The sequence below is a fragment of the uncultured Nonlabens sp. genome (assembly GCF_947495285.1).
Lineage (GTDB): Bacteria > Bacteroidota > Bacteroidia > Flavobacteriales > Flavobacteriaceae > Nonlabens.
Window position 1 is genome coordinate 1 of record NZ_CANLXZ010000016.1, and the last position, 57,671, is coordinate 57,671.

Annotated in this window: 52 protein-coding genes and 1 tRNA gene (1 of these 53 running past the window's edge); 30 read left to right on the forward strand and 23 right to left on the reverse strand. The window is 33.6% G+C overall.

The annotated features are described in order from the left end of the window. Positions 1-343 precede the first annotated feature (343 nt). Genes Q0838_RS08220 through Q0838_RS08230 form a run of 3 tightly spaced genes read right to left on the reverse strand, consistent with a single transcriptional unit; the run spans position 344 to position 2,926 of the window. Positions 344-1,375, reverse strand: coding sequence for a glycosyltransferase family 9 protein (locus tag Q0838_RS08220; RefSeq protein WP_298953369.1), 1,032 nt, complete (start codon positions 1,373-1,375; stop codon positions 344-346). 3 nt (positions 1,376-1,378) lie between these two features. Beyond that, entirely contained in the window at positions 1,379-1,987 is a 609-nt protein-coding gene (locus Q0838_RS08225) for a DUF4254 domain-containing protein (RefSeq protein ID WP_298953372.1), read from the reverse strand. 42 nt (positions 1,988-2,029) lie between these two features. After that, positions 2,030-2,926 carry a hypothetical protein gene (locus tag Q0838_RS08230; protein WP_298953375.1) on the reverse strand — a complete coding sequence of 299 codons (897 nt, stop codon included), beginning with the start codon at positions 2,924-2,926 and terminating at the stop codon, positions 2,030-2,032. 46 nt (positions 2,927-2,972) lie between these two features. Between Q0838_RS08230 and Q0838_RS08235 the strand changes: the two genes are divergently transcribed. Continuing rightward, positions 2,973-3,194: a uracil phosphoribosyltransferase gene (locus tag Q0838_RS08235; protein ID WP_298953377.1), complete on the forward strand. Its 222-nt coding sequence runs from the start codon at positions 2,973-2,975 to the stop codon at positions 3,192-3,194. Positions 3,195-3,205: 11 nt separating this feature from the next. Here Q0838_RS08235 and purD read toward each other — a convergent pair whose 3' ends face one another. Next, a complete protein-coding gene (gene purD, locus Q0838_RS08240) occupies positions 3,206-4,474 on the reverse strand; it encodes a phosphoribosylamine--glycine ligase (protein WP_298953380.1) in 1,269 nt (422 codons plus the stop codon). A gap of 64 nt (positions 4,475-4,538) precedes the next feature. Between purD and Q0838_RS08245 the strand changes: the two genes are divergently transcribed. After that, positions 4,539-5,837 (forward strand): phenylacetate--CoA ligase family protein, encoded by a 1,299-nt coding sequence (locus Q0838_RS08245; RefSeq protein ID WP_298953382.1) that lies wholly within the window; start codon positions 4,539-4,541, stop codon positions 5,835-5,837. Between the two features lie 9 nt (positions 5,838-5,846). Here Q0838_RS08245 and Q0838_RS08250 read toward each other — a convergent pair whose 3' ends face one another. From Q0838_RS08250 to Q0838_RS08270, 5 genes are all read right to left on the reverse strand, one after another. Next, entirely contained in the window at positions 5,847-6,620 is a 774-nt protein-coding gene (locus Q0838_RS08250; protein WP_298953384.1) for a glycosyltransferase family 2 protein, read from the reverse strand. Next, positions 6,621-8,012: an exopolysaccharide biosynthesis polyprenyl glycosylphosphotransferase gene (locus Q0838_RS08255; RefSeq protein WP_298953387.1), complete on the reverse strand. Its 1,392-nt coding sequence runs from the start codon at positions 8,010-8,012 to the stop codon at positions 6,621-6,623. Beyond that, complete coding sequence (locus Q0838_RS08260) at positions 7,975-8,964, reverse strand: UDP-glucuronic acid decarboxylase family protein (RefSeq protein WP_298953389.1); 990 nt, start codon at positions 8,962-8,964, stop codon at positions 7,975-7,977. Before Q0838_RS08260 ends, Q0838_RS08255 begins: the two co-directional genes overlap by 38 nt. Before the next feature lie 86 nt (positions 8,965-9,050). Further along, positions 9,051-9,452 (reverse strand): hypothetical protein, encoded by a 402-nt coding sequence (locus Q0838_RS08265; protein ID WP_298953391.1) that lies wholly within the window; start codon positions 9,450-9,452, stop codon positions 9,051-9,053. A 9-nt stretch (positions 9,453-9,461) separates the two neighbouring features. Further along, on the reverse strand, positions 9,462-10,097 hold the full coding sequence (locus Q0838_RS08270) for a peptidoglycan DD-metalloendopeptidase family protein (RefSeq protein ID WP_298953392.1): 636 nt from the start codon (positions 10,095-10,097) through the stop codon (positions 9,462-9,464). Positions 10,098-10,211: 114 nt separating this feature from the next. Between Q0838_RS08270 and Q0838_RS08275 the strand changes: the two genes are divergently transcribed. Both Q0838_RS08275 and Q0838_RS08280 read left to right on the forward strand, forming a co-directional pair. After that, positions 10,212-10,913 (forward strand): CoA transferase subunit A, encoded by a 702-nt coding sequence (locus Q0838_RS08275; protein WP_298953394.1) that lies wholly within the window; start codon positions 10,212-10,214, stop codon positions 10,911-10,913. A gap of 176 nt (positions 10,914-11,089) precedes the next feature. Continuing rightward, on the forward strand, positions 11,090-11,743 hold the full coding sequence (locus Q0838_RS08280; RefSeq protein WP_298953396.1) for a 3-oxoacid CoA-transferase subunit B: 654 nt from the start codon (positions 11,090-11,092) through the stop codon (positions 11,741-11,743). Between the two features lie 532 nt (positions 11,744-12,275). On the opposite strand, the gene Q0838_RS08285 is transcribed toward Q0838_RS08280, so the two are convergent. From Q0838_RS08285 to Q0838_RS08300, 4 genes are all read right to left on the reverse strand, one after another. Further along, a complete protein-coding gene (locus Q0838_RS08285; protein ID WP_298953398.1) occupies positions 12,276-12,716 on the reverse strand; it encodes a GNAT family N-acetyltransferase in 441 nt (146 codons plus the stop codon). Between the two features lie 2 nt (positions 12,717-12,718). Beyond that, the gene (locus Q0838_RS08290; protein ID WP_298953400.1) at positions 12,719-12,979 is read right to left on the reverse strand and encodes a hypothetical protein; all 261 of its coding nucleotides are present in this window, start codon (positions 12,977-12,979) and stop codon (positions 12,719-12,721) included. Positions 12,980-13,037: 58 nt separating this feature from the next. Next, positions 13,038-13,319 carry an acetyltransferase gene (locus tag Q0838_RS08295; protein ID WP_104514215.1) on the reverse strand — a complete coding sequence of 94 codons (282 nt, stop codon included), beginning with the start codon at positions 13,317-13,319 and terminating at the stop codon, positions 13,038-13,040. 260 nt (positions 13,320-13,579) lie between these two features. Further along, positions 13,580-14,011: an RpiB/LacA/LacB family sugar-phosphate isomerase gene (locus tag Q0838_RS08300; RefSeq protein WP_298953403.1), complete on the reverse strand. Its 432-nt coding sequence runs from the start codon at positions 14,009-14,011 to the stop codon at positions 13,580-13,582. Positions 14,012-15,001: 990 nt separating this feature from the next. Here Q0838_RS08300 and rnr point away from each other — a divergent pair. From rnr to Q0838_RS08315, 3 genes are all read left to right on the forward strand, one after another. Beyond that, positions 15,002-17,200 carry a ribonuclease R gene (rnr, locus tag Q0838_RS08305; RefSeq protein ID WP_298953407.1) on the forward strand — a complete coding sequence of 733 codons (2,199 nt, stop codon included), beginning with the start codon at positions 15,002-15,004 and terminating at the stop codon, positions 17,198-17,200. 1,017 nt (positions 17,201-18,217) lie between these two features. Beyond that, a complete protein-coding gene (locus Q0838_RS08310; RefSeq protein WP_298953409.1) occupies positions 18,218-18,898 on the forward strand; it encodes a head GIN domain-containing protein in 681 nt (226 codons plus the stop codon). 124 nt (positions 18,899-19,022) lie between these two features. After that, a complete protein-coding gene (locus tag Q0838_RS08315; RefSeq protein ID WP_298953411.1) occupies positions 19,023-19,778 on the forward strand; it encodes a LysE family transporter in 756 nt (251 codons plus the stop codon). A 59-nt stretch (positions 19,779-19,837) separates the two neighbouring features. Here Q0838_RS08315 and Q0838_RS08320 read toward each other — a convergent pair. Then, a tRNA-Cys gene (locus Q0838_RS08320) sits at positions 19,838-19,908 on the reverse strand. Positions 19,909-19,982: 74 nt separating this feature from the next. Beyond that, entirely contained in the window at positions 19,983-20,342 is a 360-nt protein-coding gene (folB, locus tag Q0838_RS08325) for a dihydroneopterin aldolase (RefSeq protein ID WP_298953413.1), read from the reverse strand. 71 nt (positions 20,343-20,413) lie between these two features. Between folB and Q0838_RS08330 the strand changes: the two genes are divergently transcribed. The 4 genes from Q0838_RS08330 (at position 20,414) to Q0838_RS08345 (ending at position 23,369) form a co-directional block, all read left to right on the forward strand. Beyond that, positions 20,414-22,093 (forward strand): glutamine--tRNA ligase/YqeY domain fusion protein, encoded by a 1,680-nt coding sequence (locus Q0838_RS08330; protein ID WP_298953415.1) that lies wholly within the window; start codon positions 20,414-20,416, stop codon positions 22,091-22,093. A gap of 267 nt (positions 22,094-22,360) precedes the next feature. Further along, positions 22,361-22,771: a YtxH domain-containing protein gene (locus Q0838_RS08335; protein ID WP_298953417.1), complete on the forward strand. Its 411-nt coding sequence runs from the start codon at positions 22,361-22,363 to the stop codon at positions 22,769-22,771. A gap of 9 nt (positions 22,772-22,780) precedes the next feature. Beyond that, on the forward strand, positions 22,781-23,167 hold the full coding sequence (locus Q0838_RS08340; RefSeq protein WP_298953419.1) for a phage holin family protein: 387 nt from the start codon (positions 22,781-22,783) through the stop codon (positions 23,165-23,167). Continuing rightward, entirely contained in the window at positions 23,151-23,369 is a 219-nt protein-coding gene (locus Q0838_RS08345; protein ID WP_298953421.1) for a DUF6327 family protein, read from the forward strand. The genes Q0838_RS08340 and Q0838_RS08345 overlap by 17 nt, the downstream gene beginning before the upstream one ends. Before the next feature lie 95 nt (positions 23,370-23,464). On the opposite strand, the gene Q0838_RS08350 is transcribed toward Q0838_RS08345, so the two are convergent. Further along, positions 23,465-24,472, reverse strand: coding sequence for an SPFH domain-containing protein (locus Q0838_RS08350; protein ID WP_298953423.1), 1,008 nt, complete (start codon positions 24,470-24,472; stop codon positions 23,465-23,467). A gap of 146 nt (positions 24,473-24,618) precedes the next feature. Here Q0838_RS08350 and Q0838_RS08355 point away from each other — a divergent pair, with 146 nt between their 5' ends. Continuing rightward, on the forward strand, positions 24,619-25,368 hold the full coding sequence (locus Q0838_RS08355) for a hypothetical protein (RefSeq protein ID WP_298953426.1): 750 nt from the start codon (positions 24,619-24,621) through the stop codon (positions 25,366-25,368). A 74-nt stretch (positions 25,369-25,442) separates the two neighbouring features. Here the strand turns inward: Q0838_RS08355 and gltX are convergent, their stop codons facing one another. Together gltX and Q0838_RS08365 are read right to left on the reverse strand one after the other, a co-directional pair. Next, a complete protein-coding gene (gene gltX / locus Q0838_RS08360; protein WP_298953429.1) occupies positions 25,443-26,960 on the reverse strand; it encodes a glutamate--tRNA ligase in 1,518 nt (505 codons plus the stop codon). 609 nt (positions 26,961-27,569) lie between these two features. After that, positions 27,570-28,622, reverse strand: coding sequence for an alkane 1-monooxygenase (locus tag Q0838_RS08365; protein ID WP_298953431.1), 1,053 nt, complete (start codon positions 28,620-28,622; stop codon positions 27,570-27,572). A 195-nt stretch (positions 28,623-28,817) separates the two neighbouring features. Here Q0838_RS08365 and Q0838_RS08370 point away from each other — a divergent pair, with 195 nt between their 5' ends. The 4 genes from Q0838_RS08370 to Q0838_RS08385 are packed head-to-tail and all read left to right on the forward strand — an operon-like array spanning position 28,818 to position 35,491. Then, positions 28,818-32,345 carry a DUF4175 family protein gene (locus Q0838_RS08370; protein ID WP_298953433.1) on the forward strand — a complete coding sequence of 1,176 codons (3,528 nt, stop codon included), beginning with the start codon at positions 28,818-28,820 and terminating at the stop codon, positions 32,343-32,345. After that, positions 32,338-32,757, forward strand: coding sequence for an rRNA maturation RNase YbeY (gene ybeY, locus Q0838_RS08375; RefSeq protein ID WP_298953436.1), 420 nt, complete (start codon positions 32,338-32,340; stop codon positions 32,755-32,757). Before Q0838_RS08370 ends, ybeY begins: the two co-directional genes overlap by 8 nt. Positions 32,758-32,760: 3 nt before the next feature. Further along, positions 32,761-34,632 carry a tRNA uridine-5-carboxymethylaminomethyl(34) synthesis enzyme MnmG gene (mnmG, locus tag Q0838_RS08380; protein ID WP_298953439.1) on the forward strand — a complete coding sequence of 624 codons (1,872 nt, stop codon included), beginning with the start codon at positions 32,761-32,763 and terminating at the stop codon, positions 34,630-34,632. A 19-nt stretch (positions 34,633-34,651) separates the two neighbouring features. Next, complete coding sequence (locus Q0838_RS08385; RefSeq protein WP_298953442.1) at positions 34,652-35,491, forward strand: class I SAM-dependent methyltransferase; 840 nt, start codon at positions 34,652-34,654, stop codon at positions 35,489-35,491. A gap of 1,069 nt (positions 35,492-36,560) precedes the next feature. On the opposite strand, the gene Q0838_RS08390 is transcribed toward Q0838_RS08385, so the two are convergent. Then, positions 36,561-36,956 carry a hypothetical protein gene (locus Q0838_RS08390; RefSeq protein WP_298953445.1) on the reverse strand — a complete coding sequence of 132 codons (396 nt, stop codon included), beginning with the start codon at positions 36,954-36,956 and terminating at the stop codon, positions 36,561-36,563. A gap of 93 nt (positions 36,957-37,049) precedes the next feature. Then, positions 37,050-38,180 carry a DNA polymerase III subunit delta' gene (locus Q0838_RS08395; RefSeq protein ID WP_298953448.1) on the reverse strand — a complete coding sequence of 377 codons (1,131 nt, stop codon included), beginning with the start codon at positions 38,178-38,180 and terminating at the stop codon, positions 37,050-37,052. 231 nt (positions 38,181-38,411) lie between these two features. Between Q0838_RS08395 and Q0838_RS08400 the strand changes: the two genes are divergently transcribed. The 3 genes from Q0838_RS08400 (at position 38,412) to Q0838_RS08410 (ending at position 42,326) form a co-directional block, all read left to right on the forward strand. After that, positions 38,412-39,593 (forward strand): phosphoglycerate kinase, encoded by a 1,182-nt coding sequence (locus Q0838_RS08400; protein ID WP_298953509.1) that lies wholly within the window; start codon positions 38,412-38,414, stop codon positions 39,591-39,593. Positions 39,594-39,774: 181 nt separating this feature from the next. Then, entirely contained in the window at positions 39,775-41,337 is a 1,563-nt protein-coding gene (locus Q0838_RS08405) for a LysM peptidoglycan-binding domain-containing protein (RefSeq protein ID WP_298953451.1), read from the forward strand. 2 nt (positions 41,338-41,339) lie between these two features. Further along, entirely contained in the window at positions 41,340-42,326 is a 987-nt protein-coding gene (locus tag Q0838_RS08410) for a DUF4837 family protein (protein ID WP_298953454.1), read from the forward strand. A gap of 73 nt (positions 42,327-42,399) precedes the next feature. On the opposite strand, the gene Q0838_RS08415 is transcribed toward Q0838_RS08410, so the two are convergent. Beyond that, positions 42,400-42,597 (reverse strand): twin-arginine translocase TatA/TatE family subunit, encoded by a 198-nt coding sequence (locus Q0838_RS08415; protein ID WP_298953512.1) that lies wholly within the window; start codon positions 42,595-42,597, stop codon positions 42,400-42,402. 164 nt (positions 42,598-42,761) lie between these two features. Between Q0838_RS08415 and Q0838_RS08420 the strand changes: the two genes are divergently transcribed. From Q0838_RS08420 to Q0838_RS08455, 8 genes are all read left to right on the forward strand, one after another. After that, positions 42,762-43,628: a M23 family metallopeptidase gene (locus Q0838_RS08420; protein ID WP_298953456.1), complete on the forward strand. Its 867-nt coding sequence runs from the start codon at positions 42,762-42,764 to the stop codon at positions 43,626-43,628. After that, positions 43,629-45,128 (forward strand): GH3 auxin-responsive promoter family protein, encoded by a 1,500-nt coding sequence (locus Q0838_RS08425; protein ID WP_298953459.1) that lies wholly within the window; start codon positions 43,629-43,631, stop codon positions 45,126-45,128. A 160-nt stretch (positions 45,129-45,288) separates the two neighbouring features. Beyond that, positions 45,289-47,040, forward strand: coding sequence for a hypothetical protein (locus tag Q0838_RS08430; protein WP_298953461.1), 1,752 nt, complete (start codon positions 45,289-45,291; stop codon positions 47,038-47,040). Positions 47,041-47,113: 73 nt separating this feature from the next. Beyond that, positions 47,114-48,154, forward strand: coding sequence for a hypothetical protein (locus tag Q0838_RS08435; RefSeq protein ID WP_298953463.1), 1,041 nt, complete (start codon positions 47,114-47,116; stop codon positions 48,152-48,154). Further along, complete coding sequence (gene rfbC, locus Q0838_RS08440; RefSeq protein WP_298953465.1) at positions 48,151-48,687, forward strand: dTDP-4-dehydrorhamnose 3,5-epimerase; 537 nt, start codon at positions 48,151-48,153, stop codon at positions 48,685-48,687. The genes Q0838_RS08435 and rfbC overlap by 4 nt, the downstream gene beginning before the upstream one ends. Positions 48,688-48,753: 66 nt before the next feature. Continuing rightward, entirely contained in the window at positions 48,754-49,590 is an 837-nt protein-coding gene (gene rfbD / locus Q0838_RS08445) for a dTDP-4-dehydrorhamnose reductase (protein WP_298953467.1), read from the forward strand. 34 nt (positions 49,591-49,624) lie between these two features. After that, positions 49,625-50,752, forward strand: coding sequence for a GDP-mannose 4,6-dehydratase (gene gmd / locus Q0838_RS08450; RefSeq protein WP_298953469.1), 1,128 nt, complete (start codon positions 49,625-49,627; stop codon positions 50,750-50,752). Between the two features lie 310 nt (positions 50,753-51,062). Next, positions 51,063-52,106: a GDP-L-fucose synthase gene (locus tag Q0838_RS08455; protein WP_298953472.1), complete on the forward strand. Its 1,044-nt coding sequence runs from the start codon at positions 51,063-51,065 to the stop codon at positions 52,104-52,106. Here the strand turns inward: Q0838_RS08455 and Q0838_RS08460 are convergent. Then, positions 52,103-53,185, reverse strand: coding sequence for a glycosyltransferase (locus Q0838_RS08460; protein ID WP_298953473.1), 1,083 nt, complete (start codon positions 53,183-53,185; stop codon positions 52,103-52,105). The two genes, Q0838_RS08455 and Q0838_RS08460, sit on opposite strands and share 4 nt — an antisense overlap. Before the next feature lie 100 nt (positions 53,186-53,285). Between Q0838_RS08460 and Q0838_RS08465 the strand changes: the two genes are divergently transcribed. The 3 genes from Q0838_RS08465 (at position 53,286) to Q0838_RS08475 (ending at position 56,955) form a co-directional block, all read left to right on the forward strand. Continuing rightward, positions 53,286-54,569: a polysaccharide biosynthesis C-terminal domain-containing protein gene (locus Q0838_RS08465; protein WP_298953474.1), complete on the forward strand. Its 1,284-nt coding sequence runs from the start codon at positions 53,286-53,288 to the stop codon at positions 54,567-54,569. 9 nt (positions 54,570-54,578) lie between these two features. Beyond that, positions 54,579-55,676 (forward strand): hypothetical protein, encoded by a 1,098-nt coding sequence (locus Q0838_RS08470; RefSeq protein ID WP_298953476.1) that lies wholly within the window; start codon positions 54,579-54,581, stop codon positions 55,674-55,676. Positions 55,677-55,917: 241 nt separating this feature from the next. Further along, positions 55,918-56,955 carry an O-antigen ligase gene (locus tag Q0838_RS08475; protein WP_298953479.1) on the forward strand — a complete coding sequence of 346 codons (1,038 nt, stop codon included), beginning with the start codon at positions 55,918-55,920 and terminating at the stop codon, positions 56,953-56,955. Here the strand turns inward: Q0838_RS08475 and Q0838_RS08480 are convergent. Next, on the reverse strand, positions 56,915-57,671 hold the 3' portion of the coding sequence (locus Q0838_RS08480) for a glycosyltransferase (protein ID WP_298953483.1). The gene runs 338 nt beyond the window's last position; the window shows 757 of its 1,095 coding nt (coding positions 339-1,095); its start codon lies beyond the right edge, outside the window; it ends in the stop codon at positions 56,915-56,917. The two genes, Q0838_RS08475 and Q0838_RS08480, sit on opposite strands and share 41 nt — an antisense overlap.

Consider the following 57,671-nt stretch of genomic DNA (forward strand, 5'->3'; position numbering starts at 1 on the left):
ACACAACAGTAGTTAGTATGAGTAGCCAGACCATAAAATCAATAACTAGTAATCATCATTATAAAAATGCTTTCATAGAGACTTTTCAAAAGTAAATTGGTATAAATATGCTGTTCTTCCCATAAATAAATATACAAAAAATATATGACATTATATAACTATATTGGTATTAGATAATGCGTTATGCTATTGTTTAAACTCCATTTTATCACTTTCAGTTCTAAAACTTTTCATTTCCTATTACGGTAAAGAATAAATGTAAGATAAATTGTAAAATTAAGATGGTTAAGTACTTAAACTATAAAAAGGAATCACTCTAAAAAATCCAGGCGACCTTTAATTATTAAGACTCTAATACCGTCTTTAAACGTTCCACGACAGTTTTAACTTTTATAGAGCTCGTGGCTTTCTTGTAACCTTTCACCACTATATTACCGAAAATAGAAGTAGGAACGAGTGGAAATTGCTCTCTATTTACGGTGAGCTGATTTTCTTCTGCTTGTGCATATGGTACAAAACCTGCATAGGGATGTGTGTTACCCCATAATGTAATTACAGGAACACCATATAAAGCCGCTAGATGTCCGTTACCACTATCCATTGCGATCATAGCATCTAGTTGGGATATAACGCTTAATTCGTTCTCAAACGATGTAATGCCTGCCATATTAATGACATTTGAGGTAGTTCCTGCTATAATTTGTAGTTGCTCTTGTTCTTTCTTTCCACCACCGAATAGCAGTATCGTTATCTGATCATCTTGAGAGATGGCCTTTACAAGTTTCTTTGCTTTCTTTATAGTTATCGCTTTGGTTTTATGTGCAGCAAATGGTGCAAATCCTACCCATTTTGATGTTTTTCTACCTATTTGATCATGAATTTGAGGTAAAACGGCTTCTTTAGATAAAAACTCGTTACCATGCAATCTGATCTTAAAACCTAACTCACGCAGTACATTTGCATAACGCTCTGTACTGTGTGTTAAGGGTTTAAAAAAGCTAGGATCGTTGATCAATTTCTTTTTTTCAGCGCGTCCTTTATCAATTTTAAATTTAGGGATTCCTCTTAAAAAAGTACGTAATATTTTACTGCGCAACACATTGTGAAAATCTGCTACGGCATCTATTTTGAGAGCCTTAATTTCTTTAGAAAGTCGGTAGAGTCCAGATACACCTTTGTGTCTATTACTCACATCTGCTTCTATAAACGTGATGTCTGGAATATGCTCAAGGATGGAACGGAATCGCTTTCGCGAAAGCGCAACTACCTCAACACTAGGGTAATCTCTTTTTAAGGCCAATAAAACAGGCACGCACATAGCGATATCGCCCATAGCGCTTAGTCTAATGACGAGTATGCGTTGAGGTAGCGGCATGGTTTACTTTAGAGCTCTAAGGACTGGATTAAGTTCGTCATCATTATACATTTTCATCTGTTTGTAGACTTTCATATACTTGTTACCGTTAGAAATATCTTCTAAGAGTTGGTCTAGTGCGGTAGATAAATCCACACGTTGCTCTAGAAGAATGTCTAGCTTTTTACGGCAGGCGTCTAGGTGATCTTGAGAAGCATCTGTACGAGTTGCTTCTTCATTCATGTGGTATATTTTTAATGCAAGAATAGACATACGGTCTACAGCCCATGCAGGACTCTCTGTATTAATAGTTGCATTATCCTTAACCATCGCATCGCTATAAAGATCTAAAAAATAGCTATCTACATACTCTACCATGTCGGTACGATCTTGATTACTAGCATCTATCTTACGTTTAAGTGTAAGTGCGGCAACTGGATCTATTTGTGGATCTCTGATTATATCTTCATAATGCCATTGTACAGTATCTATCCAGCACTTGCGATATAATAAATGCTCTATAAGGTTAGAATTACGGTCGTATGGGTTTTCAAAATCTTGATCTACAGTATTCACTACGTGATAGGTATCGATAACAGTTTGAAAAATTTTATTGGCTTTATCTGAAAACATAAACATTATTTAGAAGTGCAAATATAAAGATTTAAGAACGCTCTAGAATCTAAGAATAAATAGAACTATCATAGTTATAAATGGAATCCATAGTAAGAATTCTTTAACGATCTTATTTTGTGATTCTTGTACTATTCTAGCGGTAAAGATAGATAGTAGCGGTACTAATAGTAGAGCACTTCCATTCATTATAAAAAATAAAAATCCACAAATACCAGAAAAACCAAGTACCGAAAATCTAGACCTAGCACTTATTGGTATTTTAGGAAATCCGAATAAAAATGCTAGCGAGATGACTAGACCTACACAACTAACTATAGAAGAAACAGCAAATAATACATCCATCTCAAAATTTACATAGTAAAAACTTAAATCAAATTTTTTAAATATCCTAAGAAAAATGTTTGTGCCTATATATTGATCTACTGTAAATGCAAGAATAGAGACACAATTAATGGCGATAAAAGGGACAGCCCAATAATTAAAATTTTTAAATGAATAGATGACAATGCTTAAGAATATAATAATAAAGAATAATGCGCTCCAGGAATGAAATAAGGTGGCTATAGAAACCCATAATGAAGCATCAAATATTTTTCTAACAAGTCCGATCGTAGTGCGCATACTAAGCAATCTTCTTAAGGCGAGTAACAGACAATTATATGCTATAAATATTTGCATGTCAGAGAAGTATACTAATCCTATGACGAGTAAACAACTGTAAATCCATAAGGAGAAAGAGTTGTTATGAGTAAGTTCATTTTTAAGTGTTATAAATTGAAAAATAGCTATAGACACAATGGCTAGAAAAGAAATCCAAATAAATTTCCAACCTAAAAAAGGGTGGTCTATTACAAAATAGCCCACCATAATTCCCACCATCAAAAATGTGATAATGTAATGAATAGGTTTACTAGTTTTAAAAAAACTGGAAAGCATAGAGATTTTTAACTATTTTTGCAATCGTAACAAGCAATTTACAGTAATGGAAACTTTATTAGACGCAATAGTAAGCTTATTTGAACTTATTTTAATTCCTTTTGATGCTTTGAGAGAGCTAGAAAACTCTAGTTGGTTTCTTGCAAACTCTGTATCATGGATCGCAATAGCTGTCCTAGTGGTTGCTTTTGTGTACTGGATGAAGCAACTTAAAGAGTACGATAAGGATGAGGATAAAACTCAAACTGGTCACTCTTTTTTAGGATAAGAAATCACTTTTTATAGGTCAAAACCTATATCCGTTCTATAATACATCTTATCAAAACTTAGTTTATCTAGGTTTTGATAAGATTTTTTTAGTGCCTGTTTAAAATCAGGTCCGAAACTAGTTACCGCCATAACGCGTCCACCGTTAGTTACTAATTTACCTTCTTTGAGGGCAGTACCAGCATGAAATACTATACTGTCGTCTATATTTTCTATTCCAGATATTTCCATTCCTTTTTCATAGGTTTCTGGATATCCACCTGCCACACACATGACTGTTGTCGCACTTCTAGAATCTAGGATGAGGTTTTCTTTGTGTAGTTCCGCTTTTGCGAAAGCGTCTAAATGAGCCAATAAATCGCTAGAAATACGTGGTAAGACTACTTCTGTCTCTGGATCACCCATTCTCACGTTGTACTCAATTACTTCTGGTTCTCCATCTACGATCATTAAACCTATAAATACAAATCCTTTATAAACGATGTTCTCTTTTACAAAACCGTTAATAGTAGGTTTTATAACGCGTTCTTCTATTTTTTGCATCAATGCATCGTCTGCAAATGGAACTGGAGATACAGCGCCCATTCCACCAGTATTAAGACCAGTGTCGCCTTCTCCTATACGTTTATAATCCTTTGCAGTAGGCATTACTTTATAAGAAGCACCGTCTGTCATTACAAAGACACTCATCTCGATACCGTCTAGAAATTCTTCTATCACGACTTTATTTGATGCCGCACCAAATTTGCCACCTACGAGCATTTCTTCAAGAGATTCTTTTGCCTCGTCTGCATGCTCGATAATAAGAACACCTTTACCGCCAGCAAGACCATCTGCTTTAAGAACATATGGAGGTTTAAGACTGTCTATAAAAGACATACCTTCTTTAAGGTTATCCTTAGTAAAACTCTTATAAGCTGCGGTAGGCACGTTATTACGCTCCATGAATTCTTTGGCAAATTCTTTAGAACCTTCTAGAACGGCACCTTGTTTAGATGGTCCTATAACGTTTACATGTTTTAACTCTTCTGTCTGGAAATAGTCATAAACACCTTCTACTAGTGGTGCTTCTGGACCTACTATTACCATAGTAACATCGTTATCAATAACAAATTTCTTTATCGCAGGAAAATCTGTGATTCCCAGATCTACGTTAGTTGCTATTTCATGAGTACCTGCATTTCCTGGAGCTACATATAGCTTGTTAAGAAGTGAACTTTTAATAATTGAGTGTGCAAAAGCGTGCTCACGGCCACCGCTTCCTAAAATGAGAACATTCATGTGTTGTGTTTATGGAATGCAAAAATAAGTTTTACCTTGCTCAAAGATCACTAGAATTATCAAAATGCCATTAAAACTTTTTGACAACATATTAAAAATACAAGGTTTTGAGATCAATAAGGCTCGTAGAGAGTTGGATAATTTGATTTCTAACGGTACAGTGGGTTTGCTACATCGCAAGGAATCTATAGTACTACACCATCTTACTAACAATCGTTTTTATAATAACCTCGTGGTAGATAAGAATGTGAAATGGCATGACCTACCTGTTTTAAGTAAACGTAATTTACAACAGCCGCTGCACGAGCGATTAAGTAAAAATTATACCGTAAAGAATATTTTTAAAGGTAAAACGAGTGGTTCTAGTGGACATCCATTTACATATGGTAAAAATAAATATGCTCATGCCATGACTTGGGCAGCATTTCATTATGCTTATGAGCAGCATGGAATCGATTTAAACACCTCATTACAGGCTCGTTTTTACGGTATTCCTTTGAGTGGTAAAGGTAAGTATATAGAGCTTATTAAAGATTTTGTGAGTTATCGCAAGCGTTTTCCTATTTTTAATATGAATGATGAGGTTATAGAAAGCTTTATCAACAAGTTTGATAAAAATACTTTTGAATACCTAAACGGTTATACAAGTAGTATAGTCTTACTGGCTAAGTATTGCAAGCAAAAAAATTTAGTTCTAAAATCTATCTGTCCGACTCTTAAAATTTGTATTGTAACAAGCGAAATGCTTTTTCCAGATGACAGATTACTGTTAGAAAAATGGCTAGGAATTCCTGTTATAAATGAATATGGCGCAAGTGAAGTAGGATTAATAGCTATGCAAAACGCTCAAGGAGACTTTGAGATCAATCAGCAAAATCTGTATATAGAAGTAGTTGATAATGATAACCAGCCCGTGCCTGATGGAACAGTAGGGAGGATTCTAGTAACAGATCTCTATAATCTAGCACATCCTATGATACGTTATGAAATAGGAGATTTGGGTAGTTTGCAAACCTTAGATAACGGCACAAGAGTTTTAGAAAATCTACAAGGTCGTACTAGTGATATTGCACGATTACCTAGCGGTAAAGTTGTGCCAGGACTGACTTTTTATTACGTTACTAAAACTGTAATAAAAGAAGATGTAGATATTCTCGAGTTTGTGGTCATTCAGAAATTACCAAATGCTTTTGAAATCCAGTACGTGAGTAAAAGTGAGATGGATACATCTATAAAAGAGAATATTCAAAATGCCATGGACGAATATCTAGAACCAGGATTATCTTTAAAATTTACAAGACTTGAGGTTCTTGATAGAAGCAAACGAGGTAAGTTGAAACAGTTTATGAGTGAGGTAGAATAAGGTGTGGTTTTATAAGTTTACTTTCATTCTATTCTTTACAAAAAACTGCTCATAAAAAAACCGTAACATAAACCAGGTGCTTTTAAAAATAGAATACCCTAAATGTGACCTATAAATAGCATAATTATATTTGATAAGATCTATTTTATTAGAAGATAATCCTTCACCCAGACGGTAACTCGCTATGGGTTCTTGAATTCCTATGGCAAAGTCTGCTTTTTTCATCACGTCTAGCCACATCGCCCAGTCCTGTCTTTTACGCAATGCAGGCATGTAGAACTTACCTAGTTCTTGAGCATTATAAATACCAGTAAGGTTTCCTAAGTAATTAGCTTTTAATAATTTTTTAAAAGTCAGTTTTTCAAATACCTTATGAATAAATTTTGGCTGATGTGCATAAGAGGTAAAAATTTCATAAGCTCCATAACAGAAAGTAGCATTCTCTTCTATCATTGTTCTAATTTGACATTCTAGTTTGTGTGGTTTCCACAAGTCGTCTGCATCTAAGAATGCTATATAGGTGCCCGTTGCTGCCTCGATACCTTTATTACGTGTTATTCCTGCTCCAGAATTAATGGTATTTTTTAAGGAAATAAAAGTAACTTGTTGTGAAGTGCTTTTTGATGCATACGCTTTCGCGAAAGCGTAACTACCATCAACACTACAGTCATCTATAGTAATAATTTCTAAAGGTCTATAGGATTGTGAAAGAACACTATCTAATGATTCTTTTATAGTTTCTAGACTGTTATAGGTAGGTATGATTATAGAAACGAGGCTCATCTAGTAGGCTTTTTCTTCACCTTGAAAAACGTTTACGATAGTTTTAAAGATAATTTTTATGTCTATGGCTATATTCCAGTTTTCTATATAATAGATATCGTTGCGCACACGACCTTTTATATCTTCTTCTGTCTCTACTTCACCACGATAGCCGCTTACTTGTGCTAGACCTGTAATACCAGGTTTTACAAAATGGCGCACCATAAATTTATCAATACGCTCTGCATACATGTGTGTGTGACTTACCATATGCGGTCGCGGTCCTACGACACTCATATCTCCTAGAAGTACGTTAAAGAACTGTGGCAACTCGTCTATACTGGTTTTACGTAAAAACTTACCGATTTTAGTAATCCTTAAATCACCACGTGTTACCTGATGTAAATGTGCAGTTTTGTTAGGTACCATGGATCTGAATTTATAGCAAATAAACTCTTTGTAATCTAGTCCATTACGTGCTTGTTTAAAAAAGACAGATCCTTTAGACTCTAACTTTATAATCACTGCTACTACAGGTGTTAACCACGACATAACAAATAGAATGATCAATAATGAAAATATAATGTCAAAGGCTCTTTTACCAAATTTATTTGCGACGTCGTCCAGTGGTATTTCTCTAAGAGAAAGGACAGGTGTGAGGCCATAATAATCATAATGCAATTGCTTAGATAGCGCAGCCTCCCTATCTGGTATAAATTTAAGAGTTCTCAAATTATTATCTGCAAAATCTGTTAGTTCTAATAGTTGCTCATTACTTAGCTCTTTAATAGAGCAAAATATCTCGTCTATTTGATATTCTACTACCCATTCTAAAAAACTGTCTATGGAGAACGTGGGAGAATGTACGTCGACTACTTTTTTAGCACGATAACCATAATCCGTATGGATTTTAAAGAACTCATTTAAACGTTCTGTTTCTTCATTTACACCTAAGATGGCAACGTTTCTATAATTACCGCCTAAAACGCTTCTATAGTTCTTAAGAATAAAGAATAGACTTATCTTAATTATAGAGATGCTACCTACTGTGGCAGCTATATAATTAAAGATAAAAGTAGACTCTCTATTTAAATCATAGTAATATCCAAAAAAGGCAAATACCACAAAACCAAAAAAGACAGATTGCTTTGCAAGGCGCATGAGTAAGGTGGTCAACTTTGTATTGCGGCGTATCTTGTAAAAGTCCAGTTGCATAGATACGATAATCCAGCAAATACCTATAAATATGCTATAAGTGAGTAGATCAAAATTTTCTACAAAAAAATAAGACGCAGAAAAAATAATCAATCCTAAATCTACAATGTAAGAAATAGGTCGTATAAAGCCAGAAAACCGGCCATTACGATAGGCTATACTATCTGCGGATATGTTTTGTAAAGTCCTTGTGGTCACGTTTATTTAATTCTACGGTAGATAACGATTTAAAATAATCATATGTTAACTTCATTCCTTCTTCACGACCTACCTTAGGTTCCCAATTAAGTATTTTCTTTGCGAGTGAGATATCTGGACGTCTTTTGAGTGGATCGTCTTGAGGTAAATCTCTATAAACTACTTTCTGGTCAGTTCCAGTCATGGATATAATCTCCTCAGCAAAATCGCCTATGGTAATCTCATTAGGGTTTCCTATGTTTACAGGGTCAGAATAGTCACTAAGTAGCAATCTATAAATTCCTTCTACCTGGTCATCTACGTAACAAAAAGATCTGGTTTGAGATCCATCGCCAAAAACAGTAATATCCTCACCTCTCAACGCCTGCCCCATAAATGCAGGAATCACACGACCGTCATTAAGACGCATTCTAGGTCCATACGTATTAAAAATACGTACAATTCTTGTTTCCAGACCATGAAATCTATGATAAGCCATAGTCATCGATTCTTGAAAACGTTTTGCCTCATCATAAACACCACGCGGTCCTATAGTATTTACATTACCATAATAACTCTCATCTTGAGGATGCACAAGTGGATCTCCATAAATCTCACTTGTTGAGGCGATTAATAGACGTGCATTTTTAGCTTTGGCAAGACCTAGTAGATTATGCGTTCCTAGAGAACCTACTTTTAAAGTCTGTATAGGTATTTTTAAATAATCTATAGGACTTGCTGGACTGGCAAAATGTAAGATATAATCCACATCACCAGCTACATGTACATAGTTAGAGACATCGTGATTATAAAATTCAAAATCTTCATGAGGGAAAAGATGTTCTATATTTTTAAGATCACCAGTAATAAGGTTATCCATTGCTACCACTCGGTAACCTTCTTTAATAAAACGATCACAAAGGTGTGAGCCTAAAAATCCAGCCGCACCAGTAATAAGAACTCTTTTTTTCATTTAATAGATAATTGAATAAGATGGTAAAGATAGCAAAATTGATTGCGTACTTCTAAGTCTTTCTTCTAGATGGTTATTATGGGTTGTTAAGCTAATTTAATTCTCCATATTGACGATTTAAAAATAATAGCGATAGCGATAGACAGAAAAATAATAGCTAAGAAAAATGCATTATTGTTACGATATTCATTTAAAAAATTGAGTTCGTTTTCTGAATCGCTTACTAGCATTTTTAAGGTGTTTTGATCTTTAATCTCATCACAAAAGGACTTTTTAATACGCTTTACATATTTTTTGCCTTTATAATTTAATTTTAAAAAATGACCACGACGTCCGTTATTTTGACAATCAGTTATAATAACTGTAACCTGTTTGTTTTTTTCAAAGATTTCTTTTTGAACAAAACCTTTTCTAAACACAATTATACTAATGAGTAGCATTATTATAGCCCCTATTTTTAATCCATTATTGCGTAAAAAATTAATCATACAGTTTTTCTAAAAAATAAAAGGATTAGGATCGAGTATTATATCCTTATAATTTTCTAATTCTTCAACAGCTGCAACACCTGGAAAATCACCTTTGTATTCTCGCATATCTGTCATGATCTGGAAATGGAGATGTGGTGAATAACCGCCGTTTTCTATTGGTTTTCCTAGAGTTGCTATGGTCTCGCTTTCGCGAAAGCGGAAACCAATCACCCATTTATCCATATCACTTATAGAGAGGTGTCCATAAAGTGTGTAGAGTTTTTTGCCCTTGAAATCATGTTCTAAGATCAAGGTAGGTCCATAATTCCCTGCATCATCATTGTACGCATAACTGTGTACAACGCCATCCATAAAAGCATGAACGGTTGTGCCCGCTGGAGCCCAAAGATCTATTCCCATATGGATGTCGCGTACCACACCAGCCTGGAATCTAGCCGATTTTCTATACAAGGCGCGTTGTTCTAAATAACCACCATGAGCGATGTATTTACCGGTTAGGGTACGCTTTTCTTCTAGATATTTTTCAAATGTAGAGATGTCACTCACATCGTTCTCATCCCAAAAGGTGTTAGTAATAGACAGGTCGATAGGGAAATAATCACTTTTACTGTATTTAGGGTCAATAAGGTGTTTAAAAGACATAAGCAGAGTACTTAATTAAGAGATAGCAATTTAACAAAATAAGAAAGCTTGTGTTATGGATAGTCGCTTTAAATCTTCAATAAATTGCGTATTTTTAAACCAAAGAATTTTGATATGATCAATAGAACGGTAAAAGGTGTGGAAGAAGCACTGGAAGGCGTTAAGAGCGATATGACTTTAATGGTAGGTGGTTTTGGACTGTCTGGTATCCCAGAAAATAGCATCGCACAACTAGTAAAATCTGGTGTAAAAAATCTGACTTGCATTTCTAATAATGCTGGTGTGGACGATTTTGGACTAGGATTATTGCTTCAAGGAAAACAAATCAAGAAAATGATCTCTTCTTATGTAGGAGAAAATGACGAGTTTGAACGCCAGATGCTGAGTGGAGAGCTAGAAGTAGATCTTATCCCTCAAGGAACTCTAGCCGAAAGATGTCGCGCTGCACAATCTGGTATTCCTGCATTCTTTACTCCAGCTGGTTATGGTACCGAGGTAGCAGAAGGAAAAGAAATGCGCAATTTTAAAGGAAAACCACATATTCTAGAACATGCCTTTAATGCAGATTTTGCTTTTGTAAAAGCATGGAAAGGTGACGAGGCGGGAAACCTTATTTTTAAAGGTACAGCACGTAATTTTAATCCTGTTATGTGTGGTGCTGCAACCATTACTGTTGCAGAGGTAGAAGAACTTGTACCTGCAGGAGAATTAGATCCTAATGAAATTCATATTCCGGGAATTTTTGTGAAACGTATTTTTCAAGGTGAGAAGTATGAGAAACGTATTGAGCAACGCACGGTTAGGAAGAGAGAATAAAAATGCTGAAACCTTTCCCTAACTTTAAAGGGTAGGTTTCTTAATAATACTATTGTTTAAAAGCTTTTGTTGCTGCACCCTTTAAGGTTGGGGAACGGAAACTATAAAATATAAGTTTGAGCGATTGAGAACTGTTTAATACCTCTACCGCCAGGACGTTTACCAAATAAAAAATCATGTTAGATAAAATAGGAATAGCAAAAAGAATAGCACAAGAAGTAAAGAATGGTTACTACGTTAATCTAGGAATAGGAATTCCTACACTGGTAGCAAACTATGTCCCTGATGGAATGGAAGTAGAGTTTCAGTCAGAGAATGGTGTTTTAGGAATGGGAGCTTTTCCTTTTGAAGGAGAAGAAGATGCAGACGTGATTAACGCTGGAAAACAAACTATTACTACCTTACCAGGAGCGAGCTTTTTTGATAGCGCAACAAGCTTTGGGATGATACGTGGACAGCACGTAGATCTTACCATTTTAGGAGCTATGGAAGTGGCAGAAAATGGTGATATAGCTAACTGGAAGATACCAGGGAAAATGGTAAAAGGAATGGGCGGCGCTATGGATCTAGTCGCTAGTGCAGAGAATATAATCGTTGCCATGATGCATACTAATCGTGCTGGTGCGTCAAAACTGCTTAGAAAATGTTCTTTGCCTCTTACAGGAGTCAACTGCATCAATAAAGTAGTAACTAACCTGGCAGTGCTAGAAGTAACTGACACAGGATTTAAACTCTTAGAACGTGCACCAGGAGTGAGTATAGAAGAAATTAAAAACGCGACAGAAGGAAACTTAATTATCGATGGTGAAATTCCTGAGATGAATATTTAAAAATGCTACTATTATGTATAGCTTATAAATAAACCTTCTTGCTATTTTATTATGGTCAGATAAAGCTGCACAAGATTCATTCTAGGGTCGTTCTTTTATAAATTTTAGAATATTATATTTCTTTGCACTGTCTTTCTTATATTATAAAACCATGAAAACAAGATAATTAATGGAATTAATAATTGCTATTTGAAATAAAACTAAAGTATTTATTGATCAAATACATTTATAACATAATTGCTCTTAGGTATTTTATACAAAGAGGAATACATCACATGATGAGAAAAATTCTAAATTTATTTATCTCATTAGAATTATTTTGTAATGTATCAAAATAAGAATTTTTAATAAGAGAAGGAATAATAACAGGAGGTTTCATCTCTATTAACCAGTTCCTTCTTTTTAATAAAACCATGTTCTATTATTTACATTAATATGGACAAAGAAAATAATTGAAAAATAAATTTTAAAAGGATGGCCCTGATTATTCCTATAAGACTTTCTTAACTAGAAATAGTTTAAAACTGATTGATTAAAAAGTGTAAATCATCATTTGATGCGGTATGCCGTCTTCTAAATACTTCTCTCCATGAGAGTTGAATCCTAAATCGGTATAAAATTTATGTAGATAACATTGAGCAGAAATTTGTATAGCAGCGTACCCTTGATCTTTACAGTAATTTATACTAGCATTCATGATTTTCTGACCATAAGCGAGACCACGCATTTTAGGACTTACTACCACACGACCTATACTCGCTTTTTCAAAATAATCACCAGGTTTAAAGATGCGTGTATATGCTGCAAGTTCTTGATCTTTATAACCTAAAATATGCATGGCTTCTTTATCCTTACCATCTAGATCTTGATAGACACAATCTTGTTCTACCACAAAGACTTCAGACCGTAATTGCATGACCTTATATAGTTCTAGGGTAGAATAATCATTAAATGATTTTATTAAAACCTCCATATTTAAAATTGTTTAGGAACATTTTTAGGTTGTGGCGGTTTAATACCTATTCTTATATCTGTGATAATTTTTTCTAGCATATTACCGAATTCTTCATCACCAGCAGCCATTAATTCTTGACGTCTTGCATCTAGATCGTCTAGGGTTTCTTCTTTATCTTTTTCATCAAATTCTTCTAGATCGCGCCATATTTCCATAAGTTTCTTATGTGGGTGGACCGCAGTTCTTAATTGATGAATTATAATAGTAGCTTCTTTTCTCATGAATTTACACCGGTGTAAATTTCTTAGAAACCTACATCTAATTTTTATTTTATCAAATTTACAATGATTTCTTCTCTCTATATGCTAATGAAATCCTATTATGTTCCATTAATAATTGCTCATCTTTTAAGTAGCTTTTTAATAAATGAATGACATAATCCAGTTGATCTTCTGTTATATTTCTATAGGCAGGAGCAGGTACTACATCCTTCCATCTTGCAAACAAAGTATTATCTAGAGCAATGCGCCAGTAACAATGATTATCAAAATCTAGGTGTAAATGTTTATTAGGTAATTGATTACCTAAATCCAGATACTGTTGTCTTTTATTAAGATTCATTATAAAAAATGTAAACAAATATGAGTATAAATGTGATTGTTAACGATAGAATATAAAAGATAAAACTAAAAAAATATCTTTTTCTTTTACTCCTCAAATTTATAAATACATGACTAAATAATAAATATCTAACGATTAGATAAATCAGTACACTAGGTAAAATAAAAATTGAGAATAAAAGGATAAAATAATCTTGTAGAGAACCACCAGATAATAGCATTATAGAAGCTTTTATATGTTCCGCTTTCGCGAAAGCGTACTTATGAACATGCTATCTTGTTAACACGAGTAGCATGACGTCCACCAGCAAATTCTGTATCTAGAAACGTCTCTACCATAGCTATTACTTGTGGTATAGAAGTGAAACGTGCAGGGATACAGATAACATTTGCATTATTATGTTCACGTGCTAGTCCAGCAATTTCTTTAGTCCAGCATACTGCACCGCGTACATTCTGGTACTTATTAACAGTCATAGAGACACCTTGTGCACTACCGCAAATAACTATTCCTATTTCTGTAACGGCCTTATCAACATCCTGACCTACTTTGTGAGCAAAATCTGGATAATCTACGCTATCAAAGGTATCCGTACCGTGATTATTAATTTCATGACCTCTTGCTTTAAGCATTTTTACTACTGCTTGTTTATAATCTGGTCCTGCGTGATCGTTACCTATGGAGATTTTCATATGTTGTGTGTTTATAATACAAATTTACACTTACTCAACCATATTTTAGGGTTATTAACATCGATGGTTTTACACTATTCATAAACAAAGGATAACCTGTTAATAGAAATGCAAAAATTATATTAGGAATATTGTTATGAATAGTCCATACCCATTTTAAATTGAGAAAACCAAAATATAACTCATCAATTTTCTAATGACTTTTCCAACCCATATGCTTAGAAATAAACAATGAAAAAGAGATCTTCTTATTTACATTTATATGTGGATAACGGTTGTAAACAAATGTGAATAACCATAACGGTTAATGAGTATCAATTTATTTTACAATGAGTTAACGATAGAATAACATGTGTACAACTGTAGATAAGTTAACACATTTACCAAATCCTAATTTTTATTTAAAAAGTTATACCGCTATTAACACTACATCATAACCATCATATTTTATTTAAATTTTAAAAAAGAAAAATGATATTGTTTATATATGTTTATAACATTAAATATAAAAAACAAAGAAGGAAAAATATAACCTAATGCTATTCTCTATTCACTTAAAAGAAAGCTGCTCTTATAAAGTAAAGCAAATTATTTTTTACGCTATAAAACTATAGAGGTGCGTAATTTTTAAAGAAGATTAAGGTAAGGATCAACTATATTAGAGTAGGTAGTTAAACGGTAGCTTCTACTTTAATAATCCTAGTTTGGTTATTTGTATGAGTAGCATTGGTCGTAGTGTCTAAGGTTTTTGAAACTAAAACGTACAGTACCACTATGCCTACAAGAAGAATTCCTGAAAAAATCAATGTAGATAAGATTGGTTTTTTTATGCGCATATGATAGGTTTAACGATTTCAAATAGAAATAGTTGTTTTAAGGTAGCTTTATTTCTTAATTTAACGTTAATGAATGTTATCTAGAGAGTTATATTATTGGTTTTCACAGGTATTTAATATCAACCAATTTTAAAAGTTTAACTTTGTAAGTAATATGAATAAAAAGAAAAAAAGAAACTCAAAGACTAAGTTTCAGAATTTGAGTCAGTCGGTACTCAGTGCTATAAAGCAAGATCCGAATAAAAGTTACAATTACAAGCAAATTTGTGCCCACCTAGGAATATCAGATTCTAGTGGACGCAATCAAGTTATAAAAAAATTACATCAACTCAAGTCCAAAGGAAAGATAGAAGAGATAGATCGTGGTAAATTTAAAATTATCAAGGCTATCGATTATTATACTGGACGTATAGATGTAAGTACACGTGGTACTGGTTATGTAATTACCGAAGAACTAGAAGAAGATATCATGATACCTAAAAGATCACTAGGCCAGGCGCTTAATGGTGATGAGGTAGAAGTGTATGTTTATAATAGAAAACGAGGTTCACAGCCAGAAGGTGAGATCACTAAGGTTATTAAACGTAAGAAGACAGAATTTGTAGGAGAGATACAAGTGCATGATAAATTTGCTTTTGTTAATGTTACAGATCCTAAGATTCAGACCGATTTCTTTATCCCAGGTCGAGAGATTAATGGAGCAAAAGATGGACAGGTAGTTCTAGTAGAATTTGTAGAATGGAATGATAAACAAGATTCTCCTAACGGTAGAGTTAAAGATATTCTAGGAGAACCTGGAGAACATGATACAGAAATACATGCTATTCTTGCTCAGTATGGTCTTCCTTATGAATTCCCTGCACAAGTGGAAGAATACACAGAAAAACTTGATAAATCTATATCCTCTCGCGAAATAGAAAAGCGTCGCGACATGCGTGAGACCCTTACGTATACCATAGATCCTGGAGATGCAAAGGATTTTGATGATGCCCTATCATTTAAAGTTCTTGAAAATGGTAATTATGAAATAGGTATTCACATTGCAGACGTATCTCATTATGTAAAAGAAGGAACTGTTCTTGATGACGAGGCTTATGAACGTGCGACGTCTGTATATCTTGTAGATAGAGTAGTGCCTATGTTACCTGAGGTACTTTCTAATGGTGTATGTTCTTTAAACCCACATGAAGATAAGTTATGTTTTTCTGCCGTTTTTGAAATGGATAACTCTAGTAAGATTCATAATGAATGGTTCGGTCGTACAGTAATACACTCTGACCAGAGATTTGCTTATGAAGAAGCACAACATATCATAGAAACTAGAAAAGGAGAGATTCCTGGTGATATCTCGCTTACGCGAAAGCAAACAACCATCCAGCCTGCAATAGTAGATGCTACTTTAAAGTTAGATGAACTAGCTAAGATTATGCGTGGACAGCGTATGGAAGATGGAGCTTTAAGTTTTGATAAAACAGAGGTAAAATTTAATCTTAACGATAAATCTGAACCAGTTGGTGTTTATTTTAAAACTTCTAAAGATGCTAATAAGCTTATAGAAGAATTCATGTTGCTGGCTAATAGAAAGGTGGCTGGTTTTATAGGTAAACAACAACCTAAAAAGACATTTATTTACCGTATTCATGATGAGCCTAATGATGAGAAATTAGGAGCACTTAAGAATATAGTTGTAAAATTTGGCCATACTTTAGATCTAAGAGATCGTAAAACGGTTACTAAGTCACTTAATAAATTATTAAATGATGTAAAAGGTAATAAGGAGCAGAATATGGTAGACACGCTGGCGATAAGAACCATGTCTAAGGCTGTTTATTCTACTAATAACATAGGTCATTATGGTCTATCTTTTGATTATTACTCTCATTTTACGAGTCCTATACGTCGTTATCCTGACGTTATGGTGCATAGATTATTGCAGCATTACCTAGATGGCGGTAAAACAGTAAGTGAAGAATTATATGAAGAAAAATCAGAACATTCTTCAGAAATGGAAATTCTAGCTTCTAAGGCAGAGCGTGATTCTATTAAATACATGCAAGTTAAATTCATGAAAGACCACTCTGACGAAGAATTCTTAGGTGTTATTTCTGGTGTTACTGATTGGGGTGTTTATGTAGAGATTATTTCTAACAAGTGTGAAGGAATGATAAGACTAGGCGACCTCGACGACGATAGTTATGAATATGTAGAAGAGGAGTTTGCTGTAGTAGGTCGCAAGACTAAGAACACTTATACGCTAGGTGACGAGGTTTATGTAAAAGTAAAAAATGCAGACCTAGTAAAGAAACACTTAGATTTCTGGATGATAGGAAGTAGAGAAAAAGTAGATAAATAAACTATTTAAGTTCATATTATAAGCGATTCATTTAACATAAATGAATCGCTTTTTTTTTACCTTTTATTCTTGTTACATTTTGATTTGAAAATTATATAGTATTTCATAAGCTGCTACAGGATTTTTATTCTTGTAGTATAAAACTATGGATACCACATCTTTTAAAGATTATAGAATCCTGAAGAGCATCCATTATTTTAAAGATGTACGCTCCTTATGTTAGTTTATATTAATAGAGATGCTTTTAAACTACATGTAAATATCCTTGTATTTATGGAATGTTTTTTCTCATCCTATGAGTGAACTATTTCATAGTAAAGTAATTCTATGCTTCTAGATGGTAATTTGTTTAATGAAGCATTGATATTTTTGAATTGTGAGATACCACTGCAGGTTGCTTTTCTACGTTGTACTTAAGTATAATGAATAGTCTTTTGTACTAACTATTGTATTGTAAATAAATACTTTCACAAACTAATTTCTAACGATAGTTACTTATTGATTTTAATTTTACAGCTGAATTGTAATGAATTACATGTATTACAACGGTTTTATATTACATTTTATCTATAATGTTTTTTGTAAAACATTCATTTTTAATTAATTAATGATATAGGTAGATATTTGTATTGTAATTAGAGCGTGAGAAACTTTAATTCTTTTTTCATAATGATTTCATTTTATAAATCTTTTCAAATTTTAAGGTTTTTGAGAAGTAAGTTGAAATGTTAGATAGTTTTTTTTGGTTGGTTAGTAGGGAATCCTAAGTTGTCGTTTATGATACTTAGGATTTCTTCGTTTAGGATATTTTCTTTGCCTAGCATTATATGTTTCTATCATACTTTGGCACACGATTTGGTTATTATCTAAGGAAGGTTATTCGTAGTAATTTTCATAAAGTTTTTGGTTGGTTAGTAAAAGTCAATGTTTAGAAATAAGCATCGACTTTTTATTTTTTATCTATCATGGACTGTAACATTACTTAATAAATAAAGTCTTTAAAAAAATACTCTTATCATGAATCGATTATTATTTACAGTAACAATACTCTTTTGTGTCTTTTCTATAGCACAAAACCCAAGTGAAAATACCATATCAGATTTTGATACCATTAAAGTTTTTGATCTAATAACGGTTAATTTAGTAAAATCATCAGAAAATAAGATCGTCATTTCTGGAGAAGACGTGGATGACGTGGAGTACATTGAAAAGAACGGATTATTAAAAGTCCGTATGCGCCCAGAGAAGGCTTTTGATGGTTCAAAAACCTTTGTACATGTTTACTACAAAGAATTATATTTAATCGACGCAAATGAAGGTTCTAGAGTTTTTTCTAATGAATTAATAGAACTGGACAGGCTACAAATAAAAGTACAAGAAGGTGCCATGGTAACAGCAGGGTTAATTGTTAAGAATCTTGATGTAAAAGCTGTTACTGGCGGCATAGTGAGATTAAGTGGTCAGGTTGAAGATCAAATTCTAGTGGTGAACACTGGCGGAATAGTGGAAAATGCTCAACTTAAATCTGATTATTCTAAAGTAAAGCTACAAGCTGGTGGTGATGTAGAGATCTTTGCTACCCAATTTGTTGATATAAATATAAGAGCTGGTGGTGATGTTGTGGTTTATGGTAATCCTAAAGATGTGAAGGAAAAAACTCTATTCGGTGGTAGTATTATGATCCTTGATAAGTACTAAATATTATTTATGTTAAGTGCTCCAATCACCTTAATACACTATTAGATCTATAAAATAACATTTCTAATTCTATATTTGATATCCCTATGTGTTTTCCTACCTTTGAGGTTCAACACAATTCTGAATGCTTGACGATATTTTAAAGGCCATTCCACTAGGCCTTGTTATGGCTTTTCTCATAGGACCTGTTTTTTTTGCTCTACTTGAAACTAGTGCTTTAAAAGGATTTAGGGCGGCTATCGCCCTAGATGCAGGTGTTCTCATAGCAGATATTATTTTTCTACTAGCGGCATATTTTATGACTTCTAGTATTCTTGAAAAATTAAAAGATGACCCAGGACTATTCATTTTTGGTGGTAGTATTCTCTGCATTTATGGTATTGTTTCTTTTATTAAGACCGATAAATCTTACTTAAAAGAAGTAAATACTAAGGTACTCATGGTTCAAAAGAAAAATTATATTACTTTATTTATAAAAGGTTTCTTACTTAATTTTATAAACATTGGGGTACTAGGTTTTTGGTTAGGATTGATAGTTGTTTTTAGTCCGCAATTAGATAATGATGGAGAACGTATTACTATTTTCTTCTCTACTGTTTTACTTACTTATTTTATAATTGATATAGGTAAAATTATACTAGCCAAAAGTTTGAATCGGTATTTAACACCTTCTAGAATTTTTTGGTTAAAACGTCTTATTGCGGTAATTATGTTTATAAGTGGAGCAGTTTTAATTTTTAAAGGTGTTTTCCCTAGCGCAACAGAAAATATTGAAAATCAATTTCAAATCTTGCCTGAACAAGTGGAACCTATAGATCTAGATATAGAAGTTATGGAAGAGTTTAAGGAAAAGGAAAAGTCGGTTATGGATACTGAATAAGATTATCCACAACCTTAAAAACTTAAAAATCCCCAATCAGTTAAGATTGAGGATTTAAGAGGTACCAAGCGGATTCGAACCGCTGTACTAGGTTTTGCAGACCCATGCCTAGCCGCTCGGCCATGGTACCATAATGGATGACAAAAATAACAATAATTTTCTCTATTCCTACTTTATTAAATTTAAATTGATAAAATTGAAAAGTTATTTTCTCTCTTCACTCATTATAATTACTACACTTTGCACATCACCACCTATAGGAGGATTGATCTTAGCTACCTTAACTTCAGCATTTTGAACTAGAGATTCTTCTTTAAATATACGTGTTAGAATGCGCTGTGCCACATGTTCTAAAAGCGCCGACCTTATAGCCATTTCTTCTACTATTATTTTATTAAGAGATACGTAATCTACGGTATCTGCCAGTAAATCTGACTGTGCACTCTTAGAAAGGTTTGCTGTTATTTCTAAATCTACTCGATATTCACTACCTATTAAATCCTCTTCATGAAGGCAACCATGGTTGGTATATACTCTTACGTTTTCTAGTTGTATTTTATGCATAGAACAAAGATAGGCCGTACAGTGTTAGGAGTAAAATAAACTGTAAATTTGTCTTAGTAAAAGAGAACATCATGAGTGAAGAGAAAAAGCCTAATAATTTTATAGAAGATATCATAGAAGACGATTTAAACAATGGTCTCTCTAAGGATAAATTACGTTTCCGTTTTCCACCAGAACCTAATGGTTATCTGCATATAGGTCACGCTAGTGCTATATGTTTAAACTTTGGGTTAGGAGAGAAGTTTAATAAACCAGTAAATCTGCGTTTTGATGATACTAATCCTGCAAAGGAAGAAGCAAAGTACGTAGATGCTATAAAGAAAGATGTACAATGGTTGGGTTATAAATGGGATAACCTTTGCTTTGCATCAGATTATTTTCAAGAACTTTATGACTGGGCCATCCATCTTATTAAAGAAGGAAAAGCCTACGTAGACTCACAATCTAGTGAAGAAATGGCTGCTCAAAAAGGAACTCCTACAGAACCTGGAGTAGATGGACCTTATCGCGATAGATCGGTAGAAGAGAATTTGGCGCTTTTTGAAGGAATGAAGAATGGAGATTTTGGTGAAGGTGAACATATCCTACGTGCCAAAATCGATATGAAGTCCAATAACATGCTCATGCGTGATCCTATCATGTATCGTGTAGTAAATCGCGATCACCATAGAACCGGTGATACATGGAAAATCTATCCTATGTACGACTGGACACATGGAGAAAGTGATTATTTAGAACAAATTTCACATTCCTTTTGTACACTAGAATTTAAACCTCATAGAGAGCTTTATGACTGGTTCTTAGATCAAATAGTAGATACGGATAAAGTACGCCCTAAACAACGTGAATTTGCACGTAGAAACATATCTCATACGGTTACAAGTAAACGTAAATTGCAAAAACTGGTAGAGCAAAATATAGTTACAGGCTGGGATGACCCACGCATGACTACTATTTCTGGTTTAAGACGTCGAGGTTACACCGCTGCATCTATTAAGAATTTTGCGGATTCTATTGGAATAGGTAAGCGCGATAATCTAGTAGATATGAATCATCTAGAATTTCACTTGCGAGATGATCTTAATAAAATTGCAGACCGTGTGATGTGTGTTCTTGATCCTATAAAACTCGTTATTACTAACTATCCAGAAGATCAGGTAGAAATCCTTCAGGCAGAAAATAGTCAGGAAGATGAGTCTAGAGGTTTTAGAAAGGTTCCTTTTTCTAGAGAGATCTATATAGAACGTGAAGATTATAGGGAAGAAGCAAATAAGAAATTTTTCCGTTTAAAGAACGGTAAAGAAGTACGTCTTAAAAATGCGTACATCATAAAAGGTGAAGGTTGTATCAAAGATGCAGACGGTAATATTACAGAGATTCATGCTACTTATGACCCAGATTCTAGGAGTGGTAGCGGGAGCGAAGCTAGTATGCGCAAGATAAAAGGAACATTACACTGGGTAAGTGCTGCACAAGCCCTACCTGTAGAGGTGAGACTGTATGACCGTTTATTTACGGTTCCATCTCCAGATACAGATAAAGAAAAGGATTTCATGGAATTTGTTAACCCAGATTCCCTAGAGGTGATCACTGCTATGGCAGAGCCTGCAATGAAAAATCTTTCCATAGGACAAACAGTGCAGTTTCAACGTATGGGGTACTTTTGTGTAGATCCTGACACAACAGATGATAAATTGGTCTTTAATCGCACCGTTACCTTGCGTGATACTTGGGCTAAGGTAGATGCTTAGATAGAGTAGGATAGAGGTTGCGCTTTCGCGAAAGCGAGATTACCTTAAACCTAATCTGTAGTACATAGATAGAATAATTTAAAGCTCACTTAATCGTGGGCTTTTTTGATAAATCATATATAGTATTTACTATTTTAACTATTTTTAATATTTATTATCAACTTTTAGCATGGTTTTAATAGTAACTCATGTAAGCTTAACTCTGTATTAACTACACTGAAATGCGTTTAGAATTACCTTTGTTATTGAACAAAATAAAGAAATATCATGTCTAAATCATCTAATACCTTAATCGCTTTAATAGCAGGTGCTGCAATAGGCGCTACTGCAGGAATGTTATATGCTCCAGATAGTGGAGAGAAAACTAGAAAAAAATTAAAAAAACAAGCTAAAAAGGCTCAAAAAGATATAGATGCACAAGCCCGTAAGACTTATGCTCAAGTATCAGAAAAAGCATCTCAAATTTCTTCTACTGTAAACTCTAGAGCTACTGAGTTAAGAGGTACCGTAGGTGATAGAATTGAAACAGCTCTTTCTAGCGCAAGCTATAAAGCAGACGACGCTATTGTCGCTTTAGAGGAAAAACTAGAGCAATTACGTATGAAAAATTCTCAGCTACAGAAACCTAATACTGTTAAAGAAGGTATCAAAACAGCATCTGCCAAGGTTAATATATAAACGTAGGATTTGGGAAAACATCTAATTGACAATTTTAGAGAATTTACTACGGCGACTCAAGATTATATTGAAAGCTCTATTAGTTATCACAAACTAGATCTTTTTAAAAAGGTCATGAAGGGTTTAGTTTCTAGTAGTTACTATATTATTTTAGGTTTCTTCTTCCTTGTAGCGCTTATTTTTTTTAGTGTTGCTATGGCTATTTATCTAGGAAATGTTTTGGATAACATTGCATTAGGATATCTTATAATAGGTGCGTTTTACATATTTTTAATGATCATTTTATCCTTATTTCTTAAAAAAACTCTTGAAAAAATATTGGTTAAAAAAGCTAGTACTCAATTTTTTAATGATAACGTGGATATTAAAATAAAACAACATGAGGGTTTACAATAATTTTGATGAAATAGATCGTGATTTAAGGTATCTTAAATTGCAGCAGCAAATACATCAGGAGACTATGAAGTTAGAGTTAAATGAAGTTAAAGAGAGTTTTTCTGCTGTTTCTATTTTAACTAGTGCAATAAGCTCCATTGCAAAAAAAGCTGTGGTTTTAAAGGTTGTAAATAAGCTAGTCGGTCTCAAAGGAAAAAAATGATATTTTAATATCATAAATTGTTTTAAAAAGCACATTTCAAAAAAAAACGCCATCAGTAATGATAGCGTTTTTGTGTTTATAAAAGTGTACGTAAATTATTCTACCCATCCATCTTCTAGGCCATCATCATCATAACCATTTTCTTTTTCTCTTTGGGATCTAGAAGACTGTTTTACCTTTTCTTCTTTATCAGCATTAGTTTTTTTCATTTGTTCACCTATTTGTGCACTTGCTGTAAAACTGGCAATCATGTTATTTAACATGTCACTACCAGCTTGTGGTGAATTAGGTAGTAAAATCAGATTAGACTGTGTTGCCTCACCTATAGACTGTAATGTATCATAGTGTTGTGTAACCACTATAAGGGCACTCGCTTCTTGAGAATTGATACCTACATTATTAAGTACATCTACACTTTCTTCTAATCCACGAGCAATTTCACGACGTTGGTCTGCGATACCTTGACCTTGTAAGCGCTTAGATTCTGCTTCAGCGCGTGCTTTAGCAACTATTTTGATACGGTCGGCCTCAGCTTCATACTCTGCAGCTGTTTTCTCACGCTCTGCAGCGTTAATTCTATTCATTGCTGCCTTTACCTGTATATCTGGATCTATGTCCGTTACAAGCGTTTTAATGATGTCATATCCATAATCCATCATCGCCTCATTTAATTCTCGTTTTACAGCGATAGCGATGTCATCTTTCTTCTCAAATACGTAATCTAGTTTCATTTTAGGAACTTCGGCACGTACTACGTCAAATACATAAGCTGTGATCTGATCATGTGGATTTTGAAGTCTGTAGTAGGCATCATATACTTTTTCCCTTCTTACCTGAAATTGTACTGATATTTTAAGACGTACAAATACATCATCTTTGGTTTTAGTCTCTACGATTACATCTAATTGTTGAATCTTCAGATTTATTCTTCCTGCGATCTTATCAATTATTGGTATCTTAAGTTGTAATCCTGACTGGCGCATACTGGTAAATTTACCAAATCGCTCTACTACCGCAGCAGTTTGCTGTTTTACGGTAAAAAAAGTACCCAATAGAACTACTACTGCTAGCAGACCTACAACGGCATAAATAATTAAATCCATAATTTTTGTTTTTAATGGTTATTGTTAATAAATGTATTAAAAGTAAACTACTTTATCGTTAAAGTGGCTGATAGGTTATATTTTAATAACTTTATTCTAGCTTACTATAGATTAGTGGTATGTTTGTGTGCTTTGTTACATTCCCTATGAAAAACTCATTTTTAGTACTTCTCACTGTTCTAGCGATAAATAAGGCTTTAGCTCAGGATCATCTTATCAATTCATTTGTTGAGGATACCACAATTTTTACGGTTAATGACCCAGTAACTTTTGGAGAAACTCCTGTAGAAGATATAAGTATCAATGCCGCTGCAACTCTCAAATACACCTATAATAATCGCATAGGTCTAGGTGTAGATGCCACTTTCTTTAATATTAATAGCGATGCTGTTAATGTGACACAAGGAACAGGTTGGTCTGCTTCTCTAGAAACACGAGGAGATTTTAGAGATGATTTTGATTTGATTTATTCCATCGGAATCTTTAATCATAATTTTTCTGTAAATGAAAACATTACTAACGATCAGATAGATATGCGTGTAATAGGAGCAGAGGTTAAGTTTTTAATGGCGTGGAAAATAGCACAAAGTGACTTTTTTTCTATAGAAGCTGGACCTGCTTTACAGCTTAACGGTGAACTTAAAATAGATAAAGAAGAACGTTATGAAAATTCCTTCACCGGTGGTTTAAATCCTATAGTTTTAAAAGATTTTCAAGAGACTTCTCCTATAAATATTAATGGTATTATAGGCTTTTCAGGTGGTGCTAGAAACTATAGAGTTACTGCTCATTATCATTATTCTTTTATAGATTCACTTGCTGGTACTAACCTCGCTGGTGATAATATAGACGGTAATTTCAGTTTTATAAGTGTAGGAGCTAGACTATATTTCTAGACGACTCTCTCCTCAAATAAAAAAAGCCTGGTAAAAATATATTACCAGGCTTTTTTTATTTGAGAAATTGAATATTATCCTAATTTCTTTATAGCTGTTTCTATACGATTTACTGTTTCTGTTTTACCTATCATAGAGGCTATTTCAAATACATCTGGGCCCATAAGACTTCCTACTAGTGCTAGTCTTAATGGCATCATTACTTTTCCGAATCCCATTTCTTTATCCGTGATCCATCCTTTTACAGCAGCACTTAGTCCAGCTGCGCTATCATCTTCTGTATTATTAATTATTTCTACCACGTTTTGCATGATCTCGTTAGTTCCCTCTTTCCATGCTTTTTTGGCATTTTTATCATCATAAGAGTCAGGAGCTGTAAAGAAAAAACCGGCTAGTTCAAACAGATCTTCGGTAAAAACCGCACGTTCTTTGACCATTCCTGCCACCATGCTTACATAATCTTCAGAACCATATGAGATATTTTGTTCTTGTAACGCTTTCGCGAAAGCGGAACCTATAACAGCATCATCCTGCTGTACATACCACTGCTGCTGAAACCATTTTGCCTTTTCTGGATCATATTTTGCACCAGAACTATTTACTTTTTCAAGGCTAAATGCTTCTATCAACTGTTTCAGATTAAAAAGTTCTTGCTCTGTACCAGGATTCCAACCCAAGAAAGCAAGGATATTAACCATAGCCTCTGGTAAGAAACCATCTTCTTTAAAACCAGTAGAAATCTCTCCACTTTTAGGATCTTTCCAGTGTAACGGAAATACAGAAAAGCCCATTTTATCTCCATCTCGTTTGCTTAATTTACCCTTACCTGTAGGTTTTAAAATTAAGGGTAAGTGTGCAAATTTAGGACGTTCCCAACCAAAACTCTCATATAACAAAACGTGTAATGCCATACTAGGCAACCATTCTTCTCCACGTATTACATGGGAGATTTTCATTTCATGATCATCCACTACGTTTGCTAAGTGATAAGTGGGCATACCATCACTTTTAAATAATACTTTATCATCTAGCAGTGTGGTATCGATTTCAATTCCTTTACGTATCTCGTCGTACATAGGTAGCGTTTTTAATTCTGGTTTAAAACGCACTGTGTAGGCATCTCCACGATCTATTCTTTCTTCAACTTCTTGTTCAGAAAGTGTCAAAGAGTTCGTAAAATTTAATCTATTATTATGGTTGTAAATGAAAGTCTCTTTATTAGCTTCGGCGGTTGTTCTGGCTTGTGTCAATTCTTGGGCAGTATCAAATGCATAATATGCTGCTCCTTTTTTTATTAATTCTTCAGCATAAGCTCGATACATTTCTTTACGCTCACTTTGACGATAAGGGCCATGTTTTCCTTCTTTTCCTGGTCCTTCATCATAAGGAATATTGCACCAGTCTAATGCTTCTATTATATAATCTTCAGCTCCTTCTACGTATCTGTTTTGATCAGTATCTTCTATACGCAGTATAAAAGTACCATTATGTTTCTTTGCAAATAAATAATTGAAGAGCGCTGTTCTTACACCTCCTATGTGAAGAGGTCCAGTAGGACTGGGCGCAAATCTTACTCGTACATCTGTACTCATTTTGTAGCATTTTTATTGGATTGCAAATTTAGTATATCTCGTATAAGTTTTGAGTGATGCTCTCAGAGTTTTTGATTAATAATACTCTCTAATAAAAGTTGCTTTTTGTGATAAGAATCATCTACGAGTAATTTTATTACTCTTGTTTCTATCTCAATAATAGTGATCTATTCTTTTATCTTTTTTATTCTACTATTTTCAGGGTTTCTTGGATCATATAATACTATGATTGAATCTCGATTTAAATTTTTTAAGTCAAAATAATCTTTCAAATTATATATCTTGTACATCCTCATAAACGGAGTCTTTTACTTTATAACTGTAAAACAATTCTATCAAATGCTTTATTTGTGGATCCTAGACCTGACCATCTGTAGTCGATATAAAGTCTACATATTTTATTTTACCGATTGATTTTTGCTATTTTTTATAAATTGATATTCTGTGACATAATCAGTTAAATAGACCACTAGTATTAAGGTTCCTTAAATTAAAAATAGATAGGTTATCCATTTTTTCGATTTATATTTTTGTTTTTTGTCATTTTCAAAAGCTTCTTGTAATTCACGAGCTGCATCGTATCTAGTATTTCCTTTGAATAAACTCATGTTAAATTTCTGCCAATTCAACCATTTCCTGAGGAACATGTTTATTCACAGTCGAAAACCATAATGGAGGTATGGTTGCGATAATCATCATCGTTGGGTAACCATAAGGTAGTTGTGGACTGTCGGTATGATAATCCAGCACCTGATATTTTTTACTAGCTCTATAGTGGTGATCACTATGTCTGGTTAACTCATAAAGAAGAATTCTACCTAAGGCATGATTAGAATTCCAGCTGTGTTTCTCTCGCACTATCTCATAACGTCCTGATTTTTTCTTATTCCTACGCAATCCATAATGTTCTAGATAATTAATAATCTCTAGTAGTGTAAACCCTATGGTTCCTACAGCTATTGTAATTATAGCCGTATCCCAAGAAAAGAATAAACCTACACATAATAAATATGATATTTGAATTACGGTGTACCATAACATATCGTTTTTAAAGGAGAAGAAATTTCGGTTATGAGTTTTGTTAAGCTTCAACTGGGTGTGCCATGCACTCGTGTATTGTGATGTAACAGATCTTAACCAGAACGCATACAGGTTTTCATTATATCTAGCTGTTGCAGGATCCTCTGGAGTTGCTGCTTTTAAATGGTGACAGTAATTGTGCTCTATATAAAAGTGCATATATAAACTAGGAAGTAACAATAATTTTCCTAAATATCGTTCCCAGGTATCTTGACGATGGCCTAATTCGTGTGCAACATTAATACCGTTGCTTCCTGCTACTATGCCTAATGATAATACTAATCCGACGGTTTCATAAGTTTCCAATTCAAAATTAGCATACGTGTAAAGTCCATAAATAAGTATTCCGTATATAATCGGTACATTTAACCATAGAATAACATCAAAGAATTTATTTTTTATCTTACTCGCTCTTTGCTGCTCATCTAGATTCTTTTTTAAGGACGGCATCCACATTTCTAACAACGGCACGATTATAAATATCATAAATGGTGTAAGAAATAACCACAATTCCATTTTTGTTATTCCTATGACACAAAAAAGCGGTGTCATATATGCGGCTAGATATTTTAAGTCTTTCATAAGTTCATTTCTATAGTACATCAAATATAATGGATAATCGTTTATGTTAAGCATCCTTGTAAAATCCATCAAAAATCGACTTGTTTTAAGTGATATTTAAGCTGTTTTTAGACTTTTTTGATTACGTAGTACATCTTTCATGTAAAGGTCGCTCTAAACCGTTATATTTACGGTAAAGACACGATACTTTAAAAAATGACAAATTTTCAGATAATAGAAGTCAAGCTCAAGCGGTTTATTAATAAATATTACCGTAATGAATTGATCAAAGGAATAATTTTATTTTTAGCATTGGGACTGCTGTATTTTTTATTTACTGCAATTATTGAATATTTTCTTTGGTTAAGCCCGGTTGGCAGGTCCATCTTATTCGGTCTCTTTGTAGTAATAGAATTGTTCTTGTTAATAAGATTTGTCCTTCTCCCACTTGCCAGATTATTTAAATTATCTCGTGGTATTGATTTTAGAGATGCCAGTTCTATGATAGGTACTCATTTTCCAGAAGTGTCCGATAAATTAATTAATGTCTTACAGCTTCATAAAAATGGAGGTGATGATGAACTTACATGGGCTAGTATTAATCAAAAGAGTGAAAGTCTTCAACCTATACCATTTACACTTGCCATTGATTATAAGAAAAACAGAAAGTACTTACCTTATCTCGCTATTCCGTTGGCTATAATTGCTGGTTTATTTTTTACTGGTAATAATGAGGTTCTAACAGATAGTGCAAAACGTGTAGCAGATTTTAATAATGAATACATCCCGCCTGCGCCTTTTAACTTTTCTATTATTAATAAAGATCTTAACACTTTGCAGCGTCGCGATTTTAAACTTAACGTTGTGGTAAGTGGTCGCAAATTACCAGAAAATGCAACTATTCATTATAATGATCAGTCTTATTTTTTAACTCAAGATGCTCCAGGTAAGTTCAGTTTTATTTTTTCTAATCCGGTTCAAGACACTAGATTTTATTTATCTGCTAATGAAGTTAAAAGTACTAATTATACATTACAAGTATCTGATGTTCCTATTTTAAATGGTTTTGATCTTCTTCTGGATTACCCAGCACATACCGGTAAAAAGGACGATGTACTTTCAAGTACTGGGAATACAGTCGTACCTCAAGGAACTAAGATTACCTGGCAATTAAAAACTTCTAATACGAACCAGGTAGACTTTATAACTTCAGAAGAGAGATTCTCGTTTCAAAAAAATGATAATAGTTTCGCTTTCGCGAAAGCGGTCTCGCAACCATTTAAATATTCTATTGCCACTTCTAATGCAAATATCAAAGATTTTGAAGTACTTCATTTTAAAATTGATATGGTAAAGGATGAATATCCCGAACTAGATATAGAGATGAAAAAGGATTCTATAGATTCAGATGTGATGTATTTTAAAGGTCAGGCGTCCGACGATTATGGTATACGTAAAATGCAATTAGTGTACTATCCATCTGATGATGTTTCTAAAATTGATACCTATGAATTAGGATCTAACCGTGGTACTTATGATCAGTTCCTATTAACTTTTCCTGGTAATATTATCTTAGATGGTGGAAAGAGTTATCAATTTTATTTTGAGGTTATAGATAACGATGCTGTGAATACTTTTAAATCTACTAAGTCAGAAGTGTTTTCTTATCGCAAATTGTCCGAAGATCAGTTTCAAGAAAAGCAGCTTTCTCAACAAAAGGAGTCTTTGGCAAATCTAGAAAAGGCCGTAAATGAACAGCAAAAACAACAGGAACAATTAAATCAATTATCTCAGGAACAAATACAAAAAAAGGATAGAAGTTTTAATGATAAACGCAAGTTAGAGCAAGCTTTAAAAAATCAACAAAAGCAAGAACAAAAAATGCGTCAACAGTTAGATAAATTGAAACAAAATCTTCTGAAATCAAACTTTCAAAAAGACGAAATGAAAGAGGTTCTTGAAGAGCGCATGCAAAATAGTGCGGACGAACTTAAAAAGAACGAAGAATTATTAAAAGAATTACAAGAGTATCAAGACAAATTATCTGCAGAGGAATTACAGGAAAAAGTGGAAAAGTCTAAGAATAATTCTAAAAAGCAGCAACGTAATCTAAAGCAATTATTAGAATTAACAAAACGCTATTATGTAGAACAGAAGTATGAACAATTAGGCAAAGAGTTGCAAAAAATAGCACAGAAACAAAAGGAACAATCACAGAAAGGTGTTGAAGATAATAAGAAAGAAGATCAGAATAAGTTGAATGAGGAATACAAGAAATGGGAGAAGCAGCTTCAAGACTTAGAAGAAGAGAATGATGGTCTTAAAGATCCTATGCGTTTAGAATTTGAGCCAGAAGATTCTGAAGAAATACGTGAGGAACAGAAACAGTCTAGTAAAGATCTTGAAGATTCTAAAACTTCAGATGCACAAAAGAAACAGAAAAGTGCTTCACAAAAAATGAAGAACCAGGCCCAAAAAATGGCTTCTCAAATGGCTCAAATGTCTGCCGATCAAATGAAGGAGGATGCAGAAAGTTTAAGACAAATTCTAGATAACTTAATTGTATTCTCTCAAGAGGAGGAGAATTTAATGGAGTCCATGCGAGACCTGAATAGATTAAGTCCTAATTTGGGAAGTAAATTAAAGTTGCAAAAGGATTTAGAAAGCACTTTTAAACATGTTGATGATAGCTTATTTGCTCTAGCATCTCGCAATCCTAAGATAGGTAAGAATATCAATGAAGAGGTTACTGATATTTATTATTATTTAGATAAATCGTTAAATCAAATTGCAGATTTTGAAATGCTTAAAGGTCAGGTATCACAGCAGTTTGTTTTTAAAGGAGCTAATACATTGGCAAATATGTTGAGTGGTTCTCTAGATGCTATGAAGAATAGCATACCGATGCCAGGTAAAGGCAAATCTAGTGAATCAGGACAGGGTTTTCAATTACCCAATATCATAAAAAAACAAGAGAGTTTATCCAATTCTGGAGAAGGAGAAGAAGGTAAAGAAGGTGACGCTGGTAAGGAAGGTAAAAGCGGTCAAGGTGGAGAAAGTGGTAAAGATGGAAAAAGCGGTCAAGGTGCAGAAAGTGGTAAGTCTGGAAAATCTGGCAAGGATGGTGATTCTGGTCAAGGTGGAGAGTCTGGTAAATCAGGAAAAAGCGGTCAAGGTGGTGAAGGCGGTCAAGGAGGACAAGGCGGCCAATCTGGAAATGGGAATCAAGGCGGTCAAGATGGTGATTCTGGTCAAGGTGGTAATAATAGTTCTGGTAATGGAAATGGATCTGGTGGTGAAGACGGCGATCAACAAGGTTATAGAGAAAGTGAACAGGAGGCTGCCCGTATTTATGATATTTATAAACAACAGCAAGAGTTACGTAATCAACTAGAAGATATGATACGTCGGGAAGGGCTAGAAGGTAAAGTAGGTGATATAACAGATAAAATGAAAGCTGTTGAGCGCAAACTATTGGATCAAGGTTTCAATAGAGAGGTACAAGAACGCATGATGGATATACAGCACGATTTATTAAAATTAAAGGACGCTGGTCTGGAACAAGGCAAGGAGAATCAACGTGAAGCTACTACTAGTTTACGAGACTTTAATAACAATACAAGAGCTCAAATTCCTGATGCTTCTAAGTACTTTAATAACAAAGAGATTTTAAACAGACAAGTATTACCTTTGCAGCCCCAATACCGCAACAAGGTAAAGGAATATTTTAAAGCTAATGATTGAATTTAACTACCAGAATAATTTTGAGCAACTTGATGATGTTGCCTATTCAAAATGGATAGAATCTATAGTTATTTCTGAGGGTAAAACGATAGGGGAATTGTCCTTCGTTTTTTGTTCAGATGCTTTTCTATTAAAAATTAATCAAGATCATTTAGATCATGATACCTATACAGATATTATCACTTTTGATTACTGTCTAGACGGTTTAATAAATGGTGAGATCTATATAAGTACAGATAGGGTTAAGGAGAATGCTGTCAGCTTTCGCGAAAGCGAGATCAACGAATTGCATCGCGTCATGGCACATGGTGTATTGCATTTATGTGGTTATGGTGATAAGAGTGAAGAAGAAGCACGTGTTATGCGTGAAAAAGAGAATGAGAAAATCGTGATGTTTCACGTGAAACAATAAGCAATGTTTGATAAAGAATACGATGTTATAGTAGTAGGTGCTGGCCACGCTGGAGGAGAGGCTGCTGCAGTTTCTGCAAATATGGGTGCTAGTACGTTACTTGTTACCATGAATCTAGAAACAATAGGACAGATGTCTTGCAATCCTGCCATGGGTGGTATTGCAAAGGGACAGATAGTTCGTGAGATAGATGCTCTGGGTGGACTAAGTGGTGTTGTCTCTGATAAGAGTGCAATACAGTTTAAAATGCTTAATAAGTCTAAAGGACCTGCTATGTGGTCTCCTAGAACACAGAATGACCGCATGCGTTTTTCTGAAGAATGGAGGCTGCAGTTAGAAGCTATTCCATTATTAGATTTCTATCAGGAAATGGTTTCTGGTTTAATTGTAGAGAATGGTAAGGCTGTAGGGGTGCGTACCTCTTTGGGAATTGAGATAAGATCTAAAGCTGTAGTGCTTACTAATGGAACGTTTTTAAACGGTCTTATTCATATAGGAGATAAACAATTCGGCGGTGGTAGAGCTGGTGAAAGAGCCTCAACAGGTATTACTGGTCAGTTAGTGGAATTAGGTTTTGAGTCAGGTAGAATGAAAACGGGAACGCCGCCACGTGTAGATGGTCGTTCTTTAGATTATTCAAAGATGGAACCGCAACCTGGAGATGTAGATACTTCAAAATTTAGCTACAGTAATTTGACAACTTCTCTTAAGCATCAAAGAGATTGTCATATGACTTATACGAGTCCCGAGGTTCATAATTTATTGCGTGAAGGGTTTGATCGTTCTCCTATGTTTAATGGTAGGATACAGTCTTTAGGCCCGCGTTACTGTCCTAGTATAGAAGATAAAATTGATCGTTTTGCAGACAAAGATCGTCATCAATTGTTTGTGGAACCAGAGGGATGGAACACTTGCGAGGTTTATGTAAATGGTTTTAGTACCTCATTGCCAGAAGATGTTCAGTTCAAAGCATTGCGTAGTGTTGTTGGGTTTGAAAATGTCAAGTTTTTTAGACCTGGTTATGCTATAGAATATGATTATTTTCCACCGACTCAATTAAAGCACACGCTAGAAACTAAATTAGTGAACGGTCTTTATTTTGCGGGACAGATTAATGGTACTACTGGTTATGAAGAAGCAGCTTCTCAAGGTTTAATGGCTGGTATTAATGCCGTGCGTAAAATAAGAGAAGAAGAACCTTTTATATTAAAAAGAGACGAAGCTTATATAGGAGTTCTCGTAGATGATTTGATTACTAAAGGAACAGAGGAGCCTTATAGAATGTTTACCTCGCGAGCTGAGTACAGAACATTGTTGCGGCAGGATAATGCAGATTTAAGGTTAACACCACGTGCGGTGGAGTTGGGTATTATTACCGATGAGGCTCTTAAAAGAGTTGACCGTAAAGCATCAGAGTCTGAAAGGATGGTTCAGTTCTTACGTGATACAAGTTATGATTTTAAGGAGATGAACAATTTACTAGTCGCAAAGGGAAGTAAAGAAGTGACTCAAAATGATAAATTATTTAAAGTCTTTTCTAGACCTCAAATTAATTTAGATGATTTGAAAACTATTTCTCAGGTCAAAAGTTATCTAGAAGATAATGATCTCGATAATGATATTTTAGAGCAAGTAGAAGTTCATGTTAAATATGCTGGGTATATAGCAAAGGAAAAAGAGAATGCAGATAAATTACATAGATTAGAGAATGTAAAAATTCCTCCTAACTATGATTTTAAAAGTATCAAGTCGCTTTCTTTTGAGGCTAGAGAAAAACTTACAAAAATTCAACCAGTAACTGTTTCTCAGGCTAGTCGTATTTCTGGGGTATCACCTAGTGATATCTCTGTATTATTAGTCCATATGGGTCGATAGTTTCACGTGAAACAATTATATGAAATCTAAATTTTCAAAGCCTTTTTTAAAACTTAAAGATTACTTTCTCACTCAAGAGAAGTTTGAATTATACCTCGATCCAGATACGGGATTGATAAAGACTATTCCGCAACCAGAGGATTTAGATCTTTATTATGAAAGTGAAGATTATTTATCACATGACGATACTCAAAAATCACTTTTTGCGTTTTGCTATAATTTTGCAAAGTCCTTTAACCTTAAATCAAAGACTTCGCTCATAGCCAGATTTATTAATAAAGGAAATGTATTAGATATAGGTGCTGGAGTAGGGGATCTAGTTAATGAGTTACAAAAAAACGGAATTACTGCAACAGGATTTGAACCGAGTGCAAAAGCAAGAAAAATTGCTAAAGAAAAAGGAGTTGTTTTAAAACCAAATCTAGAATCATTTGCTGAAAATAGTTTTGATCTTATTTCTATGTATCATGTTTTAGAACATGTAACAGATGTTGAAAAGCAGAAACAAGAGATTCTAGGTTTATTAAAACCTCACGGCATTTTAATATTAGCTTTACCTAATTATAAATCTTATGATGCCCGATTCTATGGAAAGTATTGGGCAGGGTACGATGTCCCTAGACATTTATTTCATTTTAATAAAAAAGCAGTAAAAAGTTTATTTGATAAAGAATTTGAAATTGTAAAAATGAAACCCATGTGGTTTGATAGTTTTTATGTTTCTATTTTGTCTTCGAGATATAAAAAAATATTTGCTCCTTTTATAAATGGAATACTTATCGGTTTTCTATCAAATGGCATAGCTCTGTTCAATAAAGAACCTAGTTCTATCACTTTTGTGCTTAAAAAACGTTTTTAATTAGTTTTAAGAGTGTTTTTAAATTCACTAATCAAAATGATAAACGTTTTTATTTAAATGGCTTAAAATACCTTATCTAAAGCCGATTTTAATAAAAGAATCCTATTATAATCGTTATTTGTATAGATCATACATATTTTGATCAAAGTAAAACTCCAACGCCATTATCAAGTAATCACCTAAACTAGATGCGCGATTTTATGGAAAGTATGGGCTAGCTAAGATTTCTCCAGGTATTTATTTCATTTTAATAAAAAGCAGTAAAAAGTTTATTTGATAAAGAATTTGAGATCGTAAAAATGAAACCCATGTGGTTTGATAGTTTTTATGTTTCTATTTTGTCTTCGAGATATAAAAAAACATTTGCCCCTTTCATAAATGGAATACTTATCGGTTTTCTATCAAATGGCATGGCTCTGTTCAGTAAAGAGCCTAGTTCTATCACTTTTGTACTTAAAAAACGCTTTTAATTAGTTTTAAGAGTGTTTTTAAATCCACTAATCAAAATGATAGACGTTTTTATCTAAATTGCTTAAAACTCCTTATTTAAAGCCGATTTTAATAAGAGGAGTTTATTAAAATGGTTACTCATATGTATTATACATATTTTGATCAAAGTAAAACTCTAACGCCCATTATCAAGTAAACACCTAAACTAGATGCGCGATTTTATGTATAGTATTGGGCTGGCTAAGATTTCTCCAGGTATTTATTTCATTTTAATAAAAAGCAGTAAAAAGTTTATTTGAAAAAGAATTTGAAATCGTAAAAATGAAACCCATGTGGTTTGATAGTTTTTATGTTTCTATTTTGTCTTCGAGATATAAAAAAACATTTGCCCCTTTCATAAATGGAATACTTATCGGTTTTCTATCAAATGGCATAGATCTGTTCAATAAAGAACCTAGTTCTATCACTTTTGTACTTGAAAAACGCTTTTAATTAGTTCTAAGAGTGTTTTTAAATCCACTAATCACAATGATAGACGTTTTTATTTAAATGGCTTAAAACATCTTATTTAAAGCTGATTTTAATAATAGGAGCTTATTAAAATCGTTATTTGTATAGATTATATATATTGTGACCAAAATAAACCTGCAATCCCTATTATGAAGTAAATTCCTAATCTCGATGCACCGTCAAAATCCTTTGCAATTCTTAGACCCACTAACAATATTAAAATAAGAATATTGGATAATATAAATGAATATTGAGCATAAAGTAAACTTTGTTCTGTAACTATTTTAAATAACGCAATTACTATAATAGTACTAAGGATAATTTCAATACCTAGAATTATTACAGAACTAATCAACACTACAATAGGACTTAGAGTGTTTTTAAATAAATCACAAAATCCATTATAGGTCTGTTTCCAAGCAAATATCTTTTCAAAAGAAGAAATGATGTAGGTAACTAGTAAAAAGATAAGAAGTAATATAATTCCAGAATGGTGTAATAGCATAGCCTTTGTATTGTTTTACAATTATACTAACCTTTTTATTACTGCTGTATTGAAATCTATCAATTACTAAAAGATGTGGGTTTACCGATTCTTCTAAGATTTAGAATGTAGTATACGCGTCATACCTATGCTTAAATCGGTAAGTACTATTTTTCCGTTTGCATTACGTTCTATGTGATAAATAGCTTCTTGAAGTTGTTTTTGCACTTCTATCATCCTATTTCCATCGACAAAAGGGGCAAATTTACTAAGATCAAAACCGCTTTGTGGTGCGAGATAAACAGCGCTCTCTGCCTTATAATTTTTAAGCATAGCTTGTCTAAAAAATTCAATGCAGTAGTTTAAAAATCTTATCTGTGTTTCACGATTAACAGCCGCTATCGTGGTAGCCCAATCCATAAGTTCGTTAATCGCAGTAATTTTAGTCTTTGCAACAAATGCGGTGCGTACCCATTGAACAAACCATTGTTCAAATTGTAAATCTTCGGCATTATTTTGTGAAAATTGAACCGCTTTTCTATAATCTCCATCTGCTTGTCTAGCTATTATAGAGCTTTGACTTTCATTTAATTGAAGGTTTTTTTGCAACCCTTCGGCTATTACAGCGGCATTTAGTTTAGGTACATGTATAACCTGGCACCTAGACTTTATGGTATTAATGATTTTATCTTCAGATTCTGCCACGAGTAAAATAATCGTCTTATTAGGTGGCTCTTCTATAAGTTTAAGTAGCTTATTTGCTGCCTCGGTATTCATTTTATCTGCTCCCCAAATAATCTGTACTTTATAACCTCCTTCATAAGATTTAAGGCTCAACTTTTTCATAATAAGTTGTGCTTCGGCTACTCGTATTTCGGCATTCTTTTTTTCTATATCGATCGCTTTATACCAGTCTGGTAGACTACCATAAGAGTTCTCTTTTAAGAATACACGCCATTGATTTAAAAAAATATCTGAGGTTGCTTTACTACTACTACTTCCTACAGTGGATGGCATGGGAAAAGAAAAATGTAAATCTGGATGCGCTAGATTATTAAGTTGTACATGACTGCTTTCATTATTTGTTCCACATAATATATCTCTAGCATAGGCGATTGCAAGTGGTAAAACACCGCTTCCAGTAGGTCCTACCAGCAATTGAGCATGTGCTATACGACCATTTTTTACAGTAGACTGTAAGTGGCTTTTTATATGTGTAAGTCCTAAAACATCTTTGTATTGCATAGTGCAAATATAAGTGGATGTTGTTTAAAGACAGGACAACACCCATCTCTTGTTGAGATTTAAAACCTGTTTATAATAGCTAGACTATCATATTTTTATTGATGGAATGATTTTAAGGCATAAGGTTTTGTGGACTGGAGTAAACAACTTATACCTTTTTCCATTCCCTACAACGGTATTGTAGATCGAGAACCGTTATATTTGTTTTTAAACAATTTTGAATATAACAAGATGACTATAGACCAGATTAATTTTGAAAATAAAAAGGCGCTTATAAGAGTTGATTTTAATGTCCCTCTAGATGAGAATTTTAAGGTGACTGATGCTACTAGAATTCAGGCAGCAAAGGACACGATTATTCATGTTTTAGAAAAAGGAGGTTCTGTTATATTGATGTCACATTTAGGTCGTCCTAAGAAAAAAGAGAATGAATTTTCTTTACACCATGTCGTTGATATAGCTAGTGACATTCTTGGTGTTCAGGTTAAATTTTCCCAAGATTGTACAGGAGAAGTAGCTAATAAAGCAGCTCAAGATTTACAACCTGGTGAGGTTTTACTTCTAGAAAATCTAAGATACTATAGTGAAGAGACTGCTGGAGATTCCGCTTTCGCGAAAGCGTTATCACAATTAGGCGACGTGTATATCAATGATGCTTTTGGTACTGCTCACAGGGCTCATGCTAGTACTGCTGTAATAGCACAATATTTTGAAGAGAAATGTTTTGGACTACTTATGAATCGTGAGATAGATAGTCTAGCTAAAGTAATGGAAACACCAGAAAAACCACTTGTAGCAATTTTAGGTGGTGCTAAGGTATCTTCTAAAATCACAGTTATTGAGAATATTCTAAGTAAAGTGGATGACTTAATTATAGCTGGTGGTATGGCTTATACGTTTATCAAAGCACAAGGCGGTAAAATAGGTGATTCTCTAGTAGAAGACGATAAACAAAGTCTAGCGCTAGATATTCTTGCTAAAGCCAAAGAAACAAATACCAGAATTCACTTACCGGTAGATGTGGTGATTGCAAATTCTTTTTCTGAGCTTGCCACTAAGGATAAAGCTGCCATAGATCAAATCCCTGATGGCTGGATGGGACTAGATGTAGGAGAGAAATCTAGAGAGCTATTTCATGAAGTGTTACAAAATGCCAAAACTATTCTATGGAATGGACCTGCTGGTGTTTTTGAAATTGAACCGTTTGCAAATGGTACTATCGCCCTAGGTAAGTCTGTAGCAATGGCAACAAAAAACGGTGCATTCTCGTTAGTAGGTGGTGGTGATAGTGTAGCTGCTGTAAAACAATTTGGTTTTGCAGACCAGGTAAGTTATGTATCTACTGGTGGTGGCGCTATGCTAGAAATGCTAGAAGGGAAAACCCTGCCTGGTATAGCTGCTATTAAGGGATAAAACCATATTTTTTTAAAAAACTAATTTATGGCTTTGCATAATCATATAAGATTGTGCAAAGCCTATTCAGTATAAAGATAGTTAGACGTTATTGTCTAAAAAATTCTCACACCTTTACTATTTGTATATCTAAAATCATCAAATAGAAAATGTTATTTCACAGTAATTACAGAAACAATTCATGAACAAATACTTTTTATTATTACTATCATCCATAGCTTTTACACCGCTAGCTGCACAAGTAGAACAAGATTCTACAATCACTACTGGTAAAGTCATTTCTTATGAAGAGTATAAAAGACAACAAGCTCAAAAAGATTCTATAGAATCTGGTACTATATTATCTAGAGAAATACCTGTTCAAGAAATAATGATGGATACCACCGTTGCAGGTACGCCACTTATCGTGCATCCTGAGGTAGATGATCTAGATGAAAAACTACTTAATGAACTGTATAACAATGATTTATATGAGTACATGTACAAAGAGATTGTACAAATGGATTATAGTGAGACGGTAAATCAAACCCTAGCTACCGATACACTTAAAGCAAGACTTGCTGCTATTAATGAAAGCACACCTTTCCAGATAGATTACAATCCGGTGTTGGAAAAACTGATTAATAAAAAACTCAGTTATAAACGTGTTTACATGGAACGATTAATGACGTTAAGTGATTATTACTTTCCTTTATTTGAGCCTTATCTAGATCAGTACGATATTCCATTAGAGATGAAGTACCTAGCTATAGTAGAAAGTGCATTAGACCCACGTGTCAAGAGTAGAGTAGGTGCCACCGGATTATGGCAGTTTATGTTTACTACAGGTCGCAATTATGATCTAGAAGTAAATTCTTATGTAGATGAACGCATGGACCCTATAAAATCCACGATAGCTGCGTGTAAATTTATGAGTAGCTTATATAAAATTTATGGAGATTGGGATCTAGTTCTTGCGGCCTATAACTCTGGGCCTGGAAATGTAAATAAAGCGATACGCCGCAGTGGTGGTTATAAAAATTACTGGAATATTAGACCTTATTTGCCACGTGAGACGGCTGGTTATGTACCAGCTTTCCAGGCGATGATGTATCTCTTTACGTATGCTCCAGAACATGGATTCCAGCCGCAACAGACTATCTATAAAACTATTGCAACAGACACTATACGAGTTAAAAAAATGATATCTCTAGAACATGTGTCGCAATTTACAGACCAGGATCTGGAGGTAATACAGTTTCATAATCCTTCTTATAAACTAGATATTATTCCAGTTGTAAAGGGTAAAAATTATAACCTGAGACTTCCTGTTAGAGATGCCGCAAAATTTGTTAGTAATGAGGCTGCTGTGTACGCTTTCGCGAAAGCGGAATTTGACAAAATAGAAAAACCACTTCCTAAATTGCTAGTGGCACAAAGCAGATCTGTATACCGAGTTAGAAATGGAGATTATCTAGGTAAAATAGCTAATAAGTACAAGGTAAAAGTGAGCCAACTAAAACGCTGGAATAACTTGAGAAGTAATAACTTGAGAATAGGACAAAAGTTATATATACACTCTAGAAATCCAGTAATAAACTCTACATCTAACTCTTCAAAAGCGCCAGCCACTTATAAAATTAAAAATGGAGATAGTTTATGGAAAATAGCCAATAAATATGGCATATCTATTGCTAGCATACGTAAATTAAATCCTACCACATCAGACGACCTTAAGGTAGGTGCCACACTTAAATTAAAGTAAAAATGAAGAAATTATATATAATATTTGTATTATGTCTAGCTTTTATAAACTGTGATGATAAGGCTATTGTGGTACAAGATAGTGCCGGTAGGCTTAATGATATACTCGTAGTTATAGGAAATAACGACTGGAATGGACCGCTAGGTGATACGATTAGAAAAGAGTTTGCCAGACCATTAGACGGTATAGTAAGAGAAGAGCCTATGTTTACTTTAAATCATGTAAAACCTGCCGCCTTTACTGGAATGCTTAAAAAATCACGTAATTATTTGATCATCAAACAGTCGGATAGTAGTGGAGTGCGTATTAAAAAGAACCTGTACGCAAATCCGCAATTAGGTATAGTGGTGCGTGGAACAGATAGGGTAGATATAGCAAAGGTAATTTCTAATAATGCAGACGATATGATAGCTGTGTTTAATAAAGGAGAAATACAACGCAAGCAATATCTTATGGATAAAGTGGCCTTAAATACACAAAGGATTACAGACCGTTTCGGTATAGAACTTATTGTACCTAGAGCTTATCATTTTGCTACTTATAATGGAGAGATCGATAACGATTTTTTCTGGTTGCGTAGAAGCATAAAAGAGGGAACCATGGATCTTATGTTTTATGAAGTAGAGCGCAATAGAATAAAACCCAGTGATAGTACTGTGCTGGATATCGTAAAAGTACGTGACTCTATAGGTGCCATAAAAATTCTTACAGATGGTGGACCATTCCAGACAGAACCAGCATTTTCACCTTTTCTTAATGAAAGTCAGATAGATGGAAAATTTGCTTATGAGACTAAGGGAACTTGGGAAGTAAAGAACATGTTTATGGCAGGACCATTTGTTAATTATGCGATTTACAATAAAGAAAAAGACAACTGGTTAATCATAGAAGGATACGTGAGTGCACCGGCTAGTGCACAACGTAATTATTTATTTGAAATAGAGGCTATTTTAAAGAGCGTTCACTTTCTGGAAACGAAGAAGAAATAGTAAAGTAGTAGACATAAAAAATGCGCATCATTACATAAATGAAGCGCATTTTTTGTTTTTTGAAGTCTTTAAATTATCTATCTAGATTATTCGTATCTTCTTTTTTATAATCATCCTCTTTAGAGGCATCCTTAAATTCTTTGATTCCGCCACCTAGACCGCGCATCAATTCTGGTATTTTTTTACCTCCAAAAAGAAGTAAAACAACAACCACTATTAGAATGATACTCCACATACCTGGCATTGCCAAAAAGAAATTTGCTATCATGATTTGATATTTTAATAAAGTACAAAGATACAACATGCCTTATAACCTGAAATAATAAGCGTGTTAATCTTTATAGTTCTATAGATTTACCTTGTTGAGCATATTGCTAGTCGGTATTTGAAGACTATCCAGTCTAAACTATTTATATTTGTTACACGTAAGATCACATGGCAAAGAAGAAAAAAGTTAGAAATAAAAAGAGCAAATGGACACACCATTACCGCATGGTCGTGCTCAATGATGACACCTTTGAAGAACGTTTTAGTCTCAAACTCACTAGACTCAATGTATTTGTAGTCACTGTAATAAGTGCCATTTTATTAATAGGATTAACCACGGCAATTATAGCCTTTACACCTATTAGAGAATACATTCCTGGTTATGCAAACATGAGTATACGTCGCGACACTATAGAACTAGCAAAGAGAGCAGACTCATTAGAAATAGCTATAAGAAGTAACGACCAGTTTTATGGACGTATAAAAATGCTTCTCAATGGGGACATCACAACAGAGGAGTATGAACGTATAGACAGTATTGCAAAAGTTGAAACTAGTACTGATATCACTGATATTAAACTTATTAAAGAAGATAGTCTATTAAGAGAAGAGGTCGCGCAAGCTGACCGTTATAGTGTTATTGCCGGTGCAAAAGCAAAAACAAATTTTGTTTTCTTCCCACCGGTTAAAGGAACTATTTCTAGCAATTATGATACAGAGGTAAAACACTATGCCGTAGATGTTGTTACTACAATAGGTACACCTATAAAAGCCGCTGCAGACGGTACGGTGGTTTTTGCCAGCTGGAGTTCAGAAACAGGATATACCATGCTTATCGAGCATCCTTATGGACTTATTACAGTATATAAACATGCAGGTAATTTGCTTAAAGAACAAAATGATCAGGTACTAGCTGGTGAGGTAATTGCTACCGTAGGTAACACAGGAGAGTTAACCACTGGTCCACACCTGCATTTTGAGATATGGAGCGATGGTTACCCACTAGATCCTACTAATTTTATCAACTTTGAATAGATGTCGTTAAAGTCACTCGGTGCAAAAGTTTTTGCTGCCATCATCGATAGAAAAACTAAAAGTTGGGCTTCTAGACCGGTAGCCTATCAGGAAAAAGTGTTTCATAATTTAATTAAGACTGCTGGTAATACCGCTTTCGCGAAAGCGCACTCCTTTTCCAACATAAAAACACATAAAGACTTTGTATCACAAGTACCAGTGCGTGATTATGAAGAATTAAGACCCTTTGTAGATAGAGTAGTAGCTGGTGAGAGTGATATCTTATGGCCAGGAAAACCCCTTTATTTTGCTAAAACGTCGGGAACTACAAGCGGTGCAAAATATATTCCGATTACCAAAGAGTCGATGCCCGAGCACATAAAAGCAGCTCGTAATGCGATTTTGAGTTATGTTCATGAAACTGGAAAAGCACAATTTGTAGACGGTAAGATGATTTTCCTACAGGGAAGTCCAGAGATGAAATCTAAAAACGGAATTCAACTAGGTAGATTAAGTGGAATCGTTGCTCATTACGTACCTAATTATTTACAAAAGAACAGGTTGCCTTCTATGAAAACCAACTGTATAGAAGACTGGGAAACTAAGGTAGAAGCAGTTATTGATGAGACTCTACCAGAAAATATGAGCGTTATTTCTGGAATTCCTAGTTGGGTACAGATGTATTTTGAACGCATCGTGCAACGCACTGGTAAGAAAGTGGGTGAGGTATTTCCAGATTTTAGTCTATTCATTTATGGTGGTGTTAATTTTGAACCTTACAGAGCAAAATTTGATCAACTTATAGGTCGTAAAGTAGATAGTATAGAGTTTTTTCCTGCTAGTGAAGGTTTTTTTGCCTATCAAGATAAACAAGATGAAAAAGGAATGCTTTTGCTTCTAGATGCAGGTATATTCTATGAATTTATACCAGCAGATCAGTTTCATGATAAAAATGTACCTAGATTAACCATAGGCGGGGTAGAAACAGGCGTTAATTATGTCATGATCATTTCTACTACGGCAGGTTTATGGGCCTATAACATAGGTGATACCATAGCTTTTACAAATACAAGTCCGTATCGAGTAATAGTTACAGGTCGTATAAAACATTACATAAGCGCTAGTGGAGAACATGTTATAGGTAAAGAAGTAGAAGAGGCTATGAAAGCAGCCTCAAATCAATTGAGTATTGTTATCAATGAATTTACTGTCGCACCACAATTAAGCCCAGCAAATAATGAATTGCCATATCATGAGTGGTTTGTAGAATTAGGTGATGCTACAAATGTAGATCTTCATAAACTGGCACAAGTACTTGATATTCAAATGAGAGAACAAAACTCTTATTATGACGATTTAATTACCGGTAAGATTCTACAGCCATTAATTATCACTCCAGTACCAGAAAATGGTTTTAAAGAATACATGAAAACCATAGGTAAATTAGGCGGTCAGAATAAATTACCACGTCTTTCTAACGATCGTAAAATCGCTGAGGTACTGGAGAATATAATAGGTTAATAAAAGCTACTATCTGTAAAGTAATTTCCAGCAGACGGTCGTTTGATAAGTAACGCAGGTATTAAATAAACTTTAATTCCTTCTGTCATCTCTTAAAACAGTCTGCCAGGACTGAAAACTACATAGTTAATAATAGTATCTTTGCTACGAAATAAAACATATGCCAATAATTAACGTAGAACCACGTACCAGAGCTCAAGAAAGTACTAACGCCATAGAGCGCATTTATATCACAATGCGACATCTATTTAATAGAGGCTTTTATAAACCTATGGGTGTAAGTGGTGAATCGTTAAGAGAATCTCTTCTTACATTAAGACCAGAAATTTATGGCTCCATTGCCGAAGAGAAGATAGAACTAAGCGGTTTATTATACGTAATGGATAGATTACCAGTAGGTATAGAAGAATGTACTTACATCAATCTGACTAGTGATGAAGGTTATGAGGGTTCTCATTTTAAAGCTATTATTCCTTCTAAGAGACGTCGCAATTGCTATCGCATAGATCGCGAGCAAATGAATATAGAGGTGACTCGTGGACGTTCTGAAATCTATGATATTCTTACGCACCTTACATTTTTAATGATCGAGTCTCACAAGATCATGAAACAAGTCATGGTAGGTGATAATGGTAATACATCTAGAGACTGGAAATGCTTAGAAAACGCTATTTCAAAGAAAAAATTAACTCAAGAAGAGAAAGAAGTTGCTATCACTCACGTTGCAAACATTTTAGGTAGAACCTTTGACGAGGTAAAATCAGTGTATCCAGATTTTGCTACTAAAGAAAATCCTAACCGTTTCTTAAGCGTTATTTATCACCTAGGTAGACTAGCAAAACAAGAAATCTTAGACGAAGAAAAAAGATTAGTAACCTTTTCTCCTGTTCTAAGAGAACGATTAGGCCACCATATTCATGGCGATAGATGGGCATACCGTATTAAAGAACACCTAGTAGAACAAGGGATTTTTGATAGACCGTTGCATATTATTAGTGCAAATCTACATAGTGTTATGAACTCGCTTTATGGACCTAAGGCACTTGCTGCTCAAATGGCCAAAAAGAGTCGCATGGAAATCTTTGCAGACTTGAGTAACGATAGCGGTAAGAAAAACCGTGACCTTATCAAGAAGCATGCACTAGCAAATGGTATGACAGAGCTTAAAGATGCGAGCGGTACTAATATCGATGTTCAAATTTTTGATCTAGCAGCCTGTGATTTTGATAACATAGGTTTTTGCGATGCACGCTTTCGCAATAGCGAGACTGAAACAAAACCAGTTCTTATCGTAATGGATTATGCCTTTGGCGAGCAAGCATATGAAACGATGGATGAGTTACTTAAACCATTTAAAGATGACCAGGGTAAAACACACCAGATGAATATGCACTCCATTAATGTAATGGGTAAAGCAGGTATTCTAGAAGGTGATAAGGGTGATATCATGGTGCCAGATGCTCACGTATTTGAAGGTACTGCAGATAATTATCCGTTTAAGAACCGACTGTCTAAAAAAGATCTAGAATGTGAGGATATTAAAGTAGTAACCGGTTCTATGGTTACCGTTTTAGGAACATCGTTACAAAATAAAGACCTTTTAGAATTTTTTTATAATTCTAGTTGGAGAGTAATAGGTCTAGAAATGGAAGGCGCACACTACCAAAAAGCCATACAGGCAGCATCTAGAGTAAGACGCAGCATACGCAAAAAGGTAAACGTGAGATATGCCTATTATGCGAGTGATAACCCATTAAAAACAGGACATACACTGGCCAGTGGTGGACTAGGTTTAATAGGTGTAAAACCAGTATATGTGATTACTGAAAAAATTCTTGAGCAAATCATGGAAAATAGTATCAAAGTAGAAGAAGTAGAAGAGCAAGAAATAGATCAATTAGAAGATCTATAAACTTACTTTAAACATCGCGCCTTTATAATTGCTATACTTCAATTATATTTGAAAACTATACAATACAAAATTCATGGATAACCAGCCTATTAATAACCAAGAACAAGAAGTAGATCTAGTACCAGTATTTGTCTGGATAAGCAACGGTTTTAAAAACCTATTCAATGCTATAGGAGGTTTTTTTAAAGGGTTAGGGCATTTTTTAATATTGTTTTTAATCTTTATTAAAAACAATATTATTCTGTTAGGTATTCTATTTGTTTTAGGAGCTGGATTAGGTAATTATCTAAGTAGACAATCTAAAAAGAATTTTACGGCTCAATTGAGAGTACAACCTAATTTTAAAAGTGCTGGGCAGCTTATTTCTAATGTAGAATATTACAACTCTTTAATAGAAGAAGAGGATTTTACAACTTTAGGAGAAGAATTAAATCTTACTATAGATGAGGCCAGTACGCTAGTTAGTTTTGAAATCACTGCAGACTATAACGATACCGAGCTTCTTGAAGAGTACGATTACATGGCACGTAGTGCAGACACTATCGCACTAGAGAATTATACCTTTGAAGGCTTTAAACTAGCCAAAAGAGATATCGATTATCAATTTTATAAAATAGAGATAGCCGCCAAATCTAAAACAGCTCTAGAAAAAGCAGCCGTACCAGCCATAGAGGTGGAGGATAATCCATTAATAAAAGCACAAAGAATCGCTGGTCGCGAGACTACTGCCTTTAATATCTCAAAAATGGAATATCAATTAACAGAGATAGATTCTCTAATAAGTGCTTATCAAATAGCGATTAAAGATAAAGAATCTAGCCTGTCTAGAGGTACTAATGTATTTGTAAATGGAGAGAATAAGTCAGCGACGTTTAAGAATTTATTTACTGAAAAAGCTGAAATTCTTATTAGTCTTGAAACAGAAAGAGAGAAGAAATACGGTTATGAAAATACAGTAAACCTCGTTTCTTATTTTATTAAAAAAGGGGTTATTGTAAATAAGCACTTTACAGTAACTTTTGCCTTTGTTTTCTTTGGTTTGGGTCTTTTAATAGCATTAATACCATTAGTACTTAAATTTCTTAATGCTTATCAAAAAGAACATACTTCGTGAATATAATTGATACACCATTATTAGACTGTAAAATTATAGAACCTGCCGTTTTTCCAGATGCTCGTGGTAAGTTCTGTATTGCTTTTGATAGTTTCGCTTTCGCGAAAGCGTTACCCAATCAGAAACCTTTCATTACCATAAACGAGAGCACCTCTACTTATGGAGTTCTTAGAGGTTTACATTTGCAAAAAGGAGATGCTGCACAAGCAAAATTAGTGCGTTGTATACATGGTAAAATACTAGATGTTGCAGTAGATTTTAGACCAGAATCTCCTACTTATTTAAAGCATTTTTCCATTGAACTCACAGGAGAAAATAATAAGCAATTGTTAGTTCCTAGAGGTTTTCTTCATGGTTTTTCTGTACTGTCAGAAACTGCTATCGTAAATTATCAGATAGATAATACGTACCAACCAGCAACGGAATATGGTATACGTTATGATGATCCACAATTGAATATAGACTGGAAATTACCCAAAGAAGATATCATACTTTCTGAAAAGGATGAGAGACTAGGATTTATTACATCATAAATTTAGACCATACGTAGATTATATAGAAACACATGTTAATCTATAGGTTAATTTAAATTACATAGCTTGAAAAAAATTATCATTACAGGAGCAACAGGTATGCTGGGAACTGCTATCACAAATGCGTTGCAGGGACATGATTTGTACATTTATTCTAGTAAAGAATTAGATATTACCTGTAGTTTTAAATTAGATCAAATAGTAAAAAGCATAAAGCCAGATTATATTATTAATTGTGCGGCTTACACAACAGTAGATCTAGCAGAAACAGAAGAGGAAAAAGCTTTTAAAATTAATGCTCTCGCGGTTCAAAAAATGGCACAAGTGGCACATCAATATCATGCTACATTAATCCATTTTTCTACCGACTATGTATTTAATGGAACAGCAACACAGCCCTATTTACCGTTACAAGAAACAGATCCTATAAATGTTTATGGAGCTAGTAAACTGGCTGGTGAGAAATCCATCACGCAGGTTAATGGTAAACACTATATTTTTAGAATATCGTGGTTATATGCACCGCATGGAAAGAACTTCTTTAAATGGGTGGCTGGCACAGACATGAAAGAGCTCAAAATAGTAGATTCTCAGACAGGTTCTCCTACTAGCGCACTAGATGTATCTTCTTTTATAAAAAACCTCGTTAAAAATGATCCAGAGATTTATGGTGTTTATCATTTTACAAACCAAGGTGCGATGACTTGGTTTGAATTTGCCGTTGCGATAAATAAAATACTCAATCTCGATAAAATCATTCATCCCGTAGTTGAATTTAAAACCACTGCAAAACGCCCTACTTATAGTGTTATGGACGGTAGCGATACCATCAAGGTTTTTAATTATAAAATTCCTACTGTTGAGGAAGGACTAGATGAGGTGGCACGCATTTACAATACATAAGGAAACTGTATTTTTACAACTTTACAATTAGAATATGTCTGAGAATAATCATAAAGTAGCATTAATAACTGGTGTAACCGGTCAGGATGGTGCTTACTTAAGCGAGTTTTTATTAAAAAAAGGATATGAAGTGCACGGTATAAAGCGTCGTGCATCATCTTTTAATACAGATCGTATTGATCATTTATATCAAGATCCACATGAGACTGATGTAAAGTTTAAATTGCATTATGGAGATCTTACCGATACGACTAACTTAACCAGAATCATCAAAGAAACACAACCAGACGAGATCTATAACCTTGCGGCTATGTCACACGTTCAGGTTTCTTTTGAAATGCCAGAATACACCGCAAATGCCGACGGAATAGGTGCATTACGTATTCTAGAATCGGTACGATTATTAGGCATGGAAAAGAAAACCAAAGTCTATCAAGCCTCTACGTCAGAGCTGTATGGTAAGGTTCAAGAAATTCCACAATCAGAAACGACACCGTTCTATCCACGTAGTCCTTATGCAGTAGCAAAAATGTATGCCTATTGGGCAACTGTAAATTATCGTGAGGCTTACGGTATGTTTGCTTGTAACGGTATTCTTTTTAACCATGAATCTCCAGTACGTGGAGAGACATTTGTAACTAGAAAAATTACTCGTGCGACTTCTAAAATCGTAAAAGGACTTCAAGATAAATTGTATTTAGGAAATCTAGATGCCAAACGTGATTGGGGACACGCTAAGGATTATGTACGCATGATGTGGATGATCTTGCAGCACGATCAACCAGAAGATTGGGTAATCGCTACCGGTACTACAACCAGTGTGCGTGATTTTGTACGCATGTCTTTTCAATACATAGGTATTGAATTAGAATTTACTGGAGTAGGTGTGAACGAAAAAGGAACAATTAAATCCTGCTCAAATCCAGACTATCAACTAGAGATAGGTAGAGAAGTAGTAGCGGTAGATCCACGATATTTCCGACCTACAGAGGTAGATTTATTGATAGGAGATCCTTCTAAGGCCAAAGAAAAACTAGGCTGGGTTCCAGAAATCGCACTTCAAGAATTAGTGAATGAAATGATGGAAAGTGATTTACACCTTATGTCCAGAGAAGAGTATTTAAAAAGTGGCGGATACCGCATTAATAATTACTTTGAATAATAAAAATTACTCTTTATTCTCTGATGAAGATGGCCTAATAACATAACACGTAAAAAAATGAAGTGAAGCGTAGGAGTAAGCAAAAATCGTTTTAGCACAGATATATTTATCATTCAAGGTTTTAGTTCTAAATTTTAATGATAAATATATCTAGAAACCTTCTTTTTGCGCCGAAGCAAACAAAATTTTTAGTGATAGGTTATTAAGCCTTGATTTTTTTGTTTCGTTTTTTTATCAAGAAAAAAATGAAAGGAAAGGTTTTAAAACGAATGATTTTAAACTTTGAGTTACTTAAAGATTGCAACAAAAAATGAATAAAGATTCAAAAATATACATCGCTGGGCATCGTGGTCTTGTAGGAAGTGCCATTGTCACAGAGTTAAAAGAACTGGGTTACACTAATTTTATTCTACGCACTCACAAAGAACTAGATCTTACAAATCAACAAGCCACTGCCGATTTTTTCACTACTGAAAAGCCAGAATATGTATTTCTTGCTGCTGCGAGTGTAGGCGGAATAGTTGCAAACAACACGTACAGAGCAGACTTTATTTATAAAAACCTCATGATTCAGAATAACGTGATACATCACAGTTACTTGAATGGAGTGAAAAAGTTGTTGTTCTTAGGAAGCACCTGTATATATCCTAAAATGGCGCCACAACCCATGCCAGAAGATAGTTTGCTTACTGGGCCATTAGAATACACAAACGAGCCTTATGCGGTTGCCAAAATTGCTGGTATCAAGATGTGCGAGAGTTATAACTTGCAATATGGCACCAATTTTATATCAGTAATGCCTACTAATTTATATGGACCTAATGATAATTTTGATCTTGAAAAATCTCATGTTCTTCCTGCATTGATTAGAAAAATGCACCTAGGTAAATTGCTTATGGAAGGAAATGAGCAAGCTTTAATGGAGGATTTAGGTTGTGATAGTTACGCTTTCGCGAAAGCGGAATTACAAAAAAACGGTATCACAGAAAAAGGCATCGCACTATGGGGTACTGGTTCTCCTAAACGTGAATTCTTATGGTCGCATGATATGGCAAAAGCCTGCGTTTATCTTATGGAAAACAAAGATTTTACAGACGTAAAAGGAAACGATAAAGACATTAAAAACACACATCTTAACATAGGTACAGGAGAAGATATCGCTATCAAAGACCTCGCAGAGATGATCAAAACCACCGTAGGCTATCAAGGAAACCTCGATTGGGATGCTACAAAACCAGACGGTACTCCACGCAAACTTACTGATGTTTCTAAATTACATGAATTAGGGTGGAAACACGAGATAGACCTTGAAAAAGGTGTGGAGATGATGTATGAGGCTTATTTAACTTATTAAGAATTAGTAATTAGATCTAAATATTCTTCGCCTATTTTTTCTAATGAAAAATCTTTGGCTCTATTGATGATTGCTTCTTTAGGGTACTTTTCTGGATTATTTAAGACTTTTAGAATAGCTGTTGCCATAGCTTGCGGATTTTTAACTTCGCACAATTCTCCAAGTTTAGACTTGTTAAGTATAAATTTAGGCCCACCAGGGCAATTTGTGCTAACAACAGGTAATCCATGACTCATAGCTTCTACAATTACATTTCCAAATGCTTCAAATATGGAGCTAATCACAAATAGTTGCGCATTAGCATAAAATGGTTCCGGATTTTTTTGAAATTCTATAAAATCTACTTTTTCATTTAAATCTAGTTGTTTAACAAGTGTTTTTAGTGATTCTTTATAAGAGCCTGAACCCAAAATTTTGAGTCTTATATCATAATTAGAAATCACAATTTTAAACGCTTTTATCAAAGTATGTTGATCTTTTTGTTGCTCTAAACGACCCACGGTAATAATATATGGTCTTAAATCATTTTTAGGGTATACGGTTTTATTAGCTTGGTATATAGGGTTACCTATTACTTTTATTTCTTTTTTTTCTTTCTTTTTTAAAAATAGATTTATAGATTTTTTAGTATCATATGAATTTGCAATGATTATGTTACTATGATTAAAAGCCATTCTAAGTAAAAATGACAGTTTTTTAGGGTGCGTCTCTCCAGCTAATATACCTGCTTGTCTAACAATAAGTTTACTTTTACTAAATGATAACCGATGAATCATGCTTCCTAACATATTAGCCTCTAATACAGAAGTAATAAAAAAGTCAGGTTTCTCTACTTTTAATAATTTAAATAGAAAAAAAGGCATCAACAAAAACCGATATATTAAATTAATTTTTTTGTTTGTGCTAGGTTTTTTTTTGATTGAATGTTTAAGCTGAATTCTAGAATCCATTAATTCTTTATAAGTATCTCCATAAGCGTAAGTATAAATAACCTTATAATCTTGTGATACAAAATAGTTAGCTAAATGGACAAATACTTTCTCAGCACCACCTCCTTCTAAAGTGGGTACATAAAGCAATATTTTTTTAACAGTTTTGATAATACTCTTGTTTGAAGCAAAGATAGAGTCTCATTAACTTATTTTTGTTCTAGATTTTAAAAAGTATACATAGTACATTATGCAAGAAATACTTAAAATATTTTTGTTTAACAAGGAATCTAAAATATGGTTGATTTTATGCAGAGGTGTAGGTGCTTTGATTTTCTTTTTGACCACTATATTTATGACTAATAATTATAAGATTTCTCTAGTTGGCGATTTTGATTATGCTAGATCTATATTATTGCTTTTAGGTAGCTTTGCTTTATTAGGATTAGATAGATCCATTTTACAGTTTACAGGTGTTTTATCAAGTAAAAACAGAACAGAAGAAGTATATCATTTATATAAAAAGATGATTTTAATTATTCTTTGTGTCTACATTACTCTAGTCACAGTATATTTTATTAGTCCGTATAAATACGTTTTATTTTTTGTCCATGATAATAAAACCTATTTGCTTGTTTCTAAAATTATTTTAAGTATTCTGTTTTATGCAATAACTTTATTTAATACCGAAGTTTTTAGAATTTTTGATCGTAATCTGACCTCAGAATTTTATCGAGGGATTTTTAAATATCTTTTGCTCGCTATTGCTGTAATCTTATTATTTCAAAACAATTTGCAAGAATATATAATCGAGTGTTTTTTACTTTCATTTATTTTATTATTTATAATTTCTTCAATACATATATCTTATTTGTTTTCAAAATGCTCTAAGAAGACAGTCATAACTTATAAAGAAATAATTATTAAGTCTTACCCTATGGCTATAAGTAGTTTAGGCTTTTTAATTCTTCTTAGTATAGATATTGTTTTTCTTAAAAAATATTATGATGAAGAACAAGTAGCTATTTATGCCCAACCTATTAAGTTAATATCATTAATATCTCTTATTCAAACTACTATACAGGCTGCTATTTCAAAAAAAATAGCAAAGGAGTTTTATTCAAAAAACACACACGAATTATTAATTCTTACTAGAAAGTATACTAGATTAATTATGCTTCTGTCTGTTCCTGTTTTATTGGGTTTTGGTTTATTTCCTAGCTTTTTTCTTGAGTTTTTTGGAGATTTTTATGTTCAAGGAAATACAGTGTTCTCCATTTTATTAATAGGCAGTACAGTTAATGCTGCTTGTGGATGTACGAGTGTTTATATGAATATGACCGGGAAACAAAAGATTTTACAAAACATATTGATTATGACCATATTAATTAATTTAATAGTTAATTTTTTATTGATTCCGTCATATGGAATAGAAGGCGCAGCTATTGCCTCATCATTAAGTTTAATTTTTTGGAACCTTTCTGTTGTTATTTACGTTTATGTAAAAGAGCGTATCTTGCTTATCCTAAATTAAGATCTAATATTGTTTAAGGTTAAAAAACATAAAGCATTATTTATTTTTATTGCTTTGACAGCAACTATAATGGGTAGTTTGGCTTTTTTATACCTGCCAGATCGTTTCTTTGCAGACGCAAATACGATTACTCTAGATAGATATAACGAGGCTGGATGGATGGGTTCCTATCCTTTTACTATGAGTTTCTATAAGTTAATAGGGTTTAATAATTTACCGTACAGTATTGTTGCTTTGATACAATTACCTATTCTTTTTTATTGTATTTATAAATTAAGTATTCCTGAGAGTTTTTCTAAACCATATTTACGTAATGTTATAGTTTGGATATGTTTAATTATGATTTGTTTTTTCATATCATTTCCATCTAAAGAATTTATAAATATTATTTTCCTATATTTTGTAGCTAAGGTTTTGATAATGCCTAAAAACTTAAGATATAAAATCTTTTCTAGTATCTTAATGTTTGTCGGTTTCGGTATAATTTTTAGGCAGTATTATATTATAGTGCCGGTTATAGCAATAAGTTTATATTTGATTAATCTAGTCTCTATTAAAAACAAAGCAATATCAAATGTGTTCTTTGGCATTTTAATAGTCTGTTTTCTATCTCTTTCTTACGGTGTTATCAAAGGTGAGTTTATGTCAGAAGGTTCTAGAGAATCCTTAAATCAAAGGAGAATTGCGAGGGGAGATCAAAATGCGGACACCATGATTTTATCACCAGTAGATTCGCATTCAGCTATAGGGGAATCGATTTCTATTTTTTATGGCTTTTTCACTGTTAACCTGCCTTTGAATGGCTTAAAATTTTGGTATAAACCTCAAGTAATTCTTTTCCTACTTTGGCAGTTTTTAATGTTTTATTTATTATTCAATTACTATTCTAAAGCATTAAAGAATGAAGATTTCAAACATGAAACATGGGTATTTCATCTGGTTTTTTCATATTTTATCTTACAAGGTGTGTTTGAACCAGATTTAGGTAGTGCTATTCGTCATAAAATAGGAATTCTACCATTAATCTGGCTAGCTATTTACTATGACAAAGGATTTATTAAACGTCCTAAAATTAAAAAAAAATATGTCTTTAGGATTACTAAATAAATTAAGAAATTTTTATACAGAAAATTACGAATGTCTACTGGCAATTCTTGCCAGTATCTTAGTTTTTAGAAAACCTGCAACCATTGGCATTTTAGTATTTATTGCATTTAATCTGTTGTTTTACAAAAAACTAAAAATTAATAGTAAAAAATGGTTTCCCATCCTTATTATCTCTATACCATTTTTGTTAGATGTAATATTTCTTTGGAATAATGTTGAGCTATCAGAAGGTTTTAAACACATGGAAAAACGTTTAAGTACTTTCATTTTTCCATTACTGATAATAGGTCAAGCATTTGTTATTGATTTTAATAAAATACTTAAAATATATAGTATTTTCTTTACTACTATTTTATATGTATTGCTTATTAGGTTCTTAATAATCGAACCAGAATTAGTTCAAAAATATTTGAATGGAATTCATTTATGGGAGATGGGTTATTCTTTTGCAAATAGCACTTCTGTTCATGCCCCAGCTCTTAATATGCACGTAGCATTCTTAGTAGTCGTGAATACCTACCTTCTAGTTAATCACGCGATTAAAAATAAATGGAAACTTTTAAATTATAGGATAGTCTTGTTCATAGCTTCATTATTAATGCTTCTTATTATCAATACACGTCTTGCTATTGCAAATGCCGTGTTGGGTATCTTTTTGATCTTATTCTTTGAGTTATTTAAAAAAGTATCTCGCAAGAAATTAATATCAATTACTGCTGGAACAAGTGTGTTATTAATGGTTGTTTTTTTCGCTTTCGCGAAAGCGTTCCCATATATTACAGAAAAGTATTCTAGTGTAACCTTTGCTCACATGGACAAAGTGGGGAAACTAGATGATTTTGAAGACCCTGAGGGAGAGATTTATAGTAGTTTTGTTACTAGAGTAAGTATATGGAAAACAGCTTGGGAGCGTTCTCAAGAAGATCTATTATTTGGAGTAGGTGCAGCAGATGGAAAAGATGAGTTAAATCAAGCTTATGAAGATACCAATCAAGTTTTCTTGTCTAAATATAAGTTCCCTACGCATAACCAATATCTTGATTTCTTATTGAAATTTGGAATTCTAGGAGTAGTCGGCGTGCTACTTTATATATTTCATATCCTATGGATAGGGTTAAAATGGCAACATACTGTGCCTATATTTTTCTTCATACTATTTTTTACTTCTAACTTAACAGATGATTTCTTAATCCGTTTTGATGGTATCACCTTCAGTGCGCTATGGATAAGTATTTTTGCTAGTATTTACTGGAATAATCGTTTAAATAAAGTTCTATAAGTTCTTGAAAATTAGTTTCACAATTAAAATATTGTTCCACTCTTAACCTTCCTTCTTTACCCATTTCTATTCTATTTTTAGGATCCTCTAGAAATAACATGGCATTTTTAAAGTCTTTTTCAGTCTTTATTAAGAAGCCTGTTTTCCCATGAACTATTAAGTCCTTGTTTCCTATTACATCTGTTGCAATTATAGGTAATCCCATTGCCATAGCTTCTATAACTGCTATAGGTAATCCTTCCCATAAAGAAGTTTGTAAATAAACGTCCAGTTTTTTTAGATAAGGAAGTGCTTCCTTACGTTTTGTAAACCAGCCAGTAATTTCAATGTTTTGTGCTGTTATAGAAGATTGCATATCTCCATCACCTATCCATAAAAAATTGTACTCTGGTGTGTAAAGGGCTAGGTTGTCAAAAAAAGTTGGGTTTTTTTGGAAACTAATTCTTCCTAGAGTTCCTATAATTATTTTTTCTGATGGAGTTTTTGGATAGTATTTTATCTGGTCTATCCTGATACCATTATTAATAAGTCGAGCATTTTTATTCATTTTTTTAGCCATAGTTTGCTCGGTAAAACCACAAGCTATAGTTTTGGTCTTAGAAAATTTTGTAAATAGATATTCTATATTTTTAAATAACTTTCTTTTTAGTTTTGTTATATCTAATCTCAAAAAAGAATAGCCATGTGGTGTATAGTAAGATATACATTGATGTGTT

Bases quoted from the DNA above. Each gene is read 5' to 3' on its own strand.
- Q0838_RS08220 (WP_298953369.1), bottom strand. From the start codon at position 1,375: ATGCCGCTACCTCAACGCATACTCGTCATTAGACTAAGCGCTATGGGC.
- Q0838_RS08225 (WP_298953372.1), bottom strand. From the start codon at position 1,987: ATGTTTTCAGATAAAGCCAATAAAATTTTTCAAACTGTTATCGATACC.
- Q0838_RS08230 (WP_298953375.1), bottom strand. From the start codon at position 2,926: ATGCTTTCCAGTTTTTTTAAAACTAGTAAACCTATTCATTACATTATC.
- Q0838_RS08235 (WP_298953377.1), top strand. From the start codon at position 2,973: ATGGAAACTTTATTAGACGCAATAGTAAGCTTATTTGAACTTATTTTA.
- purD (WP_298953380.1), bottom strand. From the start codon at position 4,474: ATGAATGTTCTCATTTTAGGAAGCGGTGGCCGTGAGCACGCTTTTGCA.
- Q0838_RS08245 (WP_298953382.1), top strand. From the start codon at position 4,539: ATGCCATTAAAACTTTTTGACAACATATTAAAAATACAAGGTTTTGAG.
- Q0838_RS08250 (WP_298953384.1), bottom strand. From the start codon at position 6,620: ATGAGCCTCGTTTCTATAATCATACCTACCTATAACAGTCTAGAAACT.
- Q0838_RS08260 (WP_298953389.1), bottom strand. From the start codon at position 8,964: ATGAAAAAAAGAGTTCTTATTACTGGTGCGGCTGGATTTTTAGGCTCA.
- Q0838_RS08265 (WP_298953391.1), bottom strand. From the start codon at position 9,452: ATGATTAATTTTTTACGCAATAATGGATTAAAAATAGGGGCTATAATA.
- Q0838_RS08270 (WP_298953392.1), bottom strand. From the start codon at position 10,097: ATGTCTTTTAAACACCTTATTGACCCTAAATACAGTAAAAGTGATTAT.
- Q0838_RS08275 (WP_298953394.1), top strand. From the start codon at position 10,212: ATGATCAATAGAACGGTAAAAGGTGTGGAAGAAGCACTGGAAGGCGTT.
- Q0838_RS08280 (WP_298953396.1), top strand. From the start codon at position 11,090: ATGTTAGATAAAATAGGAATAGCAAAAAGAATAGCACAAGAAGTAAAG.
- Q0838_RS08285 (WP_298953398.1), bottom strand. From the start codon at position 12,716: ATGGAGGTTTTAATAAAATCATTTAATGATTATTCTACCCTAGAACTA.
- Q0838_RS08290 (WP_298953400.1), bottom strand. From the start codon at position 12,979: ATGAGAAAAGAAGCTACTATTATAATTCATCAATTAAGAACTGCGGTC.
- Q0838_RS08295 (WP_104514215.1), bottom strand. From the start codon at position 13,319: ATGAATCTTAATAAAAGACAACAGTATCTGGATTTAGGTAATCAATTA.
- Q0838_RS08300 (WP_298953403.1), bottom strand. From the start codon at position 14,011: ATGAAAATCTCCATAGGTAACGATCACGCAGGACCAGATTATAAACAA.
- rnr (WP_298953407.1), top strand. From the start codon at position 15,002: ATGAATAAAAAGAAAAAAAGAAACTCAAAGACTAAGTTTCAGAATTTG.
- Q0838_RS08310 (WP_298953409.1), top strand. From the start codon at position 18,218: ATGAATCGATTATTATTTACAGTAACAATACTCTTTTGTGTCTTTTCT.
- Q0838_RS08315 (WP_298953411.1), top strand. From the start codon at position 19,023: ATGCTTGACGATATTTTAAAGGCCATTCCACTAGGCCTTGTTATGGCT.
- folB (WP_298953413.1), bottom strand. From the start codon at position 20,342: ATGCATAAAATACAACTAGAAAACGTAAGAGTATATACCAACCATGGT.
- Q0838_RS08330 (WP_298953415.1), top strand. From the start codon at position 20,414: ATGAGTGAAGAGAAAAAGCCTAATAATTTTATAGAAGATATCATAGAA.
- Q0838_RS08335 (WP_298953417.1), top strand. From the start codon at position 22,361: ATGTCTAAATCATCTAATACCTTAATCGCTTTAATAGCAGGTGCTGCA.
- Q0838_RS08345 (WP_298953421.1), top strand. From the start codon at position 23,151: ATGAGGGTTTACAATAATTTTGATGAAATAGATCGTGATTTAAGGTAT.
- Q0838_RS08350 (WP_298953423.1), bottom strand. From the start codon at position 24,472: ATGGATTTAATTATTTATGCCGTTGTAGGTCTGCTAGCAGTAGTAGTT.
- Q0838_RS08355 (WP_298953426.1), top strand. From the start codon at position 24,619: ATGAAAAACTCATTTTTAGTACTTCTCACTGTTCTAGCGATAAATAAG.
- gltX (WP_298953429.1), bottom strand. From the start codon at position 26,960: ATGAGTACAGATGTACGAGTAAGATTTGCGCCCAGTCCTACTGGACCT.
- Q0838_RS08365 (WP_298953431.1), bottom strand. From the start codon at position 28,622: ATGAAAGACTTAAAATATCTAGCCGCATATATGACACCGCTTTTTTGT.
- Q0838_RS08370 (WP_298953433.1), top strand. From the start codon at position 28,818: ATGACAAATTTTCAGATAATAGAAGTCAAGCTCAAGCGGTTTATTAAT.
- ybeY (WP_298953436.1), top strand. From the start codon at position 32,338: ATGATTGAATTTAACTACCAGAATAATTTTGAGCAACTTGATGATGTT.
- mnmG (WP_298953439.1), top strand. From the start codon at position 32,761: ATGTTTGATAAAGAATACGATGTTATAGTAGTAGGTGCTGGCCACGCT.
- Q0838_RS08385 (WP_298953442.1), top strand. From the start codon at position 34,652: ATGAAATCTAAATTTTCAAAGCCTTTTTTAAAACTTAAAGATTACTTT.
- Q0838_RS08390 (WP_298953445.1), bottom strand. From the start codon at position 36,956: ATGCTATTACACCATTCTGGAATTATATTACTTCTTATCTTTTTACTA.
- Q0838_RS08395 (WP_298953448.1), bottom strand. From the start codon at position 38,180: ATGCAATACAAAGATGTTTTAGGACTTACACATATAAAAAGCCACTTA.
- Q0838_RS08400 (WP_298953509.1), top strand. From the start codon at position 38,412: ATGACTATAGACCAGATTAATTTTGAAAATAAAAAGGCGCTTATAAGA.
- Q0838_RS08405 (WP_298953451.1), top strand. From the start codon at position 39,775: ATGAACAAATACTTTTTATTATTACTATCATCCATAGCTTTTACACCG.
- Q0838_RS08410 (WP_298953454.1), top strand. From the start codon at position 41,340: ATGAAGAAATTATATATAATATTTGTATTATGTCTAGCTTTTATAAAC.
- Q0838_RS08420 (WP_298953456.1), top strand. From the start codon at position 42,762: ATGGCAAAGAAGAAAAAAGTTAGAAATAAAAAGAGCAAATGGACACAC.
- Q0838_RS08425 (WP_298953459.1), top strand. From the start codon at position 43,629: ATGTCGTTAAAGTCACTCGGTGCAAAAGTTTTTGCTGCCATCATCGAT.
- Q0838_RS08430 (WP_298953461.1), top strand. From the start codon at position 45,289: ATGCCAATAATTAACGTAGAACCACGTACCAGAGCTCAAGAAAGTACT.
- Q0838_RS08435 (WP_298953463.1), top strand. From the start codon at position 47,114: ATGGATAACCAGCCTATTAATAACCAAGAACAAGAAGTAGATCTAGTA.
- gmd (WP_298953469.1), top strand. From the start codon at position 49,625: ATGTCTGAGAATAATCATAAAGTAGCATTAATAACTGGTGTAACCGGT.
- Q0838_RS08455 (WP_298953472.1), top strand. From the start codon at position 51,063: ATGAATAAAGATTCAAAAATATACATCGCTGGGCATCGTGGTCTTGTA.
- Q0838_RS08465 (WP_298953474.1), top strand. From the start codon at position 53,286: ATGCAAGAAATACTTAAAATATTTTTGTTTAACAAGGAATCTAAAATA.
- Q0838_RS08475 (WP_298953479.1), top strand. From the start codon at position 55,918: ATGGAAAAACGTTTAAGTACTTTCATTTTTCCATTACTGATAATAGGT.